General features: G+C 64.0%; 59 protein-coding genes (2 of these 59 only partly in view). 30 read left to right on the top strand and 29 right to left on the bottom strand.

Annotation, left to right across the window (positions count from 1 at the left end):
- The 3 genes in view from B4393_RS20580 to B4393_RS20570 are tightly spaced (at most 32 nt apart) and all read left to right on the top strand, a layout consistent with a single transcriptional unit that may run on beyond the window.
- Positions 1-326, top strand: the end of a protein-coding gene (locus B4393_RS20580; RefSeq protein ID WP_078335659.1) for a DUF1295 domain-containing protein. 460 nt of this gene lie to the left of the window's left edge; the window shows 326 of its 786 coding nt (coding positions 461-786); the start codon falls outside the window, past its left edge; the stop codon is at positions 324-326.
- A gap of 32 nt (positions 327-358) precedes the next feature.
- Entirely contained in the window at positions 359-904 is a 546-nt protein-coding gene (locus tag B4393_RS20575; protein ID WP_078335703.1) for a sigma-70 family RNA polymerase sigma factor, read from the top strand.
- Complete coding sequence (locus B4393_RS20570; protein WP_078335658.1) at positions 901-1608, top strand: anti-sigma factor; 708 nt, start codon at positions 901-903, stop codon at positions 1606-1608. The genes B4393_RS20575 and B4393_RS20570 overlap by 4 nt, the downstream gene beginning before the upstream one ends.
- A gap of 29 nt (positions 1609-1637) precedes the next feature.
- Here the strand turns inward: B4393_RS20570 and B4393_RS20565 are convergent, their stop codons facing one another.
- Complete coding sequence (locus tag B4393_RS20565) at positions 1638-2018, bottom strand: DUF5997 family protein (RefSeq protein ID WP_078335657.1); 381 nt, start codon at positions 2016-2018, stop codon at positions 1638-1640.
- 28 nt (positions 2019-2046) lie between these two features.
- Between B4393_RS20565 and B4393_RS20560 the strand changes: the two genes are divergently transcribed.
- The gene (locus B4393_RS20560; protein WP_078335656.1) at positions 2047-2760 is read left to right on the top strand and encodes a LysR family transcriptional regulator substrate-binding protein; all 714 of its coding nucleotides are present in this window, start codon (positions 2047-2049) and stop codon (positions 2758-2760) included.
- Positions 2761-2781: 21 nt separating this feature from the next.
- Here B4393_RS20560 and B4393_RS20555 read toward each other — a convergent pair whose 3' ends face one another.
- Complete coding sequence (locus B4393_RS20555; protein ID WP_462021631.1) at positions 2782-3186, bottom strand: CDGP domain-containing protein; 405 nt, start codon at positions 3184-3186, stop codon at positions 2782-2784.
- 216 nt (positions 3187-3402) lie between these two features.
- Here B4393_RS20555 and B4393_RS20550 point away from each other — a divergent pair, with 216 nt between their 5' ends.
- Positions 3403-4140, top strand: coding sequence for a maleylpyruvate isomerase family mycothiol-dependent enzyme (locus B4393_RS20550; protein WP_078335654.1), 738 nt, complete (start codon positions 3403-3405; stop codon positions 4138-4140).
- Here B4393_RS20550 and B4393_RS20545 read toward each other — a convergent pair.
- Genes B4393_RS20545 through B4393_RS20535 form a run of 3 tightly spaced genes read right to left on the bottom strand, consistent with a single transcriptional unit; the run spans position 4126 to position 6884 of the window.
- On the bottom strand, positions 4126-4764 hold the full coding sequence (locus B4393_RS20545; RefSeq protein ID WP_078335653.1) for a YoaK family protein: 639 nt from the start codon (positions 4762-4764) through the stop codon (positions 4126-4128). The genes B4393_RS20550 and B4393_RS20545 overlap by 15 nt on opposite strands.
- A 30-nt stretch (positions 4765-4794) precedes the next feature.
- Positions 4795-5988 (bottom strand): NAD(P)/FAD-dependent oxidoreductase, encoded by a 1194-nt coding sequence (locus B4393_RS20540; protein WP_078335652.1) that lies wholly within the window; start codon positions 5986-5988, stop codon positions 4795-4797.
- A 29-nt stretch (positions 5989-6017) separates the two neighbouring features.
- Positions 6018-6884 carry an SDR family oxidoreductase gene (locus tag B4393_RS20535; protein WP_078335651.1) on the bottom strand — a complete coding sequence of 289 codons (867 nt, stop codon included), beginning with the start codon at positions 6882-6884 and terminating at the stop codon, positions 6018-6020.
- A gap of 174 nt (positions 6885-7058) precedes the next feature.
- Between B4393_RS20535 and nrdF the strand changes: the two genes are divergently transcribed.
- Both nrdF and B4393_RS20525 read left to right on the top strand, forming a co-directional pair.
- Positions 7059-8033: a class 1b ribonucleoside-diphosphate reductase subunit beta gene (gene nrdF, locus B4393_RS20530; RefSeq protein WP_070938867.1), complete on the top strand. Its 975-nt coding sequence runs from the start codon at positions 7059-7061 to the stop codon at positions 8031-8033.
- 148 nt (positions 8034-8181) lie between these two features.
- Positions 8182-8511 carry a DUF3349 domain-containing protein gene (locus B4393_RS20525; RefSeq protein WP_078335650.1) on the top strand — a complete coding sequence of 110 codons (330 nt, stop codon included), beginning with the start codon at positions 8182-8184 and terminating at the stop codon, positions 8509-8511.
- Here the strand turns inward: B4393_RS20525 and B4393_RS20520 are convergent, their stop codons facing one another.
- The 8 genes from B4393_RS20520 to B4393_RS20485 form a co-directional block, all read right to left on the bottom strand.
- Complete coding sequence (locus B4393_RS20520) at positions 8512-9006, bottom strand: hypothetical protein (RefSeq protein WP_078335649.1); 495 nt, start codon at positions 9004-9006, stop codon at positions 8512-8514.
- A 44-nt stretch (positions 9007-9050) separates the two neighbouring features.
- Positions 9051-10502 carry an LLM class flavin-dependent oxidoreductase gene (locus tag B4393_RS20515; protein ID WP_078335648.1) on the bottom strand — a complete coding sequence of 484 codons (1452 nt, stop codon included), beginning with the start codon at positions 10500-10502 and terminating at the stop codon, positions 9051-9053.
- A 56-nt stretch (positions 10503-10558) separates the two neighbouring features.
- Positions 10559-11599, bottom strand: a complete 1041-nt coding sequence (locus B4393_RS20510) for an NAD(P)-dependent alcohol dehydrogenase (RefSeq protein WP_078335647.1) — start codon at positions 11597-11599, stop codon at positions 10559-10561.
- 75 nt (positions 11600-11674) lie between these two features.
- Complete coding sequence (locus B4393_RS20505) at positions 11675-13546, bottom strand: ABC transporter ATP-binding protein/permease (RefSeq protein ID WP_078335646.1); 1872 nt, start codon at positions 13544-13546, stop codon at positions 11675-11677.
- Positions 13547-13638: 92 nt separating this feature from the next.
- Positions 13639-14115, bottom strand: coding sequence for a nitroreductase family deazaflavin-dependent oxidoreductase (locus tag B4393_RS20500; protein ID WP_078335645.1), 477 nt, complete (start codon positions 14113-14115; stop codon positions 13639-13641).
- On the bottom strand, positions 14093-14710 hold the full coding sequence (locus tag B4393_RS20495; protein WP_078335644.1) for a TetR/AcrR family transcriptional regulator: 618 nt from the start codon (positions 14708-14710) through the stop codon (positions 14093-14095). The genes B4393_RS20500 and B4393_RS20495 overlap by 23 nt, the downstream gene beginning before the upstream one ends.
- A gap of 61 nt (positions 14711-14771) precedes the next feature.
- The gene (locus tag B4393_RS20490; protein ID WP_078335643.1) at positions 14772-15641 is read right to left on the bottom strand and encodes an EamA family transporter; all 870 of its coding nucleotides are present in this window, start codon (positions 15639-15641) and stop codon (positions 14772-14774) included.
- Complete coding sequence (locus B4393_RS20485) at positions 15638-16210, bottom strand: TetR family transcriptional regulator (RefSeq protein ID WP_078335642.1); 573 nt, start codon at positions 16208-16210, stop codon at positions 15638-15640. The genes B4393_RS20490 and B4393_RS20485 overlap by 4 nt, the downstream gene beginning before the upstream one ends.
- A gap of 37 nt (positions 16211-16247) precedes the next feature.
- Here B4393_RS20485 and B4393_RS20480 point away from each other — a divergent pair, with 37 nt between their 5' ends.
- Complete coding sequence (locus tag B4393_RS20480) at positions 16248-16664, top strand: hypothetical protein (RefSeq protein ID WP_078335641.1); 417 nt, start codon at positions 16248-16250, stop codon at positions 16662-16664.
- A 10-nt stretch (positions 16665-16674) separates the two neighbouring features.
- Here B4393_RS20480 and B4393_RS20475 read toward each other — a convergent pair whose 3' ends face one another.
- From B4393_RS20475 to B4393_RS20460, 4 genes are all read right to left on the bottom strand, one after another.
- Positions 16675-17148: an SRPBCC family protein gene (locus tag B4393_RS20475; protein WP_078335640.1), complete on the bottom strand. Its 474-nt coding sequence runs from the start codon at positions 17146-17148 to the stop codon at positions 16675-16677.
- A gap of 134 nt (positions 17149-17282) precedes the next feature.
- The gene (locus tag B4393_RS20470) at positions 17283-17795 is read right to left on the bottom strand and encodes a nitroreductase/quinone reductase family protein (protein WP_078335639.1); all 513 of its coding nucleotides are present in this window, start codon (positions 17793-17795) and stop codon (positions 17283-17285) included.
- Positions 17792-18070: a YciI family protein gene (locus tag B4393_RS20465; RefSeq protein ID WP_078335638.1), complete on the bottom strand. Its 279-nt coding sequence runs from the start codon at positions 18068-18070 to the stop codon at positions 17792-17794. Before B4393_RS20465 ends, B4393_RS20470 begins: the two co-directional genes overlap by 4 nt.
- A gap of 51 nt (positions 18071-18121) precedes the next feature.
- Complete coding sequence (locus B4393_RS20460; RefSeq protein ID WP_078335637.1) at positions 18122-19195, bottom strand: ABC transporter substrate-binding protein; 1074 nt, start codon at positions 19193-19195, stop codon at positions 18122-18124.
- A gap of 170 nt (positions 19196-19365) precedes the next feature.
- On the opposite strand from B4393_RS20460, the gene ctaD reads away from it, so the two are divergent.
- Both ctaD and serB read left to right on the top strand, forming a co-directional pair.
- Positions 19366-21063: an aa3-type cytochrome oxidase subunit I gene (gene ctaD / locus B4393_RS20455; protein WP_070938881.1), complete on the top strand. Its 1698-nt coding sequence runs from the start codon at positions 19366-19368 to the stop codon at positions 21061-21063.
- 18 nt (positions 21064-21081) lie between these two features.
- On the top strand, positions 21082-22317 hold the full coding sequence (gene serB, locus B4393_RS20450) for a phosphoserine phosphatase SerB (RefSeq protein WP_078335636.1): 1236 nt from the start codon (positions 21082-21084) through the stop codon (positions 22315-22317).
- A gap of 25 nt (positions 22318-22342) precedes the next feature.
- On the opposite strand, the gene yczR is transcribed toward serB, so the two are convergent.
- Positions 22343-23791 carry a MocR-like transcription factor YczR gene (yczR, locus tag B4393_RS20445; protein ID WP_078335635.1) on the bottom strand — a complete coding sequence of 483 codons (1449 nt, stop codon included), beginning with the start codon at positions 23789-23791 and terminating at the stop codon, positions 22343-22345.
- Positions 23792-23853: 62 nt separating this feature from the next.
- On the opposite strand from yczR, the gene yczE reads away from it, so the two are divergent.
- A complete protein-coding gene (gene yczE, locus B4393_RS20440) occupies positions 23854-24543 on the top strand; it encodes a membrane protein YczE (RefSeq protein WP_078335634.1) in 690 nt (229 codons plus the stop codon).
- Here yczE and B4393_RS20435 read toward each other — a convergent pair.
- Entirely contained in the window at positions 24525-25271 is a 747-nt protein-coding gene (locus tag B4393_RS20435; RefSeq protein WP_070938884.1) for a helix-turn-helix domain-containing protein, read from the bottom strand. The genes yczE and B4393_RS20435 overlap by 19 nt on opposite strands.
- 120 nt (positions 25272-25391) lie before the next feature.
- Between B4393_RS20435 and B4393_RS20430 the strand changes: the two genes are divergently transcribed.
- Genes B4393_RS20430 through B4393_RS20410 form a run of 5 tightly spaced genes read left to right on the top strand, consistent with a single transcriptional unit; the run spans position 25392 to position 30105 of the window.
- The gene (locus B4393_RS20430; RefSeq protein WP_078335702.1) at positions 25392-26264 is read left to right on the top strand and encodes an ABC transporter ATP-binding protein; all 873 of its coding nucleotides are present in this window, start codon (positions 25392-25394) and stop codon (positions 26262-26264) included.
- A gap of 24 nt (positions 26265-26288) precedes the next feature.
- On the top strand, positions 26289-27116 hold the full coding sequence (locus tag B4393_RS20425) for an NUDIX hydrolase (RefSeq protein ID WP_078335633.1): 828 nt from the start codon (positions 26289-26291) through the stop codon (positions 27114-27116).
- The gene (locus B4393_RS20420) at positions 27113-27907 is read left to right on the top strand and encodes an enoyl-CoA hydratase (protein ID WP_078335632.1); all 795 of its coding nucleotides are present in this window, start codon (positions 27113-27115) and stop codon (positions 27905-27907) included. Before B4393_RS20425 ends, B4393_RS20420 begins: the two co-directional genes overlap by 4 nt.
- A 21-nt stretch (positions 27908-27928) precedes the next feature.
- Positions 27929-28894: a class I SAM-dependent methyltransferase gene (locus B4393_RS20415; protein WP_070938887.1), complete on the top strand. Its 966-nt coding sequence runs from the start codon at positions 27929-27931 to the stop codon at positions 28892-28894.
- 17 nt (positions 28895-28911) lie between these two features.
- Complete coding sequence (locus B4393_RS20410; RefSeq protein ID WP_078335631.1) at positions 28912-30105, top strand: THUMP-like domain-containing protein; 1194 nt, start codon at positions 28912-28914, stop codon at positions 30103-30105.
- Here the strand turns inward: B4393_RS20410 and B4393_RS20405 are convergent.
- Positions 30059-31351: an outer membrane protein assembly factor BamB family protein gene (locus B4393_RS20405; RefSeq protein WP_078335630.1), complete on the bottom strand. Its 1293-nt coding sequence runs from the start codon at positions 31349-31351 to the stop codon at positions 30059-30061. The genes B4393_RS20410 and B4393_RS20405 overlap by 47 nt on opposite strands.
- Before the next feature lie 85 nt (positions 31352-31436).
- On the opposite strand from B4393_RS20405, the gene B4393_RS20400 reads away from it, so the two are divergent.
- Positions 31437-32186 carry an acyltransferase gene (locus B4393_RS20400; protein ID WP_070938890.1) on the top strand — a complete coding sequence of 250 codons (750 nt, stop codon included), beginning with the start codon at positions 31437-31439 and terminating at the stop codon, positions 32184-32186.
- On the opposite strand, the gene B4393_RS20395 is transcribed toward B4393_RS20400, so the two are convergent.
- The 3 genes from B4393_RS20395 to B4393_RS20385 are packed head-to-tail and all read right to left on the bottom strand — an operon-like array spanning position 32170 to position 33489.
- Positions 32170-32616, bottom strand: coding sequence for a nitroreductase family deazaflavin-dependent oxidoreductase (locus B4393_RS20395; RefSeq protein WP_078335701.1), 447 nt, complete (start codon positions 32614-32616; stop codon positions 32170-32172). The genes B4393_RS20400 and B4393_RS20395 overlap by 17 nt on opposite strands.
- A gap of 46 nt (positions 32617-32662) precedes the next feature.
- A complete protein-coding gene (locus B4393_RS20390) occupies positions 32663-33157 on the bottom strand; it encodes an SRPBCC family protein (RefSeq protein WP_078335629.1) in 495 nt (164 codons plus the stop codon).
- Positions 33154-33489, bottom strand: a complete 336-nt coding sequence (locus B4393_RS20385; protein ID WP_078335628.1) for an ArsR/SmtB family transcription factor — start codon at positions 33487-33489, stop codon at positions 33154-33156. Before B4393_RS20385 ends, B4393_RS20390 begins: the two co-directional genes overlap by 4 nt.
- A gap of 143 nt (positions 33490-33632) precedes the next feature.
- Here B4393_RS20385 and B4393_RS20380 point away from each other — a divergent pair, with 143 nt between their 5' ends.
- Together B4393_RS20380 and B4393_RS20375 are read left to right on the top strand one after the other, a co-directional pair.
- The gene (locus tag B4393_RS20380; protein WP_078282831.1) at positions 33633-34469 is read left to right on the top strand and encodes a metal-dependent hydrolase; all 837 of its coding nucleotides are present in this window, start codon (positions 33633-33635) and stop codon (positions 34467-34469) included.
- 10 nt (positions 34470-34479) lie between these two features.
- Positions 34480-35316: a metal-dependent hydrolase gene (locus B4393_RS20375; RefSeq protein WP_078335700.1), complete on the top strand. Its 837-nt coding sequence runs from the start codon at positions 34480-34482 to the stop codon at positions 35314-35316.
- 31 nt (positions 35317-35347) lie between these two features.
- Here the strand turns inward: B4393_RS20375 and B4393_RS20370 are convergent, their stop codons facing one another.
- Positions 35348-36283: a LysR family transcriptional regulator gene (locus B4393_RS20370; RefSeq protein ID WP_236743202.1), complete on the bottom strand. Its 936-nt coding sequence runs from the start codon at positions 36281-36283 to the stop codon at positions 35348-35350.
- A gap of 479 nt (positions 36284-36762) precedes the next feature.
- Between B4393_RS20370 and B4393_RS20365 the strand changes: the two genes are divergently transcribed.
- From B4393_RS20365 to B4393_RS20355, 3 genes are all read left to right on the top strand, one after another.
- Positions 36763-37521, top strand: a complete 759-nt coding sequence (locus tag B4393_RS20365; protein WP_236743198.1) for an MspA family porin — start codon at positions 36763-36765, stop codon at positions 37519-37521.
- A gap of 862 nt (positions 37522-38383) precedes the next feature.
- The gene (locus B4393_RS20360; protein ID WP_078335626.1) at positions 38384-38704 is read left to right on the top strand and encodes a hypothetical protein; all 321 of its coding nucleotides are present in this window, start codon (positions 38384-38386) and stop codon (positions 38702-38704) included.
- Between the two features lie 165 nt (positions 38705-38869).
- Complete coding sequence (locus tag B4393_RS20355) at positions 38870-39790, top strand: hypothetical protein (RefSeq protein WP_078335625.1); 921 nt, start codon at positions 38870-38872, stop codon at positions 39788-39790.
- A 35-nt stretch (positions 39791-39825) separates the two neighbouring features.
- On the opposite strand, the gene car is transcribed toward B4393_RS20355, so the two are convergent.
- From car to B4393_RS20335, 4 genes are read right to left on the bottom strand one after another with little or no spacing between them, the layout of a single operon-like run.
- Entirely contained in the window at positions 39826-43317 is a 3492-nt protein-coding gene (gene car, locus B4393_RS20350; RefSeq protein ID WP_078335624.1) for a carboxylic acid reductase, read from the bottom strand.
- A 36-nt stretch (positions 43318-43353) separates the two neighbouring features.
- On the bottom strand, positions 43354-44598 hold the full coding sequence (locus tag B4393_RS20345; RefSeq protein ID WP_078335623.1) for a glycosyltransferase family 4 protein: 1245 nt from the start codon (positions 44596-44598) through the stop codon (positions 43354-43356).
- Positions 44595-46118: a 1,4-alpha-glucan branching protein domain-containing protein gene (locus B4393_RS20340; protein WP_078335698.1), complete on the bottom strand. Its 1524-nt coding sequence runs from the start codon at positions 46116-46118 to the stop codon at positions 44595-44597. The genes B4393_RS20345 and B4393_RS20340 overlap by 4 nt, the downstream gene beginning before the upstream one ends.
- Before the next feature lie 43 nt (positions 46119-46161).
- Positions 46162-46995 carry a class I SAM-dependent methyltransferase gene (locus B4393_RS20335; protein ID WP_078335622.1) on the bottom strand — a complete coding sequence of 278 codons (834 nt, stop codon included), beginning with the start codon at positions 46993-46995 and terminating at the stop codon, positions 46162-46164.
- Positions 46996-47244: 249 nt separating this feature from the next.
- Between B4393_RS20335 and B4393_RS20330 the strand changes: the two genes are divergently transcribed.
- The 8 genes from B4393_RS20330 to mnmA all read left to right on the top strand — a co-directional run bounded on the left by B4393_RS20330 (position 47245) and on the right by mnmA (position 55081).
- On the top strand, positions 47245-48036 hold the full coding sequence (locus tag B4393_RS20330) for an electron transfer flavoprotein subunit beta/FixA family protein (protein ID WP_070938921.1): 792 nt from the start codon (positions 47245-47247) through the stop codon (positions 48034-48036).
- A gap of 35 nt (positions 48037-48071) precedes the next feature.
- Positions 48072-49028, top strand: coding sequence for an electron transfer flavoprotein subunit alpha/FixB family protein (locus B4393_RS20325; protein ID WP_070938922.1), 957 nt, complete (start codon positions 48072-48074; stop codon positions 49026-49028).
- A 148-nt stretch (positions 49029-49176) separates the two neighbouring features.
- Positions 49177-49815 (top strand): hypothetical protein, encoded by a 639-nt coding sequence (locus B4393_RS20320; RefSeq protein WP_165758508.1) that lies wholly within the window; start codon positions 49177-49179, stop codon positions 49813-49815.
- 161 nt (positions 49816-49976) lie between these two features.
- On the top strand, positions 49977-50720 hold the full coding sequence (locus B4393_RS20315; RefSeq protein ID WP_078335620.1) for an SDR family oxidoreductase: 744 nt from the start codon (positions 49977-49979) through the stop codon (positions 50718-50720).
- Between the two features lie 167 nt (positions 50721-50887).
- Positions 50888-51769, top strand: a complete 882-nt coding sequence (locus tag B4393_RS20310; protein ID WP_078335619.1) for a GNAT family N-acetyltransferase — start codon at positions 50888-50890, stop codon at positions 51767-51769.
- A 2-nt stretch (positions 51770-51771) separates the two neighbouring features.
- Positions 51772-52626, top strand: a complete 855-nt coding sequence (locus tag B4393_RS20305; RefSeq protein ID WP_078282802.1) for a lysophospholipid acyltransferase family protein — start codon at positions 51772-51774, stop codon at positions 52624-52626.
- Between the two features lie 197 nt (positions 52627-52823).
- Positions 52824-54014, top strand: a complete 1191-nt coding sequence (locus B4393_RS20300; protein WP_078335618.1) for a cysteine desulfurase family protein — start codon at positions 52824-52826, stop codon at positions 54012-54014.
- On the top strand, positions 54011-55081 hold the full coding sequence (mnmA, locus tag B4393_RS20295) for a tRNA 2-thiouridine(34) synthase MnmA (protein WP_078335617.1): 1071 nt from the start codon (positions 54011-54013) through the stop codon (positions 55079-55081). The genes B4393_RS20300 and mnmA overlap by 4 nt, the downstream gene beginning before the upstream one ends.
- Here the strand turns inward: mnmA and B4393_RS20290 are convergent.
- Positions 55078-55801 carry the 3' portion of an SGNH/GDSL hydrolase family protein gene (locus B4393_RS20290; protein ID WP_078335616.1) on the bottom strand. Its footprint extends 137 nt past the window's final position, so 724 of the gene's 861 nt are visible here — the last part of the coding sequence; its start codon lies off the right edge, out of view; the stop codon is at positions 55078-55080. The two genes, mnmA and B4393_RS20290, sit on opposite strands and share 4 nt — an antisense overlap.

The raw sequence follows: 55801 nt of genomic DNA, 5'->3' as shown, positions 1-55801 counted from the left end.
AAGCGGTGGGTGATTATCAGCTGCGCCGTTTCAAAGAGGACCCAGTCAACAAGGGCAGGATCATGGACCAGGGTCTATGGGCCTGGACTCGGCACCCGAACTATTTCGGCGACGCCTGCGTGTGGTGGGGGCTGTGGTTGGTCACCATTACGGGTTGGCAATCGTTGGCAACGGTCCCTTACCCGTTGCTGATGACATATTTCCTGGTCTATGCCACCGGTGGCCGCCGCACCGAGAAGGCAATGGCCGGGCGGCCCGGATTCGTCGACTACCAACGCCGGGTTTCATTTATCCTGCCACGTCCCCCGAAACGCGAATCGCTGTGAACATTGTCCGCGATGCGTTTAGGCTCACGGGCGTGCCTGGCGACCTGGATGCCCTGTTGCGCAATGTCGCTGACCGCGATACCGCGGCATTCGCCGCGCTCTACGATCAGACTCGCTCACGCGTCTACGGGCTGGTGCTGCGGGTGCTACGGGACCCTGGCTATAGCGAAGAGACAACGCAAGAGATCTACCTGCAGATCTGGCGTTCAGCCCAAAGTTATGACCCGACCGCCGGATCGCCTCTGGCTTGGATCATGACCTTGGCTCATCGCCGCGCCATCGACCGCGTGCGTTCGGAGCAATCTGCGGCCGACCGCGAGTCACGCTACGGCGCAGCCACTGTCGAGCGTGCCGCCGACGAGGTCACTGAATCGGTGATCCGTAGCGAAGAGCAGCGGCAAGTCACCGAATGCCTCGAAACACTCACTGATGCACAACGCCAATGCCTGCATCTGGCCTACTACGACGGTTTGACTTATAACCAAGTCTCGCAACGGCTTGCCGCGAATCTGGCAACCATAAAATCTCGGATGCGTGACGCGATCAAGGCGCTGCGCCGATGCCTGGGGACACCATGACCGAACCCAACGACCTCATCACCTCCGCCACCCCATACGCACTGCATGCGCTGCCCGATGATGAACGAGACCAGATCGACAGGTGGCTGTCAGTCGGCGCCGCCGAACAAACCCTCTCCTTTACCCAGGAAGTGCGCGCTACACGGGAAACGATGGCGGCCCTGGCGGCAAGCACCGCGGTTGAACCTCCGGCCCGGCTTCGCCCGCGACTGCTCAAGATCGTGGCCCGGGACATCCAAAGAGATTCCGGGGCAATAGATATCAACCGCTGGAGAGCGCCTCTGATTGCTGTGGCGGCCGCCACCGCTATCGGGCTGGCGGCAGCTGGGATCGGCACTATTCTGCGGCCTCCGCCTCCGACCGCGCAGCAGGTCTTCACCGCCACCGACGTACGGACCGTCACTGGTGACATCCCCACCGGCGGTACGGCAACTGTTGTCTATTCGCGGCAGAAGAACACGGCGGTGTTGGTGATGAACAATGTGGCACCACCACAACCCGGCACTGTTTACCAAATGTGGCTGATCGGCGACAGCGGGCCGGAGTCAGCGGGAACCATGGATGCTCAGGCCGTCGCACCGTCGACAACAGCGGTCATACCCCGACTCAACGACTCCACCGCACTGGCATTCACCGTCGAGAAAGGCCAGGGTTCGGCCTCGCCGACGGGCCCGATCATCGCGAAACTGCCGCTGAACCTGTAGCCGACGGGCAGCAGCTGATCTCTAACGGATCAACGGGCCTTGTCCGCCCGCAGCGCCTTCACGCGTCGCTCCTCACGGAGCACGTTCTGATAGCTCTCGCGTTCCGCGACCAGCCACTCGGGCTTCTCCTCGAGCAACTCGTTGATCTGCTCGGTGGTGAGCGGACCATCGACGCCGCCGCGCGCGAGACCGGAGATCGAAACACCAAGCTTGGCTGCCACGAGGTTCTTCGGGTGCGGCCCGTCCTTGCGGAGGTCCTTGAGCCACTGCGGTGGGTCAGCCTGCAGCGCCGCGAGCTCGGCGCGGGTGATCGGGTTCTCCTGGAACTCCGCGGGTGTCGCTTGCAGGTACACGTCCAGCTTTTTCGCCGCGGTGGCGGGTTTCATGGACTGCGCGTTGGGCCTGCTCATGGGTTCAGCTTATCGGTAGCCTGAGGCGGTGACCTCGCCCTCACTCACCCTCGGATACGTCCCGGGTGGGACTCCTGCGAAGTGGGCACGAATCTGGGCCGAGCGTCATCCCAAGGCCCCACTGCAGTTGCGCGCCGTCGCCGCGGCAGATGCCGCCGACGCGCTGCGGGACGGCACCGTGGACGTCGCGTTGCTGCGGCTGCCGGCCGATACATATGGGCTCGCCGTCATCCCTCTCTACGAAGAGATAACGGTGGCAGTGGTGCCCACCGATCACCTGCTCAGTGCCGTCGACACGATCACCGCCGCAGACCTCGATGGCGAACCGGTACTGCTCCCACTCGACGACGTCCTCTTCTGGGTGGGCGCTCCCGGCATTCCGGTCGATCACCGGCCCGAGACCACCGAGGATGCAATAGAACTCGTCGCCGCAGGACTGGGTGCGCTTATCGTTCCGCAGTCACTGGCGCGGCTGTATCACCGCAAGGACCTCACGTACCGTCCAATCGCTGACGCGCCCACATGCCCTGTCGCACTTGCCTTCCCGGAAGGGCGGCAGCCAGCCCCGGTCGACGAGTTCATCGGGATCGTGCGGGGCCGCAAGGCCGATTCATCGCGTGGGCAGACCGAGCCTGCACCGAAGCGCACGGCGCGGGAAAAGACCCTGGCCAAGCAGGCGGCTCGTGCTGCGGCGGGCAAGGTCGCCCGCAAGCCGGGACGGACCGAGCGCGGCCGACGCTGATGCCCGTGGTCGGGTAATCAGCTAGGCATCTTCCGAGACCGGCTCCGGTGGGGCAGGCGTTGGCTCCTTTGGCGCTGGCGGAGCGGGTGCGGGGTCGGGCATGTGTCCTGGCTCGTCGGCGGGCACGGTGTCTGCGCGCAGATCGTAGGTTTCGTCACTGTCGACTCTGTCCGGCACCTGGCCGCCCGGGTAGTAGGTGCAGTCGGTGGTGCCCCAATGGCCGCTGCTGTAGCAGCTGCTGCTTGGGTTGCGATAGTGGGCGGGAATGCCGATGACTTGGCGCCGCATCCACGACCCATCCTTTCGGATTGGCTGGTCGCAGATCTCGCGCTTCAGCGAGCCCAGAAAGCCCCAGGGGACCTGCTCGCAGTTGGGTGGATTCGGCGTTGGCGGTGGGCGCTTGGATAGCGGCAGTTCTGAAGACATTCCTAGCCCGAGCAGAAGGCGTGCACAGCGGACACGGCCGATTTTCATAGGACTCCCCCCGGAGAGTCACAGTAAAAAGACAGGATGAACTTACTGAAAGTAAATCGATTTACAAGTGGTATTTCCAGTATGCGGATCACCAGTTGACCCGCCCACCGATCACGCTGCCCCGCGGCCCATCGGGCCGTCGTTGCCGGGGCGTGATACGACTACGGGATGAGCCCTGACAAATGGCTGGAAGCACTGCGCAAAGGGATGGCGGCCGTCGCTGCGACCCCGCCCGAGTACCTGGACCGTGACGTGCCGTCTTGCCTGGGCTGGACGGCACGTGACGTAGTGGCTCACCTGGGCGGAGTGCATCGCTGGGCGGTGGGAGTCCTTGTCGGGCAAAAGGTTCCATACGCAGACGTCGACCCGGATGCTCCGGCGGGGGAGCGGATCCTCGGTTGGTATTCCGAGCGTGCCGACAAACTTGTCGCTGCATTGACATCGAAGGACATCGATACGCCGACGAAGTCACTGTTCGGTGAGCGGCCGGTGAGGTTCTGGTATCGCAGGCAGGCGCAGGAAGTGGCCGTGCACCGCTGGGACATCGAGCGCGCCTATCGCGGCTGGGATGCTGACCCGATCGACGCGGCGCTGGCCGCGGACGGCATCGCAGAGTGGTCGGAGCTCTTCACGCCCAGGCTCCTCGGGCGTAGTGCCGGCCTCGCGGAGGATCTTCAAGGCGCACGAATACTCCTGCAGGCCAACGATGCCGGTGGTTCCTGGTTGTTGCGTGCCGACGCGGGCGGCATCGGCATCGTGGACGACGATGCCGCACCGGACGCCACGATTACGGCATCCACCTCCGATCTGCTGCTGGCGCTATGGCATCGGGTTTCGTTGTCACGCTTGACGGTCGATGGAGATGCGACCCGCGTCGAGCGGGTGCTGGATCTAGTCCGGATCTAAAACCGCAGGGATCGACCGCTGCACCAGCCATGCGGTGAACGTGGCGATAGCCAAGAGTGCCAAGCCGACCCATAGCGCGTCCAGCCCAATGCGGTGATACGTTGCGGCACCCAACACGGCGCCGACAGTCAACCCGGCCCACAACGTGATGTAACGCAGCCATACCCAGCGGGGTCCACCGAAGAATGCGTCGACCAGCCGCTGCCCGGCCTTGACCACCGTGCCGGTGATGTAGGTGAGCCCAACCTGGACCTCACCGGAGCGCTGGAAAACCGAATTCATGGCGCCCATCGCCAGCGCCGTGACGAGCAGTGCTGCGACACCCGCTCCCATCTCCTGCGTGATCGCCGCCGCCGCAACCGTTGTCGAGGTGACCGATAGCACGACCACACGTTCGTGTTCGCCGCTGACGCGTGAGGCGATGGCGCCGACCATCACGCCGATGAAGAACATGCCGATCAAACCGGCCGCCTTGTACGCGGATTCCCAGTGTTGGGTCGCAGTGGACGCGGCCATCCTGGTCGTATTACCGCTCATGAAGGACAGGAAGTACCCGCCCAGATGCACAAAGCCAATCGCATCGAGAAACCCTGCGACAGTGGACAGCCCAGCGGCGAGCACCATCTCCCGCCGCCGGATGGACCACACCGCGGATCAGTGCTTGTGGCCGGGGCTTTGGGCCCGCTTGTACAAGGTCTTGAGCAGGTTGTCGCGGAACGTCGCGTTGTCCATCAGCTTGATGCCCTTGTCGCACAGCCACGGATTGCCCAGCGCTCGGTGCATGATCCGTCCGCGCCGGTATTCCCGGCCCCAGGCGTCGTTCATCCGCTGCTGGTAGTTGGTGAAGTCCTGCGGGCCGGCGTTCTGCAATGCCGCCACCGCGCATTCGCCTGCGGCCAAGCCGGATTCGAGAGCCTTGGAGATGCCGGCACCACTGACCGGCTTGCCCGCGCCCAGTGCGTCACCGGCGAACAGCACACCCGGGCGCCAGGGCGGCCACGCGGTGAATCCCATGGGCAGGCGCCAGGCGCGCACACCCTTGTTCTTGCGCAGCTCGGCAAGATCGGGCAACTCCCACTCGCGCGGCAGCTTCTTCATATAGGTATCGAGAACCTGTGCGGCGTTGACGTCCTGCCACTTCTTGTAGCTGTTGACGTAGCCGATGCCGATATTGATTCGTCCCGCGCCGAGCGGGAAAACCCAGCCGTACCCGATCAGCGCGTCATTCTTATGGTGCAACCGCAGGTCGATGTCGAGCATGTTGGAGTCTTCGCGGTTGGCCTCCATCTCGGCACGGATCGCAATCGCGGTGTATCCCTTGACCTCCGAGTCGATGTTCATCGCGCGCTTGACGGGGGAGTAGGCACCGTCGGCGACGATCACCGCGTCGGCCGAGATGGTCTCGCGCGATCCATTGGCGGTCTTGACCTCAATGCCCTTGACCAGATTGCCATCGCCGATCGGACCGACTGCCTCGGTGGACTGGCGTACTTCGACGCCCGCGGACTCGGCGTGCTTGAGTAGCAGGGTGTCCAGCTCGGGGCGGCGCACGACATGCCCGTGATCGGGCATGCCGGGACGCTTGGGGAAGGTGAGCTCCCAAACAGTGCCGCTGTCGACGCGCACACCGTCGACGCGATGGAACTGGGCGACCTCATTGGCCAGGCCCATCTTCTGCAGGTAGCTCACCGCGCGGGCGGTCAACCCGTCGCCGCACGGCTTATCCCGCGGGAACTCGGCCTTGTCGACGAGCACCACGCTGGCGCCCGTGCGGGCGGCCTGCCAGGCCGCAGATGACCCGGCCGGGCCCCCGCCGACTACCGCAATGTCGTAGTGCTTCTCGCTCACATATCAAATAGTAAGGGCCGCGAGCGGGTCTATTCGCCGTCGGGTTTGGTCACACCCAGGCTCGAACCGGCACGGTTCTCGTACGCGCTGCGTGCGTTGGTGTCGATATCGAGGAACACGCGGTCGGTTCCGGCCTTCTTACTCATGAATCGGCGCACCGTGGTGGGCAGCGAATTGACGATCGTGGTCACCGCGCCGAGCGGCTTCGGGACCGTGACCTGGACACGCGGCTTCTCGATGATCCGCACCACGGCTGCGGCGATGTCTTCGGGTTCGACGGGTTTCTGCGCACCTGTCGAATCAGTGCCGGCGATCAGTTCGGTGTTGGTAAAGGTCGGCAGTACGGCGCTGACCTGGACTCCTTGCGGTGCGAACTCGTCGCTCAGCGCGCGGGACAGGCCGACCACGCCGAACTTGGATGCGTTGTATACCGCCATGCCGGGTGCCGCCATGAGGCCGGCCACGGATGCGATGTTGACGATCTGGCCGCCACGGCGCGCCACCATCTCGGGAAGCGCCAGGCGACACCCGTTGATGACGCCGTACAGATTGACCTCCAGCATCGAGCGGATCGCGCCGTCGCTCGTGGACAGGAACGGCCCAATCGGCATGACGCCCGCATTGTTGATGAGAACGTCGACCGAGCCGCCGGCGCCGGCAGCCTCCAGGAATCGCTTGAACGAGGCGGGGTCGGTCACGTCCACGGGATGGGCGTCGACGTTTCCTTCTTCCTTGAGGCCCTCGACGGCGGCTGCGAGCGCCTCGACATCACGGTCGCCGATCACCACCCGGGCGCCCCGGCGCAGCAGTGCGGTGGCGGTGGCGTATCCGATCCCGCGTGCGGCACCGGTGATGGCGATAGTTTTCCCGTAGATCTTGTCCCTGGATGAGCCCATGACCACGGACTTTACACGTGTCAAGTTTGCGTCACTGGAGATTCTTGCGATTGGGCTCGACACGCTTAACCACAACACGTTGTGTTGCGCCGTGATGTCTCACCCCAGGGGTAGTGTCTGTGGCACAGTCAGCGAATCCCGCGAATCTGTTTGACGTTCTCCAGGAGTGGTCTCGTGAGTGAAAAACTTAAGCTGGTCAGCCGCGTCTCGGCGATCAACTGGAACCGGGTTCCCGATGAGAAGGATGCCGAGGTCTGGGACAGGCTCACCGGTAACTTCTGGCTGCCCGAAAAGGTGCCGGTGTCCAATGACATACCGTCGTGGAACACCCTCACGGATCACGAAAAGCAGTTGACGATGCGGGTTTTCACGGGCCTGACGCTGCTGGACACCATTCAGGGCACCGTCGGCGCGGTCAGCCTGATCCCCGATGCGATCACTCCGCACGAAGAAGCGGTGTACACCAACATCGCGTTCATGGAGTCGGTGCACGCCAAGAGTTACAGTTCGATCTTCTCGACGCTGTGCTCCACGCGGGACATCGATGACGCGTTCCGCTGGTCGGAGGAGAACCCGAACCTGCAACGCAAGGCCGAGATCGTCATGGAGTACTACCGGGGGGATGAGCCACTCAAGCGCAAGGTTGCCTCGACCTTGCTGGAGAGCTTCCTGTTCTACTCCGGCTTCTACCTTCCGATGTACTGGTCCAGCCGCGCCAAGCTCACCAACACCGCCGACATGATTCGGCTCATCATCCGCGACGAGGCCGTGCACGGGTACTACATCGGCTACAAGTTCCAGCGCGGTCTGGAGCGCGTCGATGAGGCCAAGCGCGCCGAGATCAAGGAATACACGTACGACCTGCTCTACGAGCTGTACGAGAACGAGACCGATTACACCGAAGACCTTTACGACGAGGTCGGCCTCACCGAGGACGTCAAGAAGTTCCTGCGCTACAACGCCAACAAGGCCCTGATGAACCTGGGTTATGAGGCGCTGTTCCCGCGCGAGGAGACCGACGTGAACCCGGCGATCCTGTCGGCGCTGTCACCGAACGCCGACGAGAACCACGACTTCTTCTCCGGGTCCGGTTCCAGCTACGTCATCGGCAAGGCCGTGAACACCGAAGACGAGGACTGGAACTTCTGACGTCCGTTCCTGCTCAACAGGCGCTTAGCGCGCGCAAATCGCAGGTCAGGCGTGCGCTAAGTGTCTGTTCACCGGGTGCAAATGAACGACCGGTGAACTGTGCTCATGTCACCTCGCGCTGTGAACCTGCTGCAGGGACACTATTACCGTGACGAGCACATCGATTATTGGTTCGATTGTTTCCTGGCTGTCTGCGGGATACCCGGAGGGCGTTCCCCCCATTGATCGGTTTCCGCTGCTGGCGCTGCTGCGCCGCACGCTGACCGAGGAGCAGGTCAAGGAAGTCGTCGCCAAGCTGACCGACCCCCAGTCGGCCGCTCAGGTCGATGGTGTGGTGAGCAAGGACGAGATCGAGAAGTTCATCTCGGATGTGACCAAGGACGAGCCGACCACTCAAGACATTTCGCGTGTCGCCTCCCGCCTGGCAGCCGGCGGCTGGCCGCTCGCGGGTGTGGACGCCACCGCACTCAACGCGTAACTAGAACGCCCAGTTGCGTTCTGGGCTCATCACGAATCCGTGTGTCTGGGACGAAGAATCGAGAACACACGCCGTAATCGCCAGTTCCACCACGGCGCAGACGACATCTGCCGTCATCTGGATGGTGTGATTGATAGGCAGTTGCCGTACGCCAGTAGGACTCTCGGCGACCGGGCTGGCGTAGATCGTCGCGGGTAAATCGTCTCTGCGCGCGTAGGTGCTCATATCGAGGATCGCACGATTCGAGCCGACCGTCGTCCCAGCGCATCCCACGCTGTAGTAGGGGTACCGACCGCGCCCGAAACAGACCAGTCCATCGGGTGTGATGAATGAGTATCCGGTGTAACTGCGGTACTGGTCCGCGTCGACGGCGGGCAGACCGCTGAGGTCGGGGAAGCCCGGTGGTGGTTGGGCCGCAGCGCGAGAGGGGCTCGTGGGCATCAGGCACAGCATCGCCGCGCAGGCGATGAGCAGGCGCTGCGCCCCCTTCGTCATGCACGGAAATCTACCCCCGCGGGCAGTGACCGGTACAGGAGTTTCTACCGCCCGGACGTCGGTGCCGGCGCCGTGGACCCCGACGACGACGGCACGGTGGACGGCCGATCGATGATCGTCGACAGCGGGCCACCGATCCGGTACTTGGCGCCCCGATGTTCCTCCGGTAGGCGATCGCCATTGCCCAGCAGCTTGTGCCGCAATGTTCCTGGTGTATAAGAATTTTGATAGGCGCCACGTGCGGTCAGCACCGGTACCACGTACTCGATGAAGTCCTCGAAGGTGCCGGGCGTAATCGCATAGGCCAGATTGAAGCCGTCGACATCGGTTTCCTCCACCCACTCCTGCAGGGTGTCTGCCACCTCGGTGCCGGAGCCGACGACACGTGGTCCCATCCCACCGATCTCGCCCCACTCGGCGATATCACGCACCGTCCATTCCCGGCCATCGGCGGTGGCGGCCTGAAATGCCGCGACCGCCGACAGGATGGCGTTGGAGTCCACGTTTCCGATCGGTTCGTCAAGGCCGTAGCGGGCCAGGTCCACGCCCATCCAGCCGGACATGAACACCAGCGCGCCTTCGGCGCTGCCGTAGCTCAGCAGCTCGCGGTGCTTGGCATGCGCCGCTTCGGAATTCTCTCCGGTGACCACCGTCGTGAGGTTGAATATCTTGGCGGAGTATGGATCTCGTCCGGCAAGCTCCAGTTCGCGACGGATCGTGCTGACCGTCTGGCGCAACAGCTCCTTGGTGGGAGCCGCGGTGAACACCGCCTCGGCATTCTCCGCGGCGAAACGCACCCCGCGCGGCGAGGAGCCGGCCTGATAGATCACCGGAGTGCGTTGCGGTGACGGTTCCACCAGATGCACCCCGGGAACGGTGAAATGCGTTCCCTCGTGGCCGATGTGGTGCACCTTCGCGGGATCGGTGAAGACACCACGCACGGCATCGCGGACGACCGCGTCGTCCTCCCATGAGCCTTCCCACAGCTTGTAGAGCACCTCGAGGTACTCATCGGCGTGGTCGTATCGCGCGTCGTGCGCGGGCTGGTCGGTTTGACCCATATTGCGGGCCGCGGCGGGCAGGTACCCGGTGACCACGTTCCATCCGACCCGCCCGCCGGTGAGGTGGTCGAGGGTGGATAGCCTGCGCGCGAACGGATATGGATGCTCGAATCCGGTACCCGTGGTGACGCCGAAGCCGAGGTGTTCGGTGACCAGCGCCATCGCCGAGACCAAGAGCAGGGGATCGGCGACCGGGATCTGCGCGGCCTGTCGGATGGCCGCCTCATCGCTGGCGTCGTAGATGTCGTAGGTGCCAAGCACATCGGCGATGAACAGTCCGTCGAAACGGCCACGTTCGAGCAGCTCGGCCAGGTTTGTCCAATAGGACAGATCCTTATACCGCCAGGACTGGTCATCGGGGTGCCGCCATAGGCCGGGGGATTGGTGTGCAACGCAATTCATGTCGAACGCGTTGAAACGGATGACGCGTGTCATCCCCTCAGCATCGGCACCCCGACGACATCAGTCACCGGTTGTACTCGGGATGAAACTTACAAAGTGGCGGTGTCGATCACGAAGCGGTACCGCACATCGCTGGCCACCACGCGCTCGTAGGCCTCGTTGATGTACGAGGCATCGATGACCTCGATCTCGGAACCGATGCCATGCTTGGCGCAGAAGTCAAGCATCTCTTGGGTTTCCGGGATACCGCCGATCAACGAACCTGAGATGCTGCGCCTGTTGGTCAGCAACGGAAAGCCGGGGACCTCGATGGGGTGCTCGGGCAGGCCCAGCTCCACCAGGGTGCCGTCGACACCCAGCAGCCCCAGGTACTTGCCCATGTCCAAGTTCGAGGACACGGTGTTGAGGATGAGGTCAAAGCTGTTGCGCAGCGACTTGAAGGTGTCCGGGTCGGCAGTCGCGTAGTAGTGACTGGCGCCCAGGCGCAGACCGTCTTCCATCTTCTTGAGCGACTGGCTCAGCACCGTTACCTCGGCGCCCATGGCCTTACCCAGCTTTACGGCCATGTGGCCGAGGCCGCCGAGTCCGACGACGGCAACGCGCTTGCCCGGGCCTGCGTTCCAGTGCCGCAGCGGCGAGAAGGTGGTGATACCGGCGCACAGCAGCGGGGCTGCTGCGTCCAGGGGAAGGCTGTCGGGGATACGCAGCACGTAGTTCTCGTCGACGACGACCGCCTGGCTGTACCCGCCCTGCGTCTGGGTGCCGTCACGATCCTTGGCGCCATAGGTGCCGACCATGCCGCGCTCGCAAAACTGTTCCAGCCCGGCGACGCAGCTCGGACACTCACGGCAGGAATTGACGAAGCAGCCGACGCCGGCGTGATCGCCCGGCTTGAACTTGGTTACCTCGGAGCCGACCTCGGTGACGACACCGGCAATCTCGTGACCAGGGACGATGGGGTAGTTGGCGCGGCCCCATTCGTCGCGGACGGTGTGGATATCGGAGTGACAGATACCGGCGAACTTGATGTCGATGAAGACATCGTGCGGACCGACCTCACGGCGCTCGATCGTGGTGGGAACCAAAGGGTCCTTACCGGATGTCGCGGCATAAGCCGACACGGTGACCATATATGCATCCTTTTGCGATAGTTAACGAAGCTACCGATTCAAAGCCTACTCGGCCCGGCTTATTCCCGCGCCGGCTCATAGCGGTGACAGAGACCACTGACCTTCGGCCTCCAGCACCAGCTTCTGATCATGGTGCTGATCGATGGTGCTGCGGTGGCCGACGCTGATGAGTGTGCAGTTGGGCACTTCGGTGCGCAGGAGGCTGTAGAGCGCGAATTCCAGGCCCTCGTCCAGTGAGGATGTCGACTCGTCCATGAACACCGCCTTGGGCTTGATGAGCAGGATGCGCGCGAACGCGACACGCTGCTGCTCGCCGGGGGACAGCACCTTGGCCCAGTCGGATTCCTCGTCGAGCCGGTCGGACAAATGACCGAGTGCCACCTTGTCGAGAGTGGCGCGCAGTTCGTCGTCGGCGAACGTTCCGGACGGCGCCGGGTAGCTCACCGCGGCACGCAGATCGCCCAACGGCAGGTAGGGCATCTGCGATAAGAACAGCGTCTCGTATTCGCCGCCGGGGCGGGTCCAGTCGCCGTCGGTGTACGGCCACAGTCCGGCCAGTGAGCGCAGCAGTGTGGTCTTGCCGCCGCCCGACGGGCCCTTGATCAGCAGTGCGTCGCCCGCGGTGAGGCTGAGGTTGAGGTCGTCGATCAGACTGTCGCCGTTGGGCTTACGGACATAGATGTTGTGCAGTGTGACGCCGTCTTCCTGGTCGCCGGGCTCGAGCATCGGCAGTTCGCGTGACTGTGCGTCCGCTTGCAACAGCCCGTCCAGACGCATGACGGTGGCGCGATACGCGGCAAAGTTGTCATAGGCATTTCGGAAGAACGACAGAGAGGTTTGCAGTTGGGCGGATGCGCTGGCGCTCTGGCTCACGTCACCGTAGGTGATCTGCCCCGCGATCAGCCGCGGCACCTGCAACACGGAGTTGAAAACCGCCGCGGTTTGTGACACCGCAAAGTTCCAGCCGGTGAAACCCATGCTCCGATACACCAGCTGCCAGAAGTTGCCGATGATCGCGTCGAAACGGCCCTTGAGTTGCTTGGACTCGGCCTTTTCGCCGCGGTAGAAGGCGACGCTTTCCGAGGTGTCGCGCAGGCGTACCAGTGCGTAGCGGAACATGGCGTTGAGGCGTTCGTTGAGGAAGTACCTGCGGATCAGTGGGCGGCCGATCCGGAAGGCGATCAACGTGGTCACGATCACGTAGATATAGGTAAGAAACACCAGCGCTCGGGGCATTTCAAATCCGAAGATATTCAGCGGACCCGACAGATCCCACAGGATGATGGTGAACGACGGCAGCGAGATGCAAGCGTTGACGGCGCCGAATGCGAGATGCAGCGACGAGCTCTGCAAAGCCTCCGGCGCGCTCGACATGGCGACGAAATTGTTGATATCAGCCTGAATTCGCTGATCCGGGTTGTCGATGGTGTTGTCGATGAATCGCGATCGGTAGAACGCCCGCTTCGACAGCCAGTCCACGGAGATACGGTCGGTGAGCCACACGCGCCACCGAATGATGAACGCCTGCAACAGATAGAGGTCAGTTACGACGACCGCGATGTTGATACCTGCCAAAAGGCAGAACCGCCGGATATTGAGCCAGAAGAATGCCTTCGCGTCCGGCATACCCTGGCCATCGCGCGCCAGCGCCTGGACGATGTACTGAATCGACGCCGACATGTCGTTGTAGTAATAGGTGAATACCACCGACAGGCGAACATTGACCACCACGGAGAGCAGCACGAGCCCCAGCAGAACCAAGCCGCCCCGCCCCGCGCGGGTGGTGAAGTACTGGCCTGTGATGCGCCAGAATTGGCGTCCCCACTGGGTGAACTGAATGATCAAGAAGGCGATGGTCACGAAGACCGCCGCGGTGAGCGGCCAGACCCAACCGATCCATACCAGCGATCGCCATAGCTCGGTTCCCCAGTCGGTCGCTGTCTTCATCGATCAATGCCCTCCGCATCCGTCACTATCCAGTTGTTCGCGGAGTGTACGGGCACAGACTGAGCACGTCCTGGCAAGCGCGAAGAGCCCCGCTAGGCGACGGGTACGAACCTTACGAAGGGAATGGCCCGGCCGACCTCGCGAAAGTCCTCCGCGGAGCCGTCGACCTCAAAACCCATCAGGCGGCTTAGTTGCCGTGCCGAACGCGGGCGTTTCATCGCGTAGTGCGCCATGAGGTCACCGCCCTCTTCGGTGGATAGCGTGATCGCCCGTGCCCGGCGGACCCGGTTGCCGACTTGAACGGTGACCTCGGGTGTCTTGCGAACATTCTTGTACCAGTCGGCCGCCGCGCCGAAGCCCGATGCCGCGATGATGCTGCCGTCGTCACGGTGTTCGATCACCTCAAGCGCGGCCTGCCGGGGCTGACCGGAAGCCCGGCCGATATGGGTCAGCAGCATGATCCGCTTGCCCAGCAGAAATCCGAGGTGGGCCCGGAAGAGCCCGATGGGCAGGCGCCACAGCAGGCGCTGGAATCCGGTTGGCGGATTAGGCTTTTGGAGCTTCTTCATGAGTTACCTCCTCGTCTAGCAGGCTTTTGAGTAGTGAAAATGCCTCGGCGGTCTCGATATTGGGATCAACAGAGTGGTGTAGCACCAGGCCGTCCATGAACGCGATGATCAGTGTCGCCATCCCGGCGGCTCGGCGGCGGGACCAGTCGGGGTGCCGCAGCCGGATGTGGTCGGCGATCTCGGCGCGCAGCTCTTTGAGTTTTGCGCCGAGCACGGCACCCAAAGCGGGCTCGCGGGTGGCGCCGGCGATGAGTTCCACCGCCAGCCGCATCGCGTTCTCGTCACCGGCGGTTTGGGGGAGTGCGTCGCGCATCGCGTCCAGGGCGGTACGGGTATCGGGTGAGTCCAGGAAGGTGGTTACCAGCGGGCTGATGACCAGCTCGCACGCGTGCCGGGTCACCGCGGCATGCAGTCCGGGAAGGCCCCCGAAGTGGTAGTGGATCAGGCCCGGGTTGGTCCCTGCCCGGGTGGCCACGGCGCGGGTGGTGATCGCGGGCCAACCGCCCTCGCCGAGCAACTCGATACCGGCATGGACCAACTGCTCACGGCGGCGATCACCCCGTGCCGATATTGGTCGATCGGCCAAGTTGGTCATATGGCCAAATTACCATCACCGTTCGCCGGGGCTGAACGCCGCTGTGCGCACTCGACGAGAATCAGGCGGTACCGGTCACGCTTGGCGGTGAGTCCCGGCGCGCGGCGACGGCCACCACGATCGCGAGGATGCCGAGTAGCTCTGGTGTGCTGGGAATCTGGTGCAGGACGAGTACGCCGATCGCGGTTGCCGAGAGCGGTAGGAGCGCCAGCAACACTGCGAAGTAGCTTCGGCCGGCACGTCGCAGGATCACCTGGTCGAGCCCGTACGGGATGACATTGGACAGCAGGCCCATCAGTAATCCGAGTACGAGGATGTGGGCGATCGGAATGTCCGCACGCGCGCCGGCGATTCCATAGGCCAGGACCGGTGCGGTCACGATCATGCCGACGGTGAAACCGACCGCCAGAGATTCGGCCGGATTGCCTTGTAGTGCAACGCGTTTTCCCAGAACTATGTACCCGGCCCAGAACAGTGCGGCGAGCAATGCGAATGCCATTCCCGCGGGTTCGGCGGCGAGCTGCACATCGGCGATCAGGAGCACCCCGATGAGCGCCGCGAGCACCGAGAATCCTTCTCGGACAGAGCGAGAACCGATCGCCGCGACCGTGATGGGCCCCAGGAACTCGATCGCCACCGCGGTACCGAGCGGCAGTCGATCGATGGCCAGGTAGAACGCCATGTTCATCAGCGCGGTGACCACCCCGAAGCCGCCCGCCCACCACAGGGCGCGGCCCCGCCAGGCCGCGCGCCGAGGACGGGCGATGGCGAGGAAAACCAGTGCCGCACCGCATATCCGCAGCCAGGCCACGCTTGCCGGATCGAGCCATCGGAACAGGCTGACTCCGGCAGCCGCACCGATGTACATGGATGTTCCGCTGATGAGCATGAGCGCGGGTGCGAGGAGCCGGTGGCGACCGCGTTCAGTCATCGTGATGCCAACAGCGCGCGGACCGCCTCTGCCAGATCTTCTTCGAGCCATCCGGGCAACGCGGGCATGTGGCGACGTACTGCGGCATACGGCAGGTCCACCACGGCACGCATGAGCCGGTCGCGTGATCGCGCGTCATCGCGGCGGTAGATGGTTCGCGTCAGATCCTGCATGGCGGTGAACAACGGTGCGTTCAGCTTGTCGAGGGTGGAACTCGCTTCGGCGCCAAGGATGTCGGCACTACGCAGGGAGAGCAGCAATCGGGCGTCATCGGGATGGGCGCGCGCGAATGCGGGCACCGAAAGCGCCAGTGCCACGGCGATTTCAGTCGGGTCTTCGCCGGAATATAGTGCGCCAATGGCGTGCTCGTGAAAACGTTCGACCGCGCGCAGCCATGTTGCCGACATGATCGCCTCGCGATTACCGAAACGGTGGTTCAGTGTTCCGGGCGGTGCACCAGAGGCACCGGCAATGGCTGCGATGGTTGCGGCGCGAGGGCCGCCATCGAGCAGCAGCGACCGCACCGCGTCGAGAATGGCATCGCTGGTGTGTTTTCGTTCGGGCGCCATCTGGAATATTCGTCCTAGTTCTGGTAGACCATAAGATATGGAACATCTATCCTATATTGACGAGCATGCGATCCGCATCGACGCGCCGCGGGGCCGGGTGTGGGAGGGTCTGCAGGGCTACGTCGACGCGTTTTTGAGATCCGCTGAGCACAGTGCGCTCGGCGGGTTGCTGGGTGCGCATCCGCGCGCGGGGTTTGCAGTCGACGGTGTGGAGCCCGAACATCGGCTGAGTTTGGCTGGACAGCATCGTTTTTCGCGATATGAGCTGGTGTTCGAGCTTGGTGAAACCCGTGACGGCAGTACCCAGCTGCGTGCGCAGACCTATGCGGACTTTCCGGGGCTGCGTGGTCGGCTCTATCGGGCGCTCGTGATCGGCACGCGCGGACATGTGTTGGCGACCAATCACATCTTGCGCTCGGTGAAGCGCCAGACCGTGGGCTCACGCCAGCGCTGAACCCGACTCGCTACGAATATAATTCGCGCCGAGCCGATTCCGCGGCGAGGGCCCGCTGGAAGCTCCGGACAAATCCGACCTGAGTCTTCTTGAGCTGTCGCTCCAGCAGTCCCGGTAGTCGGATCTTGAGATCGAGGGAGATATCCGCGGTCAGCCGGGATTGGGGCTCATCGGGTACGACGGTGAATCGGCTGACGTTGTGGCGCAGTGTTCTGCTTTCCACCAGCGTTAGTCGGCACCCGTCGGGAAACCACTGGTACTCGGTCAAGGAATCGTCGGCGATTCCGAGTGTGGAACTCACCGTTCGCACCAGTCGCGGGGAGCCGTCGTCAAACGACTCGACGACGGTCATGGTGCTGGTGACTGGCGGCCATGCCGGTAGATGCGGGCGAAGCCAACCGTCGACGGATTCGACGTCCTTGAGTACCTCGAGGATGGTCTCCGGCCGTGCGGCGACGGCGATGTCGATGCGTTCCTGGATCACGTTCCATCCTTCCGCAGGCTGCGGAGAACATTAGCCCAGAAGCGGGGGAATTGAGGCACTTATGCAATTTTTGACGTGAAATACCAGTTCAAGACTGGTACCAGGGGTACGGATACTGCTCGTAACGGATAGCTTTAAGCGGTGCGCTCCAGGGCGAAAACCCTGATCTCCCGACCGGTGCGGCCCTTGTAGGCCGAGTACACCTCCAGCATCGCCTCGAAACGCCGGTAGTAGTCGTCGCGCTCGGGGCCCTCGAGGAGGGTTGCGACCACATCGATGGTTTGGCCGGCCAGCGTCACCTTGGCGCGGGGATTGGCCAACAGGTTCGTGGTCCATGCCGGGTGCTTTTCTTGGCCGAAGTTACTGCCGACCAGAGCGATTCGATCCCCATCGTGAAGGTATAGCAGGGGAGACACCCGGGGCTGGCCCGATTTGCGACCCGTCGTGGTGAGTAGCAATGTCGACAATCCCAACGGGCCCAACACGGTGTACCGGCTGCCCGTGCGCTCCATCACCGCACGGTCCAGCGGGGTCAGCTTGCGAATCGCCCACGAACCCGGCTTGGTGGCCGCGAACTTGGCGGCGATCCGGGACAGCGTGCTGTCGGGGTTGCCCCAACGATTCTCGGGAAAACCCCTGTCGCTCATGGGATTACCTCCGACTTGCGGCCCGCGTTGAAGCCGGTTCGGGTGTACTCGGCGACCCCGGCCGCGGTGTATGGATCGGCGGCGATCAGGGCCTCGGCCTGCTCGGCGCTGATGTCACCGGTGATCAGAATGCCGCCGGTGCCAGCCTCGTTGCGGCCGCTGATCAGCAAGGTGCCTGCCGCGATCTCTCCGTCGAGCCACTCCAGATGTGCGGGGCGGACACCGTCCACGACATCGATCGGTTGGGTGTAGGTCAGCTGCAGTACGTGGTACATGCCGGGAGCGTAGCGCCTGGGGCGGCGGGCAGGAGTAGTGCGCCCGGTGATCTAGTTGATGGGCGCGTTGACCCACTGCAAGTCGTCGAGAATCGCGCGCGCCGCGACGATTCCGTCCCCGGTCTGCCAGATCTCGTTGTTGACCGCGAACACCCGGTTGTCGTGTGTGGCGCCGAGCGCCATCCAGGGCTTGGTCCCGAAAATCCGCGCGGCGCGATCCTTGGCCGACGGGCTGGTGAACGAGACGTAGACGATGTCGCCGTCGGCCGCCGTGAAGTCCTCGGTGCTGATCTCTACGAACGGGGTATCGGTAAACCGTTGGGTGGCAGGGCGATCCAGTCCCACGGTGGCAAGCACCGACGCGGGGAAGTTGTTGGCGCCGTACACCCGCACCGTCTGATCGGTGAACTGGACAATCGAGGCCTGGAAATGGGCGGCGTCGTTCTCGCGTCCCACCTTTTTGGCGGCGTCGAGGAACCCGGCCCAGAGCTTGTCGGTGTCGGCGGTTCGCCTGGTGGCCTTGCCCACCAAGCGAACGTGCTCGGCAAGGTCGTGTCCCGACACGATCACGGTGGGTGCGATGGCACTCAGGTCGAGGTAGGAATTCTGATCACCGGCCGAACTCAGGATCAGGTCGGGCTTGGCGGCCCCGATCTTGGCCAGATCCGGGGATGCCATAGGGCCGATCGGGGGCAGGTTGTGGACCGTGGTGCCCAGGTAGGACGGGGGAGTAGTGGCGCGGTCCGCCAGTCCCACGCCGACAATCCGGTCTTGCAATCCCAACGCGCACAGCGTGTCGATCGCTCCGGCATCCAGCACCACGATGCGTTTGGCATCCTCGGGAACTTCGGTCTCGCCCTGGGCATGGCGTACCTCGCGCGGTGCGGACGGGTCGACAGCCGCGGCATCCTTCGCGCAGGACTCGTCGGGCTTACGCGCATTACCCAGCACTCCCGCGCCGGCGATCTTCGTCGTGCTGGTGGCCAGGGTGCTCGGGGTCTCATTGGTGGGTTTCTCGGTACAGCTCGCCACCGTCACCGAAAGGAGTGCTGCCAACGTGGCTGCGGCCCCCTTGAGCCTCACTGTCTGCACCCGTCTGAACTTACCGGGCGGGGTCGCGAACACGCGGGTAGGACCGCGAAAGGGCCCGGTGACCACGTTCGGATGGATCAGAATCGGCCCCAAGTACGACTCTGTGTAGGACCCGCTCCGCGATCGGGGGTGACGCGGGCTAGGATTCACGGCAGACATGCAGTCACTAGATCGACTGCGCGCTACAAGGAAACGGAGGAGCCGTGACCGCCGAAGCACCCCCGATTGGTGGATTGCAGGCCAGCCGCCCGTTCCCGCCCCGTATGGGCGCACGGGGCACGCTGATCTATCGCTTGCTCACGACCACCGATCACAAGTTGATCGGCATCATGTACCTGGTCGCCTGCTTCGCGTTCTTCCTCATTGGTGGCTTGATGGCGCTGTTCATGCGCGCCGAGCTCGCCGTGCCGGGGTTGCAGTTCCTGTCCAACGAGCAGTTCAACCAGCTGTTCACCATGCACGGCACTGTGATGCTGCTCTTCTACGCGACGCCCATCGTGTTCGGCTTCGCGAACGTGGTGTTGCCGCTGCAGATCGGCGCCCCGGACGTCGCCTTCCCGCGTCTGAACGCTTTCTCCTTCTGGCTCTTCCTGTTCGGTGCCCTGATCGGTATCGCCGGCTTCATCACTCCCGGTGGTGCCGCCGACTTCGGCTGGACCGCCTACACCCCGCTGACCGATGCCATCCACTCACCGGGTGCCGGCGCCGACTTGTGGATCATGGGCCTGGCCGTCGGTGGTCTGGGCACCATCCTGGGTGCCGTCAACATGATCACCACGGTCGTGTGTATGCGTGCCCCCGGTATGACGATGTTCCGGATGCCGATCTTCACCTGGAACATCCTGGTGACCAGCGTGCTGGTGCTGCTGGCCTTCCCGCTGCTGACCGCCGCGCTGTTCGGCCTGGCCGCCGACCGCCACCTGGGCGCCCACGTCTTCGACCCCGCCAACGGTGGTGTTCTGCTGTGGCAGCACTTGTTCTGGTTCTTCGGACACCCCGAGGTGTACATCATCGCGCTGCCGTTCTTCGGCATCGTCTCGGAGATCTTCCCGGTGTTCAGCCGCAAGCCGATCTTCGGCTACACCACGCTGATCTACGCGACGCTGGGTATCGCGGCGCTGTCCATCGCGGTGTGGGCGCACCACATGTATGCCACCGGCGCCGTGTTGCTGCCGTTCTTCTCCTTCATGACGTTCCTGATCGCGGTTCCGACCGGTATCAAGTTCTTCAACTGGATCGGCACCATGTGGAAGGGGCAGTTGACCTTCGAGACCCCGATGATCTTCTCGGTGGGCTTCCTGGTCACCTTCCTCTTCGGTGGTCTGACCGGCGTACTGCTGGCCATGCCCCCGGTCGACTTCCACGTCACCGACTCGTACTTCGTGATCGCGCACTTCCACTATGTGCTCTTCGGCACCATCGTGTTCGCGACCTACGCCGGTATCTACTTCTGGTTCCCGAAGATGACGGGCCGGCTGCTCGACGAGCGCCTCGGCAAGTTCCACTTCTGGCTCACCTTCATCGGCTTCCACTCCACGTTCCTGGTGCAGCACTGGCTGGGCAACCAGGGCATGCCGCGTCGGTACGCGGACTACCTGCCCACCGACGGCTTCACCTTCCTGAACTCGTTCTCGACGGTGGGTGCCTTCATCCTGGGTGCCTCGACGCTGCCGTTCCTGTGGAACGTCTTCAAGAGCTACCGCTACGGCGAAGTCGTCACGGTCGATGACCCGTGGGGCTACGGCAACTCCCTGGAGTGGGCCACCAGCTGCCCGCCGCCGCGGCACAACTTCTCTGAGCTGCCCCGGATCCGTTCGGAGCGCCCGGCGTTCGAGCTGCACTACCCACACATGTCCGAACGCATGCGTGCCGAGGCGCACGTGGGTGGCGGTCACAAATAACGGCCGCGATACTCAGCTGTGAGTGATCGCGTCACGGTTCTTGTCACCGTCACCGGGGCCGATAAGCCCGGTGTCACCTCGGTGCTCATGGCGGTGTTGTCCCGCCACGGTGTCGAGCTGCTGAATGTCGAACAGGTCGTCATCCGCGGCAAGTTGACGCTCGGTGTGCTGGTCAAGGCGCAGGGCCGCAGCGAGGCAATCGAAGCGCTGCAAGACGAACTCGAAGAGGCCATGCACACCCTCGGGTTCAATGTCGACGTCGAATTCGGCGGGGACAGCTCGGTGATCAAGGACCCCTCGACGCACACCATCGTGGTGCTCGGTCGGCCGGTGACTGCGCGCGCCTTTGCCGCGGTGGCTCGGGAGTTGGCCACTCTGGGGATCAATATCGACCTGATCCGTGGCATCGCCGACTACCCGGTGACGGGCTTGGAACTGCGAGTTACCGTCCCGCAGGACCAGCTCACCGATGTCGATCTGCACACCGCCATGGCCCAGGTGGCTGTTGACGAGCCGGTGGATATCGCGGTCGAACACAGCAGTCTGGACCGGCGCGCCAAGCGGCTCATCGTGTTCGACGTGGACTCGACCCTGATCCAGGGCGAGGTCATTGAGATGCTGGCCGATCGGGCCGGGGCACGTGAACAGGTCGCCGCCATCACCGAGGCCGCCATGCGCGGAGAACTGGACTTCGCCGAATCGCTGCATCAGCGAGTGGCCACTTTGGCCGGGCTCCCCGAATCGGTGCTTGATGAAGTCGCCGATGAGTTGGTGCTCACCCCGGGTGCCCGCACCACCATCCGGACCTTGCGTCGGCTGGGCTACTCGTGCGGTGTGGTCTCGGGTGGATTCCGGCAGGTGATCGATCCACTGGCCCACGAACTGGCTCTCGACTTCGTGGCTGCCAATGTGTTGGAGATCGTGGACGGCAAGCTCACCGGCCGGGTGATCGGGGAGGTCGTGGATCGTCCTGGTAAGGCCAAGGCGCTGCGCCAGTTTGCCTATGAGGCCGGCGTTCCGCTGGCGCAGACTGTCGCCGTCGGAGACGGTGCGAACGATATCGACATGCTTTCCGCGGCAGGACTCGGTGTGGCCTTTAATGCCAAACCGGCACTGCGGAAGGTGGCCGACGCCTCGGTAAGCCAGCCATATCTGGACGTGGTGCTGTTCATCCTCGGCATCACTCGCGCCGAGATCGAGGCCGCCGATGCCGTCGACGGTGGCGTGCGCCGCGTCAACATCCCCGACAACTGACCGCCCGGCGCGAGCGGGTCAGCCGCTAGCCCACCATCGTCGAATCGGTAAGCGGCAGAGCGCCGGTCACGGTGCGCCAGGCTTGAGCCAGTAACTCCACGCCGCGCAGTAACTCATCGTCATGTTGTGTGAACGGCACCCGCACAAAGCGTTCCAGCGACCCACCCACCCCAAATCGTGGGCCGGCGGCGATACGGACACCGAGGCGTGCGGCCGCGGCGGCAAGCGCGGTGCTCATCGGGGCCGGCAGCCGGGCCCAGATACATAGGCCGCCTTCGGCTTCCTGTAGCTCCCAGTCGGGGAGCCGACGGTGCAGCTCGGCCACCACCAGCGCGCGGCGCGCACGAAGAGTTCCACGCTGTAAGGCTTCCACCTCGTCCGCACGTTCCAAGAGCTCGGCGGCGGCCAGCTGTTCAAGGATCGGGGTTCCCGTGTCCATGGCCGCACGCGCCGCGGCGAGCCGGGCGATGGTGGTGCGGTCGGCGCGAACCCAGCCGACCCGCATGCCGCCCCAGAAGGACTTCGACATCGATCCGATGGTGACCACCAGATCGGGACGGGATACTAGCGAGGCCATCGGCGCGGGCGTCGGCGTCTCATGCCAGACCCCGACGAGGGACTCGTCCACAACCGTGCGGGTCCTGGTCTGGGAGATGATGTCGGCCAAAGCCTTTCGCTGCGCCAGCGGCATCGTCAGGCCGGTGGGATTGTGGTTGTCCAGCACCAAGTAGGCGAGATTTGGGGCCGTCTGTCGAATGGTGGTCTCCATGCCCGCCATGTCCCAGCCCGATTTACGCTCGTGCGTATGCATCGGTACGGGAACCGGACGTGCACCCCGTTGGGCGATTGCGTCCAGCGCGCCGTGGTAACTCGGCTGCTCTACCAGAACCCTGTCACCGGGATCCACGAAGGCGCCGAGAAGTAGTGCGATGGCCTGTTGGGCGCCGCAGGTCACCATGATCTGGTCCTCGGTCGTGGGCAGTCCGCGTCGTGTGAACTGCGCAGCGATCCGGGGGCGCAGCTCCGGAATACCCACCAATTCATGACCTATTCCCCGAAGATGCGCGGGCAGTTTAGTCAACGCCACCTGGTAGGCGTCAAGCACTGCCGCAGCTGGCGCAGCCGTGGCGGCATTTTGCAGATCAACCATGGGTCCTGTCAATCCCGTTGTGGCCGAATGTGATCGGTCAGGACCGGGGAGGGCGGTGGTGCTGCGTGCGCCCTGGCGGCCGCGCAGGTATCCGTTCTCACGCAGTTCGGCGTAGGCGGTCGTCACGGTGGTACGGCTGACATGAAGGGCGCTCGATAGTGCTCGTTCGCTGGGGATACGGGCGCCTAAGGGCAGCCGCCCGTCGATGACCAGAAGCCTGATCGCGTCCGCCAGGGCTCCATAGGCGGGACCCGCGGAGCCGGCGGTGCGCCATTGGCCGAGGTGACGGGCCAGGGTTTCGGCAGTAACCACGCGATCAGGCATAAAAGCCAGTGTGGCTCAACTGGCTATTGAATGACAAGCCAGTTGGCCGGGAAAATTGTGTCGTGACCGGGAAATGGATTGGTTGGAGTGCGCGCGGCACCGCGCTGCTGGTGGGTCTGTATCTATACGGGGTGTCGATGGCGCTCATGGTGCGCGCCGGGCTGGGCTTGGATCCGTGGGATGTGTTCCATCAGGGATTGTCGATGCGCACCGGAATGAGCATCGGGCTCGCCTCGGCGGTGACCGGGGTCGTGGTGCTTCTCATGTGGATCCCATTGCGCAACAAGCCTGGTATCGGGACCGTCGCCAACATCATCGTCCTTGCGATCGCCGTCGATACCACCCTTGCCTGGCTACCGGAGTCGCCGTCGATGGCGATCCGGGTGTCGTTCCTTATCGGCGGTGTCGCGCTCAATGCCGTCGCGACCGTGCTCTACGTCGGCGCGGGGCTCGGTCCGGGGCCTCGCGATGGACTGACAACTGGACTGGTGCATCGCACCGGTCGATCCGTGCGGCTGATCAGGACCGTCATCGAGCTGCTTGCGGTGGGGACGGGGTGGCTGCTCGGCGGGAACGTGGGCGTCGGAACCGTGCTCTACGCGTTGGGTATCGGGCCGCTCATCCAGCTCGTACTGAGGCTGGTGCCGCGGCGGCTGCTGGCCGTCAGCGGCTGGGGTTCGGTGTTGAATACGCAGCGCGATGCCGAGTCACGCTCCGCGCCGGTGGATTCGCCTCAGGGCGTCGCTGCCTGATTGCGCCGGTCGAACGACTCCGCCTCGGTGAGCAGTTGATCGCTGATGGTCGGCGGCAGCTCGAGCAGTTTTGATGTCAGCTCGGCCAGCGCCGGGTTCTGGGCCAGTTCGAGTGCCGCCAGATCTGCCTCAAGCTTGTCGGCGTAGCCACTATCGATGAAGTAACGGACATCGATCCGAAAGGCGTGGGCGATGCTTTCCAGCGCCTGCAGCGAAGGCCGCCCGCGCTGCCCGTTCCGCAACTGTGACAGATAGGGCGCCGAGACCACGGTGCCCCCGGTTCGCATAAATACTAGAAATTCGCTGTTCGAATATGGCCCGCGTCCGGGCGAGTGCAGTACCGCGAAGACCCGGTTAAGCCTGGATACGAACTCCTCCTGGGATCGCGAATCCTTGAAGGGATGGAGCGTATTGCGGTTGCTCTCTACCGAGAAATCAAGTTTTGAAGTGCTGCTATCGGTGTCTTGATCCAGTCCTCTTATTCGCCGATTGGCATCGATCAAGCGTCCCAGCGCTGTGGTATCGCGTCGCAACTGGGAGTGAAACGCATCAACTCGGCGACGCCATACCTTGAGGTCATCCCATATCCACGATCGATCTTCGCCATCAGATGCACGTTGCTGAATATTAGTTGCCTCGGCATCGAGCTGAGCGATGAGTCGATGGTTAGCAAGCCCGATGCTCTGCACCGTGTCCAGGTAGGGATCCGGATCGAAATCGTTTGTCATGTGGTTGCCTAGAGTCCCCTCCGAGATTGCTGACGTATGACTGAGGATACGCGATACGGGTTTGGGCGCATGTCGGAGACGACTCCCGAGATGGCTCCCGCTCACCGCTCGCCGGGCGCGATGCGGCACGATGGCCCAGTGGCCGATGAGCGCTTGCGCGAACAGCATGACCCCGAAATTGATCCGGACCTTCTGCTCGATTTCCGCGATGTGCTGCTGCGCCGCAATCGCAAGGTGCTGGTCGGCCCGGTCACGTGGTCGGTCGAGCTCGACGAACGATGGGTGGTTCTCGGCCCCAACGGTGCCGGCAAGACGTCATTGCTGCGGATCGCGGCGGCCATGGAGCACCCCACGTCTGGTTACGCGGCGATCCTCGGGGAGCGATTGGGCCGGGTTGACGTCTCGGAACTCAAGGCGAGGATCGGCCTGAGCTCCGCCGCGCTGGCCCAGCGGATCCCGGATAACGAGGTGGTTCGCGACCTGGTGGTGTCGGCCGGGTATGCGGTGCTCGGGCGTTGGCGCGAGGAATACGAGGAGATGGACACGGCGCGTGCGGTGGACATGCTCGAAACCCTTGGCGCCGAGCATCTGTCAGAACGTACGTACGGGACGTTGTCCGAGGGCGAACGCAAACGAGTGCTCATCGCGCGTGCGCTGATGACCGACCCCGAGTTGCTGCTCCTCGACGAACCGGCCGCTGGTTTGGACTTGGGTGGGCGTGAGGAACTGGTGGCGCGATTGGGTGAGCTTGCCGCCGATCCGGACGCGCCCGCCATGGTTCTGGTGACTCACCACGTGGAAGAGATCCCGCCGGGTTTCAGCCATGCATTGTTGCTGTCTGAGGGCGGAATCGTCGCTCAGGGTCTGCTGGCGGACGTGATGACCGGTGAGAATCTGTCCCATGCGTTCGGTCAGTCGATCGTGGTTGAGATGATCGACGGACGTTACTTCGCGCGACGCGCCCGCGCCCGGGCCGCCCACCGTGCGCACTAGCGCGCAGAGCAAGGAAGCCTCCCCATGACAGCAGTGACACCACCTGAGCCGAAACCCGCGGCCACCGTCGTATTGATTCGTGACGGCGCCGTTGGCGTCGAGGCGTTTCTGATGCGCCGCGACAACGCCATGGCCTTTGCCGGCGGGATGACCGTATTCCCGGGCGGTGGCGTGGACGCCCGGGATCTGCGCGCCGACCTGCCGTGGGTGGGCCCGGACGTCGACTGGTGGGCCGGGCAGTTTGGCGTCACACCGGAGCTGGCGTCGGCGTTGGTGTGTGCCGCCGCGCGCGAGACCTTCGAAGAGTGCGGAGTGTTGTTCGCGGGCACCTCGGACACCGAGATCGTCGGGGACGCGGCGGCCTACCGCCAGGCACGTCATGACCTGTCGGACAAGACGCTGTCGTTCGGCGAATTTCTGCAGCGAGAGGGTCTGCTTTTGCGGGCCGACCTGTTGCGTCCGTGGGCCAACTGGATCACCCCGGAGGCCGAGCCTCGCCGCTATGACACGTTCTTTTTCGTGGCGGCGTTGCCCGCGGGGCAGGACGCCGACGGCGACAACACCGAGGCCGTCGCCTCGGGTTGGCAGACCCCGGAGGCCGCCATCGCGGCATTTACCGAGCGGCGCAGCTTCCTGCTTCCTCCCACCTGGTCCCAGCTGGATGCCGTCTCATCCTCCGGTGCGACGGTCACGGAGGTGCTGGGCGTGACGCGGAGCATTGCTCCGATCATGCCGACGCTGACCGAGCAGGACGGTCGGTGGTTCGTTCAGTTCGATGACGTGGACCGGTACGAAGCGGCCCGGCAGGGTGCGGTCGAGGTTCCCGAGGCGACAGGGCCGGAGCTGTCATGACCGAGCCCGAATTCGTCTCGGTGCGTACCGCGGCCGAGCATCCAGGCATTGGCACCATCGCGCTGTCGCGACCGCCGACCAACGCCTTCACCCGGCAGATGTACCGCGAACTCGCGCAGGCCGCCGCCGAAGCAAACGCGCGTGCAGACATCAGGGTTGTGATCGTCTACGGCGGACATGAAATCTTTTGCGCCGGTGACGATTTAGCTGAGCTTTCGGAGTTGTCCGCCGACGAGATGGCGCGCAGTGCCGGTGACCGCCAGGCCGCGCTCACCGCGGTGGCGGAGCTGGCCAAGCCCACAATCGCCGCGATCACGGGATACGCGCTGGGCAGCGGCCTGGAACTGGCGCTAGCGGCCGACTGGCGGATCGCGGGCGACAACGCCAAGGTGGGTTCACCGGAGATCCTGGTCGGCATGATCCCCGGCGGGGGCGGCACCGTGCGATTAGCTCGGGTGGTGGGTCTGAGCCGGGCCAAGGAGATGGTTTTCAGCGGCCGCTTCGTGGACGCCAAAGAGGCCCACCGGCTGGGTCTGCTCGATCAGATCGTGGCACCCGACGATGTGTACACCGAGGCGGCGGCATGGGCGCGACGTTTCGTTGACGGACCGCCGGTGGCGCTCGCCGCTGCTAAACAGGCCATCGACCATGGATTCGACAGTCCGCTGGCCGAGGGACTGGACAGGGAACGTGAGCTGTTTTGCCAGGTGTTCGCGACACAGGACCGTGTGGACGGGGTGGCCGCTCAGCTGGAGATCGGCCCAGGGACGGCCCGGTTCAGGGGAGCCTAACCAGGCGTTAGGCTGACGGCCATGACGGAGATTTCCGAGCCGACGACCAAGGCGACTGCCGAGCAGGTCGCTGCCGCTTTTGAGGACAACAAACTCGCCCAGATTCTCTATCATGACTGGGAAGCGGAGACCTACGACGAGAAGTGGTCCATCTCGTACGATCAGCGCTGCATCGATTACGCCCGCGGCCGGTTCGACGCCATCGTGCCCGTCGAGGATCAGCGCGAGCTGCCCTATGACCGCGCCCTGGAGCTCGGTTGTGGCACGGGTTTCTTTCTGCTGAACCTGATGCAGTCGGGCGTCGCGCGCCGTGGTTCGGTCACCGATCTGTCGCCGGGCATGGTCAAGGTCGCGACCCGCACCGGCAAGGAGCTTGGCCTGGATGTCGACGGCCGGGTCGCCGATGCCGAACGGATTCCGTACGACGACAACACCTTCGATTTGGTGGTGGGCCATGCCGTGCTGCATCACATTCCCGATGTCGAGCTGTCGCTGCGGGAGGTGCTGCGGGTGCTCAAGCCGGGTGGGCGGTTCATCTTCGCCGGTGAGCCCACCACCGTGGGGAACCTGTACGCCCGCGCGCTCGCGAACCTGACGTGGAAGGCCACGGTCCAGGCGATGAAGCTGCCCGGATTGGAGAGCTGGCGGCGTCCGCAGGAGGAACTCGACGAGAACTCGCGCGCCGCGGCCCTGGAATGGGTCGTCGACCTACACACCTTCGATCCGGCCGACCTGGAGAAGATGGCCGCCAATGCCGGCGCCGTCGCGGTACGGACCGCCAGTGAGGAATTCACCGCCGCCATGTTGGGGTGGCCGGTGCGCACGTTCGAGTCGACGGTGCCCCCGGGCAAGTTGGGCTGGGGCTGGGCGAAGTTCGCGTTCGGCGGTTGGAAGGCGCTCAGTTGGGTGGACGAGAACGTGTGGCGTCACGTGGTGCCGAAGGGCTGGTACTACAACGTGATGATCACCGGGATCAAGCCGTCTTAATCTCGCGATAACCGCCGGTGTTCGACCTTTCCGACGTCGCATATCTGTCGTCGGGGGCGGGCGCCGCGGATCTGGCGTCCGCGTCCGCGTACACGTTTTCGGCGGGCACGCTGGTGGCCGACACCGCAGCACTGCGCTCCGAGTTCGGCGATCGGGCCGCGGTCTTGGCGCAGACGGTGCAGCTGCGCCGTAAGGCGGCAGCCAAGCTGGGCGCGGTAGATCACTGGCTGTTCACCGACGATGCGCTGCAACAGGCGACCCCGGCCGCGGTGGCCAGACACCGGGCTGCCCGGCTGGCCGGCTTGGTGGTGCACGATGTCACGTGTTCGGTGGGGGCCGAACTTGCCGCGCTCGATGGCGTCGCCGCGGTGGTGATCGGCAGCGACATCGACCCGGTGCGGACGGCGATGGCGCGCCACAACATGGGCGAACGGGTCCTGGTGTGCCGGGCCGATGCACTGGCGCCGTCCAGTCGCGCGCAGGTGGTGATCGCCGATCCTGGGCGCCGCTCCGGCGGACGCCGCCGGTTCGATCCGTCTGCGTACTCACCGCCCCTGGACGCGGTGCTGCGGACCTATGCCGATCGCGACGTGGTGATCAAATGCGCTCCGGGACTGGACTTTGTCGAGTTGCGCGAACAGACGGGCTTCGACGGCGAGATCGAGGTGGTCTCGCTCGACGGTGGTGTGCGAGAGGCATGCCTGTGGTCGGCGGGGTTGGCTCGTGTGCGCCGTCGTGCCACCGTGCTCCTGACAACAGGCGACGGTTACCAGCTGACCGATGCGGACCCCGATGACTGCGCGGTAGCCGAGGTAGGGGAGTGGATCATCGACCCCGATGGCGCGGTGGTACGGGCCGGTCTGGTACGGCACTACGCTGCACGACATAGCCTGTGGCAGTTGGATTCCCGCATTGCTTACCTGTCGGGGAATTCGGTACCACCCGGTATGCAGGGCTACCGGGTGCTCGATTCGCTGCCCTACAGCGAGAAGCGGTTGCGCCAGGCACTCGCCGCCCGCGACTGCGGGTCCGTCGAGATCACCGTCCGCGGGATTGATGTTGATCCGGCGGTGCTGCGCACCAGGCTGAAGTTGCGTGGCAGTGTGGCGTTGTCGGTCGTCATCACCCGAATGGGCAGTGGTGCTAAAGCTTTCGTTTGCGAGGCTAGGTCCCCGGGCGGAATCCGTACACCAAGCCCTCGCTCAGCGTGACGATGACGCGTTGGTCCGGTCCGATGGAAATCCCCACCGGGAAGCCTGCAGCGTCCGGCAGTGGATAACGGTTGATGGTGGCTCCGTCCGGGGTGTTGAACACCACCAAGGCCAAGCCCTTGTCTCCGTCCTTGACCACGGCATAGCCTACGTTTCCGGCTGCCTGACTCGACGTCGAGAGCGGAACGAGATCGTCACGACGCCAAGCAATCTCGCCCTTGCTGCCCGAGTCCTTGATGCCCACCAGGGTGGCCTTGTCGCCGGTTCCGGCGATGATGGTTCCGTCAGGAGCAACCGATGGAGGCGTCGTTGCGTTGAATCCCAAGGGAACCGACCATTTCTGGCTGCCATCGAAGGTATGCATCGCGTGTAGCGAGCCCTTGCGGTCGTTGATGTAGACCGTTTCGCCGTCGTGGGACATGACGGGGGAGCCGATCACACCCTCATCGATGATCTTGCTGGCCCACTTGTGTTTCAGGGTGATTCTGCCGTCGGCGTCGTAGGTGATTCCCAACAGCACCGGTACCGGCTTGTCCGGCTGCCACAGGGTGGTGACGATGGTGCCGGTGTCCGGGTCGTAGGCCGGGGAGGCCGACACCGGGCACTTGGGCCGCGCCGCTTCGCAATCCTCAAGACCACGACGTGGATCGGCCGGGTCGACCCCTTCGAGCAGATCCATCGGCGTACCCACGACGTCGCCGCGCTGGGCGTCGAAGATCAGTATCTGGCCGAGGTGGGTGACGATCAGCAGCCGGCCGGGCTCGACGATCTTGGGCGTGGTGGGGGCGCCGATAACGGGTTTGCGCCAACGGATCCACTGGGTGGGCGGGAACGAGACCACGGCACCGGGCTGGCCCATGTAGAGGTTGTTGTAGCCATCGGCGAGGGGGCCCGACCACGGGCTCCCGGTGATCATCCGGGTACACCAGCGCTGGCGCGCCGCCCTGTTGTTCTCCCACTCCATCAGCGTGCAGCCGGACGGGGTGTCGGCGCTGACCGCGATGAAATTGTCGATGCCGATCGCGGCGGCACTGCGTATCTGGCCCTTGGTGTTCCGGCTCCACTCCAGGGTCAGCTCGCGGGCCCCCTCGGTGGGGGTGTAGCTGCTGTTGTGCGCGTCGGCGTAGGTGGCAGACCATCCGGGCGCCGCCTTGATGTTGATCCAGGAATCGTCGCCGGAACAGCCGGTGACGGTGAGGAGCGCCGCGAGGGCAATGCTCGCGAGTACTCGTGCCCGGGAAAGCACGGTGAGGCACTCCTTCCTTAGGGGGCGGTCCGGCCCATCGCAGGGTAGCGTGTGCCCTCCGCCGCGTCCCGTAGGCTGTGCGGCCATGACGACGATGTGGGGCGCTCCCCTGCACAAGCGGTGGCGCGGACAGCGCCTACGGGACCCGTTGCAAGCCAAATTTCTCACCAAGGCCTCGGTGCGATGGGTGATCGCGAATAAGGCGTACACGCCGTGGTACCTGGTGCGTTACTGGCGACTGCTCAAGTTCAAGCTTGCCAATCCGCACATCGTCACGCGCGGCATGCTGTTCCTCGGCAAGAACGTCGAGATCCATTGCACGCCCGAGTTGGCGCGGATGGAGATCGGCCGCTGGGTGCATATCGGCGACGGGAACTCGTTGCGCGCCCACGAGGGCTCCTTGCGCCTGGGCGACAAGGTGGTCTTCGGTAAGGACAACGTCGTCAACGCCTACATCGACATCGAGTTCGGCGACTCGGCCCTGATGGCCGACTGGTGCTATGTCTGCGACTTCGACCACCGGATGGAAGACATCACGTACCCGATCAAGGACCAGGGCATCATCAAGTCCCCGGTGCGCATCGGGCCGGACACCTGGATCGCCACCAAGGTGACGATCCTGCGCGACACCATCGTCGGGCGCGGCTGTGTGCTCGGCGCGCACGCCGTGGTCAAGGGCGTCATCCCGGACTACTCGATCGCGGTCGGTGCGCCGGCCAGGGTCGTCAAGAACCGGAAGGTGGCCTGGGACGCCTCGGCCGCGCAGCGTGCGCAGCTGGCCGAGGCGCTGGCCGATATCGAACGCAAGAAGGCGGCCGCTAACTCACCGGAGTGAGCGTGAACAGCGGGAACACCCGAGTGGTGCGGGTCGTGTACTCCGCGTAGGGCGGGAAGGCCGCCACGGCACGTTCCCACCAGGTCGCGCGCTCGGCGTCGTCCGTGATTTCCTGGGCGCGCACGGTCTGCACGTTTTCACCGTCGCGCAGCTCGAAGACGGGGTTGGCGCGCAGGTTCGCGACCCAGGCGGGGTTCTTCGGGGCGCCGCCGATCGAGCCGACCGCCAGGTAGATGCCCTCGTGTTCGACGCGCATGAGCGGCGCCTTGCGGACCTGTCCCGACTTCGCGCCGACGGTGTAGAGGATCACCACGGGGATGCCCTCCAACGTGGTGCCCTCGACACCGCCGCTGGATTCGTAGACGTCGATCTGCTCATCGACCCATTGCGGGTTCTTGGCGATGTATTCGAAGGTGAATTGGTTGGTCACCGTGGCTGCAACGCGCACCGCGGGCGCACTATTTCACCGCCGTGGGCTAGGTGAGCTCGCCCAGCAGGTCTTCGATGCGGTTGTAGCTCACCTGCATGCCGACCTCCATACCGGAGGCGATGTGCCCGTCGCGATGTTCCTTGCAGCTGTGCTGCACCAAGACGCGCATCGTGGTGACGCCGTCACGTTCGTCCAGGGTGGTGGAGACGAGCGCCTCGCCGTCGGGAATTCCCTCGAACACCTCGGTGCTGACCAGCAGGCACGGCGCGTCGATCTCGCGATACTCGCCGTGGAAGGCGACTTCCATATCCGGCTCGGATTCACACGGCTGGCGCACCACGTACCGCCAGGTCCCGCCGACCCGCAGATCGATCTCGCAGACCTGCCACTGCGCGTCTTCGAATCCCCACCAGCGCTTGACCAGGGCCGGTTCGGTGAGCGTCCGAAAGATCAGCGCGGCGGGCGCGTCGAAGGCCCGGGTGATGAGAATCGTTGTATCTGAGGGTAATTCGACTGTGGCGCTGCCATAGCGGGTGCTCATGGGTGTTCCTCCTTGAGTTCGGTGAGAAGTGTGTCGAGCCGGTCGAGGCGCTCGTTCCAGGTGCGTTCGAATGCGGAGACCCAGTCATGGACGGGACGAAGGGCCGCGCCGTTCACGCGATAGAAGCGATTTCGCCCGTGTGAGCGCACCCGCACCAAGTCGACGGCGCGGAGCACCCCCAGATGTTTGGACACCTGAGGTTGACCCATTCGGGTTCGTGACACCAGGTCGTTCACCGTGGACTCGCCGGTGCCGATGGCGCTGAGGAGGTCACGTCGGCTCGCCTCGGCGATCGCATTGAATGCGTCTGCTGTCGTGGGGGTGCGGGCCATGAACAAAACATATACCGATATAGGTATATGTCAAGCCATGAGTCGTCGGAACGCCATCGGCTTGCGGTACCCTGAGCGACGTTGGCAGTGTTCAGTGGAAGGCCAACTGAGATCAGTCATTGCGGGGTAGTGGGAAGCTGAGTATGGACAGGCCTATCAAGACCCGCCGTATCAAGTTTCGCTATCAGCCGGGTTCGCTGGAACGTCATTTCGTGCAGGGCGACCTGGTATCAAGCCACATGATGGCGATGCTGTCGGCGGTGTTCCCTGAGGGTGAAGAATTCTTCATCCGCTCGGTCCGGCGCTATTCCGACCAGATCACCGATCCCGAGCTGAAGAAGCAGGTCGCCGGCTTTATCGGCCAGGAAATGACACACGGGCGCGAGCATCGTGAACTCAACGAGCGCCTACAGGAGATGGGTTATCCCACCGCCTTCGTCGAGCGCCTCGCCCGCCGGATATTCAACTTCCAGACCCGGAACTATCCGCCGATCTACACGCTGGCGGTCACCGCTGCGCTGGAGCATTACACCGCCGTACTCGCCGAGACCCTGCTGACCGATCAGCGTGCCCTGGACATGCTCGGTGAGGGCGAGGTGCGGTCCATGCTGCTGTGGCACGCCTTCGAAGAGGCCGAGCATCGCTGCGTCACGTTCGACGTCTACCGCGCCGTCGGCGGTAGCGAGCGGTTGCGTATCTGGGTGATGCGGCGCACAACCATCGCGTTCATCTACACCACATTCTTCGAGACGGTGATCTCGCTGTTGCGTGACAGGGCCGCCTACAACCCCGTTCGTTTGGTGAAAAGCATTGCGGCGTTGCGGCACTTGCCGTTCCTGAGCCGCGAGGTGCGGCGCCGCATCGGTGAATACAACCGCCCGGGATTCCACCCCAACGATTCCGACAACACCGAGCTCATCGAAAAATGGCATGCCGAACTCTTCGGGGAGAACGGACAGCTGACCGGCCATCTGCACTAGGTGAGTGACGGTGGAACGGGACATCAAGACGAGACGGATCACATTTCGCTATCCGGCCGGCTCCATGCGGCGCCACTATGTGCAGGACGACCTGGCGATGAGTCACGTGGTGTCAGTGCTGTCGGCGGCGTTCCCCGAGGGGGAGGCGTTCATGATCCGCTCGGTGCGTGCGGTCGCCGACCAGATCACCGATCCTGAGCTCAAAAAGCAGGTGGCAGGCTTCATCGGCCAGGAGGCCACGCACAGTCGTGAGCATCGCGAGCTCAACCAGCGTCTGCAAGAGATGGGCTATCCGGCCGCGTTCATCGATCGAGCGACCCGGCGGGGACTGGAAGCGCGCACCCGCTACTCGTCGGCCAAGTACTGCCTTGCGATGACCGCGGCGCTTGAGCACTACACCGCAATCCTGGCCGAGACGCTCCTGTCCGACGAATCTACCCAGCAGATGCTGGGGCAGGGCGAGGTGCGGTCCATGCTGCTGTGGCACGCCTTGGAGGAATCCGAGCATCGCGCGGTGGCGTTCGATGTCTACGCGGCTGTGGGCGGCACCCATCGCATGCGGGTACTCGTGATGTTGTTCACCACATTCGGGTTCTTTGCCCTCGCCGCATGCGCGTCGTTCATGTCGTTGGTCCGGGACCCGGATTTCTACAATCCCAGGATCTTCTTCCGGAGCGTTGCTCGATTGTTCCGATCGCCCTTCTTCTCGGGTGAGGTGTTTCGTCGACTAATGTCATACAGCCGCAAGGATTTTCATCCTGACGAGGTGGACAACACCGCGCTTATCGAGAAGTGGAACACCGTCTTGTTCGGCGAGCAGGGGCAGATCGCCGACCATCTGCACTGATCCTCAGTTCGTCAGGTCCGAGCTAGCCTGGCTACGTCGAATCAAAGGGGGGGTGCCCCTGGCATAAACCTACAGCCGTGTCGATCACGTCCCGCGAATTTCTGTCGTTCTGAGCCAGCTCCGTGCTCCACACCAGACAGGTTGGCAGGACGAAGTCGAGATCGTCTACAGGCAGGCACACTGTCTCTGCGGAGTGGTAGAGGTCAGAGGTCTCCCTGGCGCTTTCCGAGATGGGTGCTACCGCGAATGCTCTGCCGGTATTGATGGCTTCAGCGGCTGAAGAATGATCGGCGGGGTTGTAGCGTAGTCGCTTGAGAAGGCTTGTGGCCCTTAGTAGTCCATCGACCTGTCGTCGGTATTCGGTGTCGCTGTCACGTCGATCGGTGACGTAGTCGAGCTTGATGAGTTCTTCGAGGGAGATCGACGTACGCGCTCCGTACTCCGCTCTCGACAGCACCGCCCCTACACTCTCTTGCCGAACAACGACGCTGCTCAATGTGGTGTTGGTTGGCGCTGACCGCGCGAAGCCGAACACCAAGTCTCTTCGCACTACCGCACCGATGGCTTCCTGGCTCCTTCGCCGCCGCTTGATCAGCGTCAGGCGCTCGGCGTAGAGCTCCTCCAGGCGCTCGAGCCTGGAGGACAGTTCCGGGTGGAGCCAGGGCGGTACGCCGTACCTAATTGTCTGACGGCTAGAGGCGAGATTGTGTGACACAACATCCGGCAAGGCATCGAATTGGTGGAGGATCTTCTCGGCGAGGGGGAGCAGGTTGACGCCTGAGGGAGTGAGAACCACCCGGCGCGTATCGCGAATAAACAGCTCTGTTTTGAGTGTCCCTTCCATAGCGCGGATCCGCCGGCTAAGAGGGGGAACGGACATATGGAGATCGGCCGCAGCCCGGGTGAAATTTAGCCTCGCTGCCACTGCGACGAAGCAGCGCAAGTCATGTATCTCGAGGCCTCTCATGTCCACGTCGCCGATTATATCCATGTAACGGATAAACAATTTCGCGGGCTCCGGACGTGAGCATCGATGAGGGGCGGATCGATTGATTACGTGCCTCAATTATGGAGCGTTGAACGCGAGTTGACTTCTTGGCGATATCGAACCTACTTAGATACAATTTTGTTCGCCTAGTAATAGTCATTACTTATAAAGCAATAATGTCTGACCGAGGACACCGCTATGTGGTGACGAATAAAATGGGCTTTGACCAGCATGAATTCGTCGTATTGGCACCGCGGTGGGATCGTGAATTATGCCTATATGACCCTTGTCACATGTTGCTAATTTGCGGCCTCCATTGTCACTAGATAATGTCCTCGCCAGTTGCCCTACAGGATGAGTCGCGAGGTTCAATATGGTGACATTGCGCGCCTCAAACGTGTTGTAGATGCTGCAAGTAGATGCCTTAAGGGGGGGCAACGATCGTGCCATCATATTGAATGGCCATCTATTTCGGTTATGTGGAGAGATTTCCAGTCGAGAATTTCGGAAAGGTGACGATGAATCCGCTAAAGAATTCAACTTGGCGACGGGGATGGGCTCGCGCGATTGTCCGGGCGGTCGCGGGGGTCTTCGCTGTGTTTGCGATGCTCACCACGAGCGCTGCGACAGCGAATGCGCAAGGTCTACCTGATTCGAATTTGCTTGATCGGACCGAAGATGGCTGGGGCATTGAAGTAAGCACACTCGACGAGGAAGTTAACCCAGTTCCGAATCTGGCTGCGACGGCGTTTTCGAGGGAAGCGTTCGTGCAGTTCACGGGTGTTGGAAAGATCAACGGTCAGGGAAGTAACCCCGTGACCTCAGCATCGCTCACCATCGGCTACCAGATGGGATGCCAGATCGATCTAAGTCAAGGCATCACTTTGGGTGGGAGCGTAGGTGCTGGCGTGGGCGGTGGAGCCGGCGGAATCTTCGGTGGGCCGGGGCCGTTTGGTGCGGGCTTCGGTGCGGTGGGCGCGGGCGCAGGCATCAATGGAGGGCTGCAGTTCACATTGCGGCCCGGCGGAATTGTCGCCATTCCGATGGACAGCATGGCTCTCAGGGGCAGTGAGGCGCGGTTGCGGGTGCGGAACATGCATATCAAGATCGACGCATGCGGAGGCCCGGTTACGGTTCGGTCTTTCACGCTGCTGAGTATCACGACCGATTTCACGCACTCCTCGTTGGCAACTTATGGCGAGCCCATTCAGATCTAGTGTGGCCAAGACTTTGGTCGACAGAAGTTCAATTCCTGTAAAGCTATTAGGAGCACTATGCACAAGTTAGTAGTGAGGTCGGCGTTCGCGGTAGTGTCGGTGAGCTTGGTTGGATTAGGTGTTGGCTCGGCGCTCGCTCACGCGGACCCAATACCTGCGCCTGTGCCGGCGCCAGCGCCCAATCCGTATCTCAATCCGTACAATTCCAGCGCGCCTGGGGCAGCGATTTATGGCGAGACGAGCCCATATGCAGGGGGGCAGGCTCCAGGTGTTAGCTCGCCGCAGCCCGGCATCGTTCCGGGGTACGTGCCCGGTGGATTGGGCCCGCTGGCTAGCGAAATCAGCACGGGGTCAAGCGGATATCGCCCGGGGACGAATGCAATCCTTCCGGGATACATGACAGGTCTTCCTGTCCCGGACTTCCCTGCGAATCACATTCAGGCACCGCAGTTAAAGCTCCCGGGCAACTAATATGCGGCGCGTAGGCCGGTTGAGTCAGATGTTGGCCGACACCGTCCGTTGCATAGCGGTGTGTGTGGTTTCGCTTGCCTTAGGTGGTGTCCAGGTAGGGATTGGAGGCAACGTAGCCAAAGCGTCGTCTCCAACCCTCCGCGACGTGTCTGGCTGGTTGGCTGATCCGCCGATCGATCCTGTGCCGGATCCTAGTCCCGGACTGTCTCCTCCGGGAGGCTCGGTAACGCCGCGCGCCGAAGATGCTCCGGGGCAGCTACGGGAGCCTGTATCACCGGCGCCAGTTGATGATTCTGGTGCGCCACCGGCACCGGCTGACACTCGACCCGATGATCCGGCTTCGCCGCAGGATTGCCAGATCATTCGGTCCGCGTCCGGGAGAATCGACGCATTGGCGATCAGGATTGCTCCTGTCTCGGATCCTTTTCCGACGAAGGAATCAGGAGAGCTGGTTATCGACAGCGACCTTCGGCTGTTCAACAGCATCGTCAGCTTGGCGGTGAGCGCTAGCGTGAACCTTGAGAATGCTCGCGAGAAGAACAAGTTTGAAGTGTTCAAAAACGCGGTAATCGCGATGAGCACGCTGTACACCGAACGCCGCAGTCAGGACCTCACGAAGCCAGCCACCGCGGAATGGGCGGCTCGTCTGGCGCAGCTTCTGGATTCCTGGCCCAAGGCCTACGCTCCGATCTTGAACAGCTGTTATATCTGATGTGGTTGGTGGCTCTTCATCACGATGTGCCAGAGCATCGGATGATCTGGCTAGCTCTGTGGGGCCTGGGCCGAGAGTTGAGTGGATGCAGTCTTCGGCGACCATCGCCGGATGCATCTTGTGTGGTGAAAAATGGGAATGGGCACAACTTGCTAAGGGAACAAGATGTTTCGATACCTGTTGGCGCTGAACCAGGTCAAGAGAGCCATTCTGAAGTTCCCCGTGTCGGGCGAAGGATTCACGGAACTGGTTACCGGACTTAACGAACTGCCCGATGGCATAGCGGTCGATCCCGCTCGGGAGAATATTTACTGGACGAACATGGGCGTGCCCACACTCACAGACCCCGGTGAGTCACCGGCCGAGGAGAACCTCGACTTCTACGGCAAAGACGGCTCCATCGAACGGGCCGCAATCGACGGCGGTGGGCGTTCTTACCTCCTTCCGCCGGGAAGTTTCGTTACCGGAAAACAGCTTTCGGCGGCATGGTCACTCGGGCGCCTGTACCGGTCCGATCGTGAGGGAGCCGCCATCCGCAGTGTGCAGCTGGATGGCAGCGGCCTGCGTGACGAGGTGGTTGTCGCGGCGGCCGAACTGGACCGACATACTGTTCGCAATCAGTGCGTCGGACTGACGGTTGATGAGCGCAACGGGTCTCTGTACTGGACGCAGAAGGGCCCGTCAAAGGGCGGAGATGACCGAATTTTCCGGACTTCCTTGGAGATTCCCGACGGACAGACCCCGGAGAATCGTGATACCGAGGTGCTGTGGGCCGGCCTGCCCGAGCCGATTGACATCGAACTGGACCTTGACGGCGGAGTGATCTACTGGACCGACCGTGGAGCTCCCCCGTTGGGAAATTCGTTGAACCGCGCCCAGATCCCCGCCCAGGGACAGGCAGGCGGCGACGTCACGGTCCTCGCCTCCGGCTTCGGGGAAGCGATCGGTCTGGCGGTGGACAAGGAAGCCGGGATCGCCTACGTCAGTGATATGGCAGGCGAGATTCGTGCAGTCAACCTCGACGGTAGTGGCGAGCGCGCGTTGGCCAAGGTTGACGGGAACTTCACCGGAATCGTCGGAGTCTGAAGCGCTCGGCGTTCAGCTGATCTGCGCGTACGCGGTTACAGCAGCCCGTGCGCCCGCAAATCGGATATGTACTTGGCGATCAACGCGCGATCGATTTGCGGAATGTCGGCGCTGTCGCCACCGATGTTGTTTTCCTGCACGGCTTTCCGGAACACACTGGTAGGTGCCGTGGCGCCACGGCGGGGATTGCCCGGCACCTGGTAGGCATCCAGGAGCGGAAGCACCGAGGCGCGCCTCAGCTCGTCCGGCAGCCCGCGCAACGCCGTCTCGAATCGGGACAGCCATTCGTGGTAATCGTCGATGATGTCGATGGAATGCCCATCTTCCACCAGCCAGTCGACGAAGGTGTCCACGGAAATGCCGTCATCGTGAGGATTCATCACGTCGTATGACCAGAATCCCTCGGTGGTGGACAGGCCGAGGCTGGTGATGGCCTCCGTCACGAAATCGACTGGCAGCCCCTCGTAATGGGCACGCGGCCGAGAACCGCTGCCGTCGCCCTGATAGAAGCTCCGCGGCGCGATACCGGTGAGGACCAGGCTCAGCAGCATGCGCGTGAAGGCGTCGGTGACGTTGAGCTGACCGCTGTACCGGCGGTGGGTGAGAATCATGTCGGAGCGGAAGACACTGGCCGGCAGGCCGCACAGGTCATGCGCCTCCCGCAGCAGCACCTCGCCGGCCCACTTGCTGTTGGCATATCCGTTGGCGTAGCCCGTGTCGATGTGCCGGGTGGGGCTCACCGTGCGGATATCGCCGTCCTCATCGAAATCGGGCACGGTCATGGCAACGGCCATCGTCGAAAGATAGGTCACCGGCTTCATCCGTGTGGTCAGCGCCAGGCGGATAATCTCTGCCGTGCCAAATACGTTGGGTCCGAACAGCTGGTTGTAGGGCAACACGTGATTCACCAGCGCGGCCGGATGGACGATCTTGTCGACGTCGTGAGCCAGCTGCTCCCACGTCGCATCGTCCACACCGAAGCGGGGCTCGGCGATGTCGGCGGCGATCACTCGCAGATGGCGCCGGGCCAAGGCGCGGAACTCGTCCAGTAGCGCTTGATCAGTTTCGCCGTACGCGGCGTCAAGGCGTGCCAATGCCTCCTCGTCATTGTCGCCGCGCACCAGGCATATCAGCTGTCCATCCGTCTGCGTCAGACGTTGCAGCCACTCCAGGCAGAGGAATCTTCCGAGGTACCCGTTGGCACCCGTGAGTAAGACGGTGTTGAGGGCGCTCGCGGGCGCGTCCAGTTCCGTAGCCTTGCGGAGTGTTTCGGCATCGATGAACTTGTCGAGCGTGAGCTCTGCCGCGGTGATGACAGATGCGCCCGCCCCGTGCACGCTGGCGGCGGTGGCCGTACTGCTCTCGCGCTCGTGCTGGATGTAGAGGGCGAGCTTGCGCAGATCGGCCGCGGGGCCGGTGATCACGCCGACGGGAACCTCGACATCGAAGAGATCCCGGAGGAGGTTGGAAAACGTCAACGCGGACAGTGAATCCCCGCCGAGGTCGATGAAATGGTGCTCCGGGCGTACCGCGTCCGCGGACATGCCGAGGAGGGCCTGCGCGGCCTCGGTGACGGTATCGATGACCGGGCGTTGTTGCGCCGTATCGCGTAGTTGCCGTAGCTCTTGGACACGGGCCTCGGCGAGATCGGCATAGAGTTGCTCAAGCTGGTCCCCGTAGTGCTCAATCATCTTGGGGCGTATCGGCTTACCGACCGCCGCGAGCATCCCGCTCTCGATGGTGAACGGGGTGGTCTCGATGATCAAATCTGCCGGTATTTCATACGAATGCAAGTGGTTGGCGCGTGCGGTCAGCTGCAGTGATTCCCGGATTGAATTCTTCAACTCGGCGGGATCTGGGTGAACACGCAGGGCTTCTTCGGTAGGCACCACCACCGCGAGCAGGTACGAACGTTCACTATTGCCGTAGACGAAGATCTGGCGCACCAGCGGCGCGCCGACGTATACCGTCTCCAGGTTCGCGACCGCGACGAACTCGCCCTGGGCAAGCTTGATGACGTTGTTGCGCCTGTCCACGTACACCAGCTGATCTGGCGCGACCTCCGCCATGACATCGCCGGTTCGGTAGTAACCGTCGGCGTCGAACACCTCGGCGGTGACATCGGGGCGCTTGTAATACCCGGGGGTTGCCGTGGCGCTCTTGACCAGCAACTCGCCACGGGGATGCGGCTTGTCGGTGGTGTAATACCCGAGTTCGGGAACATCGACGAGCTTGTAGTCGAGCACCGGCGGTCGGGAGATCTTGCCATCCCGGAAGACACCGCCGACCTCCGTCAGGCCGTAGAGGTCAAGCAGGTGGAAGCTCAGCGAGGATTCCAGGAAGGTCTTCATCTCGGGCGACAGTGGCGCCGTCGCGAGCATCCCGGCGATTACCCGTCCACCCAGGACATCTTCGCGCAGTTCGGTTTTGGCCAACCGATCGGCGGTGTCGGCGTCGGCTCCATCGGCTACGAGTGCGTCCACCCTCGTCTGATAGTGCTGGAAAAGCATGTCGACCACTCGGGGAACCACGCCCATGTGAGTGGGACGTGCCAGCTGCCAATCCTCGAAGAGCGTGGACAGATCGCTCTCGGGGACGAAGTAGCAGGTGCCACCGGGGATGAAGGCTGTCAGTAGCCCCACTCGGCCGGCCAGGTGGTTGAGCGGCAGGAAGTTGACGTTGATGATCGGGGTGTCCCGGTTGGGTGCGGCACCCGAGGACCAGAAGCGGGTGACCGTCCACTCCGTGAACATCGCCCCCTTGGGGGCGCCGGTGCTCCCTGAGGTGTACATGATCAGCGCTGTGCTCTGATCGTCGCCGTCGGTGTACAGCACGGGCTCGGGCAGGTCCCGGCCCTTCGCGATGACCTCCGCGAGCGGCTCCACGACCACGTGCATGCCGGCCGCCTGCAGGCGTTCCTTTGCGGCAATGAGCTTTTCGCGATGATCATCGGTTTCGGAGCGATAGTCGAACACCACCACCCGCCGTAGATCGGGTAGCCCGATCGCGGCCTCCACAGCGAGCTCGAGACTGTCGGCGCTTGCCGCCACCAATCGTGGGCTGGTTTCCTCCAGCATCATGCGCAGCTGGGTTGCCGATGTGTTGTGTTGCAACGGAATCGATACCGATCCGTTCATCAGCGTGGCCAGGTCGAGGGTGACGTAGTCGGGACTGGAGAAGCCGATGGTGGCGACGAAGTCGCCGGCTCCGATGTCATTCTCGCCGTGCTGCCACTCGGCGAGAATTGCCGAGATGTCTGCTAGCAGTTGCCCGTAGGTGATGGTTTCAAAGGCCGGGAGGAGGCGATCGACCGTGCGCCCGGTGGTGGGGTCGACCACCGACTCACGAGACCGGAAACCCATGACCGGACGATCTGCGTAACCGGTCAGCAGAGCGTGGAGCACCTGCGACAAACGCAAGCCGGGCGCGAGCAGGGAGTCCATCACCTCCGCGTCGGGCATGGCGGCCCGGAACTGGGGGTCGGACTCGAACAGTTCAGCAGCGCGAGCCGCCGCACCAGCCGTCATCTGCCGCTCACTTTCTGTTGCTTGGGGATGGCCGGTTTACCTGTCCGGCAGTGGGCGCTCGACGATGACGCTGCGGCCCAGGGGCTCTCGCTCGCGGCGCTTGGCTGCCAAGTACACCTGGGCGGTTTCATCGGCGACGGTCGCCCAGTCGAAGTCCGCGGTGAGCCGGGCCCGCGCTGCTACGGCACGCTCGGCGGCGGCGGCGGGGTCATCGAGGGTGCGCTTGACGGCATCGGCGATTCCCGCCACATCGCGTGGTGCGAAGGACAGTCCGGTCTCACCGTCGATAACGGCCTCGCCGAGACCTCCGACGGTGGAGGTCACCAGGGGAGTGCCCGCGGCCGCGGCCTCCAGGGCCACGATGCCGAACGGCTCGTAGTGGCTGGGCAGCAGGATGGCGTCGGCGCGATGCAGCCACTCCAACAACCCCTCATGATCCAGGTTGCCCAGGAACTGGACGGACTTGAGGACCTTGTGCTTGCGTGCCTGTTCGAGCAGCCAATCCTGTTGCGTGCCATCACCGGCCACCGCCAGCACCGTTCCGGGGTGTGCGCGACGGATCTTGGGCAGCGCCGAGATGGCGTCGTGGATGCCCTTCTCGTATTCGAGTCGGCCCACGAAAAGTACCACCGGCGGAGTGCCGTCTGCGGGTAGCCGGGGAGCGAATACCCAACGGGTGACATCGATTCCGTTGCGGATAACGTGCACCTGCGGCAGTTCCGGGCCGAATAGTTGGGTTACCTCGTCCAGCATCGACGCCGAGCAGGTGATCAGCGAGTCCGATTCGCGAGCCAGCCACCATTCCACCGAATGCACCTGTCGGCTGATGCGCCCCGACACCCAGCCACTGTGTCGGCCGGCCTCGGTGGCGTGCAGCGTCGATACCAGTGGCACATCGAAATGCTCGGCGAGAGCGATCGCCGGGTGGGCCACCAGCCAATCGTGGGCATGGACTACATCGGGACGCCAATCGCCAGATCCCTTGAGGCCCAACGCCAATCCCGCACGAACCATGGCATGCCCCATGGCCAGCGTCCAGGCCATCATGTCGGTGCCGAAGTCGAAATCGTGTGGATCCTCGGCGGCCGCGACTACCCGGACACCCTCGGAGATCTCGTCGGATGTCGGGTGGCTGGCCGGATCGGTGCCCGAGGGGTGCCGGGTGAGCACCACGACGTCGTGCCCGGCCGCGGCCAGTTCGGTGGACAGGTGATGCACATGGCGGCCCAGCCCGCCGATCACCACCGGCGGGTACTCCCAGGAGACCATCAAGATTCTCATCGCGGAAGCCTCCTGGCATCGAGCGCGCCGAACAGTCCGTCCGCGCGGTTCCAACCGTCCGCCAGTCGAGTTGCCGCGTCATGGCGTCCGCTGGCCAGTGCGGCGGCGATCTCGCGGGTGGCGTGGGCGTGCAGGTGAGCGCGGTAGCGCGCGTAGTCGGCGGCCGAATCCTTGCTGACCATGAACGGCCAGTCGCTGGATACGGTCAACAGTGCCTCGCGCAGGATCTGATCTGCCACCCGATTGCGGGTATGCGGCGCCGGTTGTTCGTTCAGGGCCTTGTCCACCGCGGTGAGAGCGGTATCGACCACCTCGGTGTTCAGCTGCACCAGATCAGCGACCTTCTCGCCGTTCCACACGTGCCAGTCCTTGCCGGAACCCCATGAGCTGGCGGGCAAGTCGAAGGGCTGGCCCACGAAACCCTGCTCGCGGGCTTGTTCCAGCGTACCGACCTGTACGCCGGCTTCGGGCAGTGCGCGCAGCACGCGTTCGAGCCAGGTAGGCCCTTCGTACCACCAGTGGCCGTACAGCTCGGTGTCGAATGCGGCGATGACATGCGCAGGGCGGCCGATCCGGTCGGACTCATCGATCAGGCGCTGGCGGACGGTCTCGACGAAATCACGGACGTGGATATCAATGGCCGCATCGGCGCGCTCGGGGTCGTATGGCGCCTTCGATTCGGACGGCACATTGCGCCCCGTGACGCGGGCCGGCTTGAGACCGGTGTCATGGTCGTAGGTGTGGAAGTCGCGGTACGCGGCATTGCCGGGATACCCGGACTTCGGTGACCACACGCGGTAACTCACCGTCAGGTCTCGGCCGAAGGCAACCACGTCGGAGTCGCCCACCGGGCGGCCTAGTGACGTATCACCTTGCAGTGATGGGCCATCCACCATGAAGTGCTTGACGCCCGCCGCCGCGTAGCCTTCCTCCATGCCCGGGGCATACGCGCATTCCGGTGCCCAGATGCCGGTCGGGGCATGCCCGAAACGTTGTGCGGCATCGGCCAGCCCTTCATGCAGCGCGAATTCGCGCAGCCGGGGGTGCAGCAGCGGTTGGAACGGGTGAGCGAGCGGGCCGCCCAGCAGCTCAATGGCGTTTGCATCGATGAGACTGCGCAGCGGGCCGCTGCCGCCGTGGCGCCAGTGCACGTCGAATTCGTTGAGGGCGTCTGTCGCGGTTCGGTGTTCGCGAACCCCGAAAGCCCGCAACATTTCCGGGCTCGATGCGGTGCCCGGCTCGGCATCGGTGCTGGCGATGGTGGCAGCCTCGAACGCGCGCAGCTGCCAGTTGGCCAGCCAGCTATGCAGTCCGGTGAGGCAGTGCGGATCATCCAGTTGCGCGGCCACCACCGGCGTGATGCCCAGGGTAATCAGATTTTCCCGGCCTTCGGCAGCCAGTGTCCGCAGCACCTTGAACAGCGGCAGGTACGCGGCCGACCAGGACTGGTACAGCCATTCCTCGCCCACCGGCCAGCGTCCGTGGTTGGCGAGCCACGGCAGGTGCGTATGCAGCACCATGGTGAAGAGCCCCGGTACGGGCTTGGTGGATTCCGTCACTCGGTCACCGGCTATCACCGGGAATCTTGGCAATGGACACCAGATCCAGGCTCTGGTCGATATCGCGTTCCGCCGCGTCGACAATCTCGAAATCGTCGGTGGTCAAGCCCGCGATATCCGCCAGTAGGTCCTCCGGCCACGGAGCGCCCGCGACCGCGCGCTCGATCTGTGCGTCGATGATGGAACCGCCGTACTTCGCGTCCAGCTCACGTAGCCGTGGTGCGTGAAACACGCCATTCATCGACTGCACCGAAAAACCGTTCTCCTCAAGGAGTTCGGTGAGCTCGGCGCCATTGAGCTCGCGTGTGTGGAACGGATTGAGTGGGGTATCGCGGCCGGGGGAGAAGGTGATCCGATTCGGGGTACTGATCAACAGCGAGCCGCCGGGGCTCAGCACTCGAGCGCACTCACGGATGAACTGACCCTGATCCCACAGGTGTTCGATCACCTGGAAGTTCACCACCACGTCCACCGAACCGTCGGCGAGCGGAAGGTCCGCGAGATTCCCGGCGCGCATATCCACACGGGGGTAGCGGGCTTTCACATGCGCGATCGCGGACTCGTCGTAGTCCAGTCCGATGACATGCTCGGCCACCTGAGCCAGCATGTCGGCGCCGTAACCCTCACCACTGCCGGCCTCCAGCACCCTGCGGCCTGCGCAGAGGCTGCGCAGCCGTTCGTAGACGACCTCGTGGCGGCGGAACCAGTAGTTTTCCTCGGCGATGCCGGGCACGGTCCGCTCCCCGGTCAGCGCCAGGGTGGCGTCCGGATCGCCGGCTGATGGGCCGCTTGCGCGAAGAGGATCAGCCGGGTGCGGGTCGGTCAGGTGCGAGTTCATTGTTTGGCAGGCTATCGGGTGAACACCGTGTCTTAATACTGGTGGCCCAGATCACAGGCCGGAAACCAGGAGTGAACCGGTTATGGTGTACGGGCGAACTCCGTATGTTACCCGTGAGTAATAAGATCAGCCGGGTTAGTCACGAAAATGTGACAGTGCGACCGGCCGGCGTGGGTCCGCGGGGAAGCACAGAGCAGATGGCCAGCACACCGCTGGCAGACAGCGAAGAGGAAGGACGATCGGAGACTTATGACGAACATCGCGGTCCTGATCAAGCAGGTCCCAGATACCTGGTCAGAGCGCAAGCTCACCGACGGTGACTTCACGCTCGACCGGGAAGCCGCCGACGCGGTGCTGGACGAGATCAACGAGCGTGCCGTCGAGGAAGCACTGCTCATCAAGGAGCGCGAGGGCGGCGACTCGGTCGTGACCGTCGTCTCGGCTGGGCCCGAGAAGGCCAGCGAGGCCATCCGCAAGGCTCTGTCGATGGGTGCCGACAAGGCAGTTCACCTGCTCGACCCGGGCCTGCACGGATCCGACGCCATCCAGACCGGCTGGGCTCTGGCCCGCGCGCTGGGTCAGGTTGAGGGCGTCGAGCTGGTCATCGCCGGTAACGAGGCCACTGACGGCCGTTCGGGTGCCATCCCCGCGATCATCGCCGAGTACCTGGGCCTGCCCCAGCTGACTCACCTGCGCAAGCTGACCGTCGAAGGTGGCGTCGTCAAGGGAGAGCGCGAGACCGACGAGGGCGTGTTCGAGGTCGAGGCCACCCTGCCGGCCATCGTCAGCGTCACCGAGAAGATCAACGAGCCTCGCTTCCCGTCCTTCAAGGGCATCATGGCCGCGAAGAAGAAGGAAGTCGCCGTGCTGACTCTCGCCGAGATCGGTGTGGATGCCGACGAGGTTGGTGTCGCGAACGCCGGTTCCACCGTGCTGTCCTCGACCCCCAAGGCCTCCAAGACCGCGGGCGAGAAGATCACCGACGAGGGCGAAGGCGGCACCAAGGTCGCCGAGTTCCTGGTTGCGCAAAAGATCATCTAGTCGACCCCCTAATACAGAAACGAGAAAGCAAAGTTATGGCTGAAGTACTTGTGCTCGTTGAGCATTCAGAGGGTGCGCTGAAGAAGGTGAGCGCCGAGCTCATCACCGCCGCCCGCGTCCTGGGCGAGCCCTCGGCCGTCGTTGCCGGCCCCGCCGGCACCGCCGCGCCGCTGATCGACGGCCTCAAGGAGGCCGGCGCTGCCAAGATCTACGTCGCCGAGTCCGATGTCGTCGACAGCTACCTGGTGACCCCGAAGGTGGATATTCTCGCTAGCCTCGCGGAATCTGCCAGCCCCGCTGGCATCCTGATCGCCGCCACCACCGAGGGCAAGGAAGTGGCCGGGCGTCTGGCCGCACGCCTGGGCTCGGGTCTGCTGACCGACGTGGTCGAGGTCCGTGAGGGTGGTAAGGGTCTGCACTCGATCTTCGGTGGCGCGTTCACCGTCGAGGCACAGGCCAACGGCGACGCCCCGGTCTTCACCGTGCGTCCGGGTGCTGTCGAGGCCGCACCGGCCGCCGGTGCCGGCGAGCAGGTCACCGTCGAGGTGCCCGCGCCCGCCGAGAACGCCACCAAGGTCACCTCGCGCCAGCCTGTGGTCGGTGGCGATCGTCCGGAGCTCACCGAGGCCAGCATCGTCGTGTCCGGCGGTCGTGGCGTCGGTAGCGCCGACAAGTTCAGCGTCGTGGAGGCTCTCGCCGATTCGCTCGGTGCCGCCGTCGGTGCCTCGCGTGCCGCGGTCGACTCGGGCTACTACCCGGGTCAGTTCCAGGTGGGCCAGACCGGTAAGACCGTGTCGCCGCAGCTGTACATCGCGCTGGGTATCTCCGGTGCCATCCAGCACCGCGCCGGTATGCAGACGTCGAAGACCATCGTCGCAGTCAACAAGGACGAGGAAGCTCCCATCTTCGAGATCGCCGACTTCGGTGTGGTGGGCGACCTGTTCAACGTTGCGCCGCAGCTCACCGACGCCGTGAAGGCGCGTAAGGGCTAAGTAGCCCTATATGGAGCCTTGGAGCCGCCCCGACGGGGGCATTCAACCCCGGGGGGCGGCCTACGGTACGCCACTGGACTATCCAGAGCCTCGACCACCGCGTCGGGCGCCCTGGATAGTCCTTTCGGCGTTTATGGGGATTCTCGTCGTGGGGCTCGTGGCCGCGGTCGTCATCGTCGGATCCCAGCGCAGCATCACGGGTATCGCCGTCATGGCACCCGGAGAGTCCCCGCTGGCGCTGAGCCGTGCGACGATGCCTCCAGGGGCGACTCCGGGGGTGATTCCACCCCCTAACGGGTCGACGGGGCCGCTGGGTGGCCCGACATACAGTCCGGGCGAAAAGCTTGTGCCCATATCGATGCCCACTTACCTGCCGTTCGATTTCAACCTCCCAGATGGGTGGGGATGTACGCACACGGAGAACAAACCGTTGGACAAGCGCATCACCTGCATGGATGAGATCAACACGCCTGGAGCAGCCGGCTGGATCGGGTCCAGTCGGTGTGCCGACGGGTGCGCGCGGCCGGCGCAGGACAAGGTGCGCGCGAAGCTGCCTGTCGACGCTCAATTCTGGAAGCCTGTCGACGATGTCACGTCCTACGCCCGGGTGACGGGCACTCTGGGGAACGGCATGCGCGTGGTCCGGATCGCGATGACGTGTTCCTTCGCGTCTGCCTCCGGCGCGTCCCGCGATACGTTGGCGGTGGCCATGCTCACCGGCCCGCCTGAAACCGAGAACACCCTGCAGAAGATCGCGAACGAACTACGTTCACGAGTTCCGGCCTAGCCCGCTGGCAGCTGCCTGCGTGGGGTGATGCCCCGCCCTTCCTGAGATGCCACTGCTGCGCCAGCAGCGCGTGGGTCGAGATGGCAGTGAAATGACGGAACGTTTCCGAATTCAGCGCCGAGCTGCGACCGTGTATGCGAGACGAGAAAGGCAATCGCACAATGAAAATCACAGTCGTGGGTGCCACCGGCCAAATCGGTTCCCGGGTGGCTTCTTTGCTCACCGCCGACGGTCATGAAGTGGTGTCGGCGTCGTTGTCCTCTGGCGCGAATGTGTTGACCGGTGACGGTCTGGTGGAGGCGCTCACCGGATCGAATGTGGTTATCGACGTGGTCAATTCTCCCTCGTTCGAGGACGGACCCGTGATGGATTTCTTCACCGCCGCGGCACGCAATCTCATTGATGCGGCGAACCAGACTGGCGTCGGCCACTACGTCGCACTTTCCATTGTCGGTGCGGATGGCCTGCCGGACAGCGGGTACATGAGGGCGAAAGTGGCGCAGGAGAACATCATTACCGAATCCGGATTGCCGTACACCATCGTGCGGGCCACTCAGTTCCAGGAGTTCGCAGAGTCCATCACCGACACACTCGTCGTCGGCGACGAGGTTCGTGTACCTGATGCCAGAATTCAGCTGATTGCCGCAGACGACGTGTCCGCACAGGTGGCTCAGGCCGGGGAGGCGGAACCGCGCAATGGCATCATCAATATCGGCGGCCCAGAAAAGTTTTCGTTCGCCGAGATGGCACAGGCGGTGCTTGACGCGCGTGGTGACGACAAGACGGTGGTGGTCGACCCAGACGCCACCTATTTCGGGACACCCGTGGATGACTTCAGCCTGGTCACCGGTGATGACGGGGTGCTGACGCAGACGAGATTCGCCGATTGGATCGCCCGGCGATGACCTGCGAGCGAGCGTCTACGTAGCGTCTGTTAGCTCCGCGTTTGCTTTAGCGATTTACCTCCGCAAGCACGCATTTGGCGTACTGAACGCCGCAATTAACTGATCGTGCATGGACACGACACGCTTCCGATGCCGTTCCGCCGCATAACTCCGCGAATCTCGCAGTCATGAGTACCGCGTCAGTTCTCATCGCCGCAGATCAGTCCATGCCAGAGGTAGCGGGGAAAAACGGGGAAGCTCCGCTGGGCCCCCAGTACACCCTGCTGCTGTCGAACGATCCCGCCGATATCGATGCCGTGCAACGGCTTCGATACGACGTGTTCAGCAGCGAGCCTGGGTTCCAGCTCGCCAGTACGCCGGAAGCGTTCGAGGGACGCGATGCCGACCGTTTCGATGAGCACTGCGATCACCTGCTGGTACGCGAGGACACCTCGGGTGACGTGGTGGGCTGCTACCGGATGCTTCCTCCGCCCGGCGCTATCGCGGCCGGAGGGCTTTACAGCGCAACGGAATTCGATATCAGCGGACTGGACGCGCTGCGTCCTCAGCTGGTGGAGATGGGTCGCGCCGTGGTGCGGGGCGATCACCGCAACGGTGCGGTGGTGCTCTTGATGTGGGCGGGAATCCTGGCTTACCTCGATCGCTGTGACTACACGTACGTCACCGGATGTGTGTCGGTTCCGATGCAGGACGGTCCCGAACATGCGCCCGGTAGCCAGGTGCGTGCCGTGCGTGACTTCGTGATGAAGCGGCATGCCGCGGCCCCGGAGTACACGGTGCGTCCGTACAACCCGGTCGTTGTCGACGGGATGGGCCTTGACGACATCGCCCCGCCCGCCAAGGTGCAGGTTCCCGCGTTGATGCGCGGATATCTGCGGCTCGGCGCCAAGGTCCTCGGCGAGCCCGCGCACGATCCTGATTTCGGCGTGGCCGACTTCATGGCGCTACTCAACAAGGACGAAGCCGACGTGCGGTATCTCAAGCGACTGAGATCGGTTGGTGCGGCCTCCGAAATCGGCACTGCAGCGGTGTCCTCGGATTCGGAATAGCGATGGCACCCGAATACGCTCACGCCTGGTTGCCCAAGGCAACCTGTGACGACAGCTGCATGCGGGCCAATCCCATCGACGAACCCGGACCGGTAACGCGGACCGTCCGGACCACGACGCGTATTGCCATGGCGATCACGTTGTTGACACTCGCGCCACTGCTCGGGATCCCGCTTCCCGGGCGGGTGCGTTGGCAGCGCGGTTACTGCCGGCTGATGCTGCGCTGCCTTGGCGTACGCATCTCGGTCTCAGGCGGGCCGATTCGCGATATCCGGGGTTCTCTCGTGGTGGCGGGTCACGTGTCCTGGGTCGATGTCTTCGCCATCGGCGCGGTTCTTCCGGGCTCGTTCGTCGCCCGGGCGGATCTGATCGATTGGCCCGGTCTGGGCGTCATCGCCCGGATGATGCGGGTCATTCCGATCGAACGAGGAAATCTGCGGACCCTGCCCCGGGTGGTGGACACCGTTGCGTCGCGGCTGGAGGCCGGTCAGACCGTGGTGGCATTCCCGGAGGGCACCACCTGGTGCGGGCGTGCGTACGGATCATTCCGTCCCGCCATGTTCCAGGCGGCCATCGATGCACAGCGACCGGTGCAGCCGCTACGGCTCACGTACCACCATCGCGGTGGGGAGCTCTCGACCGTGCCGGCCTACGTCGGTGAGGACACCCTGATGGCGTCTATTCGCCGGATCACCGCGACGCGGATGACGGTGGCGCATATTCAGGTGGCCGGGCTGCAATTGCCCGGTGAGAGCCGCCGCGACCTGGCGGCTCGTTGTGAGGCCGCCGTGCGCGCCGGAGACCTCACGCCGCAGTTCCACAGCCACCCCGAGCACCCGGAGCCGATCGCAGCCTGATCGGCAGCCACCGGGCGTATCAGGGCGAATGCCAAGATGCCCTGATACGACCGACAACGCGGATTCGCGGGACAGTGTGTCGCTCAGAGGCGGGCGGACGGACGGTAGTCTGCGGCGGCGGGTCGGCAGCGGCAGGGCGAAGATGCTCCCTCCGCCGAATCTGACCTCGGGTGCCCGCCCGCTATCCTGGATGCGTTATGCCCCGATCGGTCTACTTGGACCATGCCGCGACCACCCCGATGCGCCCCGCTGCCATCGAGGCGATGGCTGCCACCATGGCGCAGACCGGGAACGCCGCCTCGTTGCACGGTTCAGGGCGCGATGCGCGGCGGCGGGTAGAGGAATCGCGTGAGTCGATCGCCGCGGCACTGGGGGCCCGACCTTCGGAGGTGATCTTCACCGCCGGCGGCACCGAGAGCGACAATCTCGCCGTCAAGGGCATCTACTGGGCCCGGCGCGACGCCGATGCGCGGCGCATGCGCATTATTTCCAGCGCGGTGGAGCACCACGCCGTGTTGGATGCCGTGCAGTGGCTCGCTGACCACGAGGGCGCCGAGGTGACGTGGCTGCCGGTCGACGATGCCGGCACCGTGACACCCGCTGCACTGCGCGCAGCCCTCGCCGAGCATGACGATGTCGCACTCATCACGGTGATGTGGGCCAACAACGAGGTCGGCACCATCAACCCGATTTGCGAATTGGCTTCCATCGCTGCTGAGTTCGACATCCCTATGCACAGCGATGCCATCGGTGCGGTCGGCCAACTCGACGTCGACTTCGCGGTGAGCGGACTGTCGGCGATGAGTGTGGCAGCGCACAAGTTCGGCGGCCCGATGGGTGTGGGCGCCCTGCTGCTGCGGCGTGAAACCACCTGTGTCCCATTGCTTCACGGGGGCGGCCACGAGCGCGACATTCGATCGGGCACGCCCGACACCGCCGCCATCGTGGCGATGTCGACGGCACTGGTCGCGGCCGTCGCGGAACGGTGTGAGGGTGCGGCCGCGCTGGCGTTACTGCGGGATGCCCTGATCGATCGAGTGTTGGCGCAGATCGAGGGTTCCACCCTCAACGGTGCGCCCGGCTGCGGCAGACTGCCTGGGAACGCACATTTCACCTTTGCCGGATGCGAGGGCGATTCCCTGCTGATGTTGCTGGACGCCAACGGTATCGAGTGCTCCACCGGCTCGGCGTGTACGGCGGGTGTGGCGCGTCCCTCGCATGTGCTCATCGGAATGGGAATCGACCCCGAAGCTGCCCGCGGCTCGCTGCGCTTCACCTTCGGCCACACCTCGGTGGCATCGGATGTGGACCGTGCGCTTGAGGCCTTGCATGCCGCCGTTCCTCGGGCCCGGGCCGCTGCTCTGGCGAGCGCAGGAGGGCGGTCATGAGAGTGCTTGCCGCGATGAGCGGAGGAGTGGACTCCTCGGTCGCCGCCGCCCGCATGGTGGACGCCGGGCACGATGTCGTGGGCGTGCACCTGGCGCTGTCGGCCGCGCCGGGCACCCTGCGCACCGGATCCCGGGGGTGCTGTTCGAAAGAGGACGCCGCCGATGCGCGCCGCGTCGCCGATATGCTCGGAATCCCTTTCTACGTATGGGATTTCGCCGATCGATTCAAAGAGGATGTCATCGACGACTTCGTCGAGGCATATGCCGAGGGCCGTACCCCGAATCCGTGCGTGAAATGCAACGAGAAGATCAAGTTCGCGGCACTTGCCGACCGGGCCATCGCCTTGGGCTTCGACGCGGTGGCCACCGGTCACTACGCGCGCCTGCAGGACGGTCGGCTGCGTCGCGCGGTCGACGCGGACAAGGACCAGTCGTATGTGCTCGGGGTGCTGACACCGGAACAGTTGAGCCGGGCGCTGTTCCCGGTCGGGGACAGCCCCAAGCCCGACATTCGGGCGGAGGCCGAGCAGCGTGGGCTGCTCGTGGCGAACAAGCCCGACAGCCATGACATCTGCTTCATCCCGTCCGGAGACACGCAGGCGTTCCTGGGCGCGCGCATCGGCGTGCGCCGCGGGAATGTGGTGGATGCCGACGGCAGCGTGCTGGCCACCCATGCGGGGGTGCATGAGTTCACCATCGGTCAGCGCAAGGGGCTGGGGCTAATGGGTCCGGCCGCGGACGGTCGTCCCCGGTACGTCACGTCGATCGACGCCGAGACGGCCACCGTGCGCGTGGGAACCGTTGAGGACCTTGAGATTTGGGAGTTTGGGGGAGAGCCGGTGGTGTGGACCTCCGGCCAGGTTCCGGCCGAGCCCATCGAATGCCAGGTTCAGGTACGCGCGCACGGATCGGTGGTCGACGCGGTGGTAGATCCCGCGGCCGACCGGATTCAGGTTCGGCTGCGCACAGCCCTGCGGGGTGTTGCTCCCGGGCAGACGGTCGTGCTGTACCGGCCCGATACCGAGGGCGATGAGGTGCTCGGCAGCGCCATCATCACGCGCGACTAGGCGCCCTGAACCCCCGCCGAGCGGATGGCGATGGCGACCCGCTCGGCGACATACTGGCGGCCGGGAGCGGTGGGGTGCATGGGAATTCCCTCATCGCCGGCACCGGTTCCGGTCATCGAGACGTAGCGCTGGAAGTCGGCGGCACACACGCTGTGGTCGCTACCGGTCGCCGGGATGACTGGTGTGAAACCTGCCTTGGAGGACTCGGCGATGATCGTGTCATTGAGCTGGCGCTGCAGGCCATTGAGGAAGGTGATGGTCTCTTGGGTGTTGATCAGCCCGACCAGACATCCCTTGGCATCCGCGGGCAGGATCGGCAAGTAGCCGACGGTGAAGACGCGCGCATTCGGCGCCGCCCGGCGTATTGCGGCGTACGCGCCCGTCAGTTTCGGGCCCACCGAGGCCACATTGGCGCTGAACTGCGCCTTCTTTTCCGGCGGGCAGCTCAACGCGAACAGGCAGTCGGTGGCGATCTGCTCGAAGCCGGCGTCGTTGCCGCCGATGGACACGATCGCCACCTTCGTGTCGGGGGACAGTCCAACGATCTGCGGGCCCCGGGTCGAGGTCGTGAACACATCGGTGGACAGTGCACCCACGCACGAGTAGTCGGCGAATGTCATCTGCGGGAACGACGAAGCCACCACATGCGCGACGTTGTCTGTTGCCTGGTTGCACGCGGTGCCGACGGGGCCGGTGATTGCGGCGGCATTCGACCCCGCA

The sequence above is a fragment of the Mycobacteroides franklinii genome (assembly GCF_002013895.1).
Taxonomy (GTDB): Bacteria; Actinomycetota; Actinomycetes; order Mycobacteriales; family Mycobacteriaceae; genus Mycobacterium; species Mycobacterium franklinii.
This window is presented reverse-complemented; position numbering and strand designations above follow the sequence as displayed.

Bases quoted from the DNA above. Each gene is read 5' to 3' on its own strand.
- B4393_RS20570 (WP_078335658.1), top strand. From the start codon at position 901: ATGACCGAACCCAACGACCTCATCACCTCCGCCACCCCATACGCACTG.
- B4393_RS20565 (WP_078335657.1), bottom strand. From the start codon at position 2,018: ATGAGCAGGCCCAACGCGCAGTCCATGAAACCCGCCACCGCGGCGAAA.
- B4393_RS20555 (WP_462021631.1), bottom strand. From the start codon at position 3,186: ATGTCTTCAGAACTGCCGCTATCCAAGCGCCCACCGCCAACGCCGAAT.
- B4393_RS20550 (WP_078335654.1), top strand. From the start codon at position 3,403: ATGAGCCCTGACAAATGGCTGGAAGCACTGCGCAAAGGGATGGCGGCC.
- B4393_RS20545 (WP_078335653.1), bottom strand. From the start codon at position 4,764: ATGGTGCTCGCCGCTGGGCTGTCCACTGTCGCAGGGTTTCTCGATGCG.
- B4393_RS20535 (WP_078335651.1), bottom strand. From the start codon at position 6,884: ATGGGCTCATCCAGGGACAAGATCTACGGGAAAACTATCGCCATCACC.
- B4393_RS20520 (WP_078335649.1), bottom strand. From the start codon at position 9,006: ATGACGAAGGGGGCGCAGCGCCTGCTCATCGCCTGCGCGGCGATGCTG.
- B4393_RS20515 (WP_078335648.1), bottom strand. From the start codon at position 10,502: ATGACACGCGTCATCCGTTTCAACGCGTTCGACATGAATTGCGTTGCA.
- B4393_RS20510 (WP_078335647.1), bottom strand. From the start codon at position 11,599: ATGGTCACCGTGTCGGCTTATGCCGCGACATCCGGTAAGGACCCTTTG.
- B4393_RS20505 (WP_078335646.1), bottom strand. From the start codon at position 13,546: ATGAAGACAGCGACCGACTGGGGAACCGAGCTATGGCGATCGCTGGTA.
- B4393_RS20500 (WP_078335645.1), bottom strand. From the start codon at position 14,115: ATGAAGAAGCTCCAAAAGCCTAATCCGCCAACCGGATTCCAGCGCCTG.
- B4393_RS20495 (WP_078335644.1), bottom strand. From the start codon at position 14,710: ATGACCAACTTGGCCGATCGACCAATATCGGCACGGGGTGATCGCCGC.
- B4393_RS20490 (WP_078335643.1), bottom strand. From the start codon at position 15,641: ATGACTGAACGCGGTCGCCACCGGCTCCTCGCACCCGCGCTCATGCTC.
- B4393_RS20485 (WP_078335642.1), bottom strand. From the start codon at position 16,210: ATGGCGCCCGAACGAAAACACACCAGCGATGCCATTCTCGACGCGGTG.
- B4393_RS20480 (WP_078335641.1), top strand. From the start codon at position 16,248: ATGGAACATCTATCCTATATTGACGAGCATGCGATCCGCATCGACGCG.
- B4393_RS20470 (WP_078335639.1), bottom strand. From the start codon at position 17,795: ATGAGCGACAGGGGTTTTCCCGAGAATCGTTGGGGCAACCCCGACAGC.
- B4393_RS20465 (WP_078335638.1), bottom strand. From the start codon at position 18,070: ATGTACCACGTACTGCAGCTGACCTACACCCAACCGATCGATGTCGTG.
- yczR (WP_078335635.1), bottom strand. From the start codon at position 23,791: ATGCCTGATCGCGTGGTTACTGCCGAAACCCTGGCCCGTCACCTCGGC.
- B4393_RS20435 (WP_070938884.1), bottom strand. From the start codon at position 25,271: ATGACAAACGATTTCGATCCGGATCCCTACCTGGACACGGTGCAGAGC.
- B4393_RS20430 (WP_078335702.1), top strand. From the start codon at position 25,392: ATGCGGCACGATGGCCCAGTGGCCGATGAGCGCTTGCGCGAACAGCAT.
- B4393_RS20425 (WP_078335633.1), top strand. From the start codon at position 26,289: ATGACAGCAGTGACACCACCTGAGCCGAAACCCGCGGCCACCGTCGTA.
- B4393_RS20420 (WP_078335632.1), top strand. From the start codon at position 27,113: ATGACCGAGCCCGAATTCGTCTCGGTGCGTACCGCGGCCGAGCATCCA.
- B4393_RS20415 (WP_070938887.1), top strand. From the start codon at position 27,929: ATGACGGAGATTTCCGAGCCGACGACCAAGGCGACTGCCGAGCAGGTC.
- B4393_RS20400 (WP_070938890.1), top strand. From the start codon at position 31,437: ATGACGACGATGTGGGGCGCTCCCCTGCACAAGCGGTGGCGCGGACAG.
- B4393_RS20390 (WP_078335629.1), bottom strand. From the start codon at position 33,157: ATGAGCACCCGCTATGGCAGCGCCACAGTCGAATTACCCTCAGATACA.
- B4393_RS20385 (WP_078335628.1), bottom strand. From the start codon at position 33,489: ATGGCCCGCACCCCCACGACAGCAGACGCATTCAATGCGATCGCCGAG.
- B4393_RS20380 (WP_078282831.1), top strand. From the start codon at position 33,633: ATGGACAGGCCTATCAAGACCCGCCGTATCAAGTTTCGCTATCAGCCG.
- B4393_RS20370 (WP_236743202.1), bottom strand. From the start codon at position 36,283: ATGAGAGGCCTCGAGATACATGACTTGCGCTGCTTCGTCGCAGTGGCA.
- B4393_RS20365 (WP_236743198.1), top strand. From the start codon at position 36,763: ATGGCCATCTATTTCGGTTATGTGGAGAGATTTCCAGTCGAGAATTTC.
- B4393_RS20355 (WP_078335625.1), top strand. From the start codon at position 38,870: ATGTTTCGATACCTGTTGGCGCTGAACCAGGTCAAGAGAGCCATTCTG.
- car (WP_078335624.1), bottom strand. From the start codon at position 43,317: ATGACGGCTGGTGCGGCGGCTCGCGCTGCTGAACTGTTCGAGTCCGAC.
- B4393_RS20345 (WP_078335623.1), bottom strand. From the start codon at position 44,598: ATGAGAATCTTGATGGTCTCCTGGGAGTACCCGCCGGTGGTGATCGGC.
- B4393_RS20340 (WP_078335698.1), bottom strand. From the start codon at position 46,118: ATGGTGCTGCATACGCACCTGCCGTGGCTCGCCAACCACGGACGCTGG.
- B4393_RS20335 (WP_078335622.1), bottom strand. From the start codon at position 46,995: ATGAACTCGCACCTGACCGACCCGCACCCGGCTGATCCTCTTCGCGCA.
- B4393_RS20330 (WP_070938921.1), top strand. From the start codon at position 47,245: ATGACGAACATCGCGGTCCTGATCAAGCAGGTCCCAGATACCTGGTCA.
- B4393_RS20325 (WP_070938922.1), top strand. From the start codon at position 48,072: ATGGCTGAAGTACTTGTGCTCGTTGAGCATTCAGAGGGTGCGCTGAAG.
- B4393_RS20315 (WP_078335620.1), top strand. From the start codon at position 49,977: ATGAAAATCACAGTCGTGGGTGCCACCGGCCAAATCGGTTCCCGGGTG.
- B4393_RS20310 (WP_078335619.1), top strand. From the start codon at position 50,888: ATGAGTACCGCGTCAGTTCTCATCGCCGCAGATCAGTCCATGCCAGAG.
- B4393_RS20305 (WP_078282802.1), top strand. From the start codon at position 51,772: ATGGCACCCGAATACGCTCACGCCTGGTTGCCCAAGGCAACCTGTGAC.
- B4393_RS20300 (WP_078335618.1), top strand. From the start codon at position 52,824: ATGCCCCGATCGGTCTACTTGGACCATGCCGCGACCACCCCGATGCGC.
- mnmA (WP_078335617.1), top strand. From the start codon at position 54,011: ATGAGAGTGCTTGCCGCGATGAGCGGAGGAGTGGACTCCTCGGTCGCC.